53 protein-coding genes and 3 pseudogenes (2 of these 56 running past the window's edge) are annotated in these 56,673 nt (G+C 64.6%); 23 read left to right on the forward strand and 33 right to left on the reverse strand.

The genetic code is table 11. The features are described 5' to 3' along the window. The 6 genes from QA642_RS31815 to QA642_RS31840 all read right to left on the reverse strand — a co-directional run. A protein-coding gene (locus QA642_RS31815; RefSeq protein WP_283080397.1) for an efflux RND transporter periplasmic adaptor subunit crosses the window boundary here: on the reverse strand, positions 1 to 1,228 show its 5' portion. 44 nt of this gene lie to the left of the window's left edge; the window shows 1,228 of its 1,272 coding nt (coding positions 1–1,228); the start codon lies at positions 1,226 to 1,228; its stop codon lies off the left edge, out of view. Beyond that, positions 1,225 to 4,407, reverse strand: coding sequence for an efflux RND transporter permease subunit (locus QA642_RS31820; protein WP_283080398.1), 3,183 nt, complete (start codon positions 4,405 to 4,407; stop codon positions 1,225 to 1,227). Before QA642_RS31820 ends, QA642_RS31815 begins: the two co-directional genes overlap by 4 nt. A gap of 79 nt (positions 4,408 to 4,486) precedes the next feature. After that, complete coding sequence (gene rpoH / locus QA642_RS31825; RefSeq protein ID WP_283080399.1) at positions 4,487 to 5,410, reverse strand: RNA polymerase sigma factor RpoH; 924 nt, start codon at positions 5,408 to 5,410, stop codon at positions 4,487 to 4,489. Continuing rightward, positions 5,400 to 6,896, reverse strand: coding sequence for an ATP-binding protein (locus QA642_RS31830; RefSeq protein ID WP_283080400.1), 1,497 nt, complete (start codon positions 6,894 to 6,896; stop codon positions 5,400 to 5,402). The genes rpoH and QA642_RS31830 overlap by 11 nt, the downstream gene beginning before the upstream one ends. 9 nt (positions 6,897 to 6,905) lie before the next feature. Beyond that, positions 6,906 to 7,586: a response regulator transcription factor gene (locus QA642_RS31835; RefSeq protein ID WP_283080401.1), complete on the reverse strand. Its 681-nt coding sequence runs from the start codon at positions 7,584 to 7,586 to the stop codon at positions 6,906 to 6,908. A gap of 77 nt (positions 7,587 to 7,663) precedes the next feature. Further along, the gene (locus QA642_RS31840) at positions 7,664 to 7,843 is read right to left on the reverse strand and encodes a hypothetical protein (RefSeq protein ID WP_283080402.1); all 180 of its coding nucleotides are present in this window, start codon (positions 7,841 to 7,843) and stop codon (positions 7,664 to 7,666) included. A 234-nt stretch (positions 7,844 to 8,077) separates the two neighbouring features. Between QA642_RS31840 and QA642_RS31845 the strand changes: the two genes are divergently transcribed. Continuing rightward, positions 8,078 to 8,323 carry a hypothetical protein gene (locus QA642_RS31845; protein ID WP_283080403.1) on the forward strand — a complete coding sequence of 82 codons (246 nt, stop codon included), beginning with the start codon at positions 8,078 to 8,080 and terminating at the stop codon, positions 8,321 to 8,323. A 286-nt stretch (positions 8,324 to 8,609) separates the two neighbouring features. Beyond that, positions 8,610 to 8,981 carry a hypothetical protein gene (locus tag QA642_RS31850; protein ID WP_283080404.1) on the forward strand — a complete coding sequence of 124 codons (372 nt, stop codon included), beginning with the start codon at positions 8,610 to 8,612 and terminating at the stop codon, positions 8,979 to 8,981. Between the two features lie 93 nt (positions 8,982 to 9,074). On the opposite strand, the gene QA642_RS31855 is transcribed toward QA642_RS31850, so the two are convergent. The 8 genes from QA642_RS31855 to QA642_RS31890 all read right to left on the reverse strand — a co-directional run bounded on the left by QA642_RS31855 (position 9,075) and on the right by QA642_RS31890 (position 17,391). Then, positions 9,075 to 10,199 (reverse strand): mandelate racemase/muconate lactonizing enzyme family protein, encoded by a 1,125-nt coding sequence (locus QA642_RS31855; protein ID WP_283080405.1) that lies wholly within the window; start codon positions 10,197 to 10,199, stop codon positions 9,075 to 9,077. Between the two features lie 39 nt (positions 10,200 to 10,238). Continuing rightward, entirely contained in the window at positions 10,239 to 11,276 is a 1,038-nt protein-coding gene (locus tag QA642_RS31860; protein WP_283080406.1) for a tagatose 1,6-diphosphate aldolase, read from the reverse strand. Beyond that, positions 11,273 to 12,232 (reverse strand): sugar kinase, encoded by a 960-nt coding sequence (locus tag QA642_RS31865; RefSeq protein ID WP_283080407.1) that lies wholly within the window; start codon positions 12,230 to 12,232, stop codon positions 11,273 to 11,275. Before QA642_RS31865 ends, QA642_RS31860 begins: the two co-directional genes overlap by 4 nt. Then, positions 12,229 to 13,293 carry a sn-glycerol-3-phosphate ABC transporter ATP-binding protein UgpC gene (gene ugpC / locus QA642_RS31870; protein ID WP_283080408.1) on the reverse strand — a complete coding sequence of 355 codons (1,065 nt, stop codon included), beginning with the start codon at positions 13,291 to 13,293 and terminating at the stop codon, positions 12,229 to 12,231. The genes QA642_RS31865 and ugpC overlap by 4 nt, the downstream gene beginning before the upstream one ends. A gap of 6 nt (positions 13,294 to 13,299) precedes the next feature. Continuing rightward, a complete protein-coding gene (locus QA642_RS31875) occupies positions 13,300 to 14,304 on the reverse strand; it encodes a zinc-binding dehydrogenase (protein WP_283080409.1) in 1,005 nt (334 codons plus the stop codon). A gap of 7 nt (positions 14,305 to 14,311) precedes the next feature. Continuing rightward, positions 14,312 to 15,139 carry a carbohydrate ABC transporter permease gene (locus QA642_RS31880; RefSeq protein WP_283080410.1) on the reverse strand — a complete coding sequence of 276 codons (828 nt, stop codon included), beginning with the start codon at positions 15,137 to 15,139 and terminating at the stop codon, positions 14,312 to 14,314. A gap of 4 nt (positions 15,140 to 15,143) precedes the next feature. Then, a complete protein-coding gene (locus QA642_RS31885; protein WP_283080411.1) occupies positions 15,144 to 16,031 on the reverse strand; it encodes a sugar ABC transporter permease in 888 nt (295 codons plus the stop codon). A gap of 61 nt (positions 16,032 to 16,092) precedes the next feature. After that, the gene (locus QA642_RS31890) at positions 16,093 to 17,391 is read right to left on the reverse strand and encodes a sugar ABC transporter substrate-binding protein (protein WP_283080412.1); all 1,299 of its coding nucleotides are present in this window, start codon (positions 17,389 to 17,391) and stop codon (positions 16,093 to 16,095) included. A 183-nt stretch (positions 17,392 to 17,574) separates the two neighbouring features. Between QA642_RS31890 and QA642_RS31895 the strand changes: the two genes are divergently transcribed. Further along, positions 17,575 to 18,615, forward strand: a complete 1,041-nt coding sequence (locus tag QA642_RS31895) for a LacI family DNA-binding transcriptional regulator (protein WP_283080413.1) — start codon at positions 17,575 to 17,577, stop codon at positions 18,613 to 18,615. A 10-nt stretch (positions 18,616 to 18,625) separates the two neighbouring features. Continuing rightward, positions 18,626 to 19,360: an SDR family oxidoreductase gene (locus tag QA642_RS31900; protein WP_283080414.1), complete on the forward strand. Its 735-nt coding sequence runs from the start codon at positions 18,626 to 18,628 to the stop codon at positions 19,358 to 19,360. 1 nt (position 19,361) lies between these two features. Here QA642_RS31900 and QA642_RS31905 read toward each other — a convergent pair whose 3' ends face one another. The 9 genes and pseudogenes from QA642_RS31905 to QA642_RS31945 all read right to left on the reverse strand — a co-directional run bounded on the left by QA642_RS31905 (position 19,362) and on the right by QA642_RS31945 (position 27,456). Continuing rightward, a complete protein-coding gene (locus QA642_RS31905) occupies positions 19,362 to 20,807 on the reverse strand; it encodes a GntP family permease (protein ID WP_283080415.1) in 1,446 nt (481 codons plus the stop codon). Positions 20,808 to 20,853: 46 nt separating this feature from the next. Beyond that, a complete protein-coding gene (gene yut, locus QA642_RS31910) occupies positions 20,854 to 21,870 on the reverse strand; it encodes an urea transporter (protein ID WP_283080416.1) in 1,017 nt (338 codons plus the stop codon). 48 nt (positions 21,871 to 21,918) lie between these two features. After that, positions 21,919 to 22,869, reverse strand: a complete 951-nt coding sequence (locus QA642_RS31915; RefSeq protein ID WP_283080417.1) for an urease accessory protein UreD — start codon at positions 22,867 to 22,869, stop codon at positions 21,919 to 21,921. Continuing rightward, a complete protein-coding gene (gene ureG / locus QA642_RS31920; RefSeq protein ID WP_283080418.1) occupies positions 22,866 to 23,510 on the reverse strand; it encodes an urease accessory protein UreG in 645 nt (214 codons plus the stop codon). Before ureG ends, QA642_RS31915 begins: the two co-directional genes overlap by 4 nt. A gap of 19 nt (positions 23,511 to 23,529) precedes the next feature. Beyond that, positions 23,530 to 24,171: an urease accessory UreF family protein gene (locus tag QA642_RS31925; RefSeq protein WP_283080419.1), complete on the reverse strand. Its 642-nt coding sequence runs from the start codon at positions 24,169 to 24,171 to the stop codon at positions 23,530 to 23,532. 184 nt (positions 24,172 to 24,355) lie between these two features. Beyond that, positions 24,356 to 24,925: pseudogene (gene ureE / locus QA642_RS31930) on the reverse strand (urease accessory protein UreE); the annotation flags it as partial. A 9-nt stretch (positions 24,926 to 24,934) separates the two neighbouring features. Beyond that, positions 24,935 to 26,656, reverse strand: a complete 1,722-nt coding sequence (locus QA642_RS31935; protein ID WP_283080421.1) for an urease subunit alpha — start codon at positions 26,654 to 26,656, stop codon at positions 24,935 to 24,937. 28 nt (positions 26,657 to 26,684) lie between these two features. Next, positions 26,685 to 27,134: an urease subunit beta gene (locus tag QA642_RS31940; RefSeq protein WP_283080422.1), complete on the reverse strand. Its 450-nt coding sequence runs from the start codon at positions 27,132 to 27,134 to the stop codon at positions 26,685 to 26,687. A gap of 19 nt (positions 27,135 to 27,153) precedes the next feature. Continuing rightward, a complete protein-coding gene (locus QA642_RS31945; protein WP_283080423.1) occupies positions 27,154 to 27,456 on the reverse strand; it encodes an urease subunit gamma in 303 nt (100 codons plus the stop codon). A 183-nt stretch (positions 27,457 to 27,639) separates the two neighbouring features. Between QA642_RS31945 and QA642_RS31950 the strand changes: the two genes are divergently transcribed. Beyond that, on the forward strand, positions 27,640 to 28,737 hold the full coding sequence (locus tag QA642_RS31950) for a HoxN/HupN/NixA family nickel/cobalt transporter (RefSeq protein ID WP_283080424.1): 1,098 nt from the start codon (positions 27,640 to 27,642) through the stop codon (positions 28,735 to 28,737). Positions 28,738 to 28,742: 5 nt separating this feature from the next. Here QA642_RS31950 and QA642_RS31955 read toward each other — a convergent pair whose 3' ends face one another. The 3 genes from QA642_RS31955 to QA642_RS31965 form a co-directional block, all read right to left on the reverse strand. After that, the gene (locus QA642_RS31955) at positions 28,743 to 29,378 is read right to left on the reverse strand and encodes a response regulator transcription factor (protein WP_283080425.1); all 636 of its coding nucleotides are present in this window, start codon (positions 29,376 to 29,378) and stop codon (positions 28,743 to 28,745) included. Between the two features lie 148 nt (positions 29,379 to 29,526). Next, positions 29,527 to 30,156 (reverse strand): response regulator transcription factor, encoded by a 630-nt coding sequence (locus QA642_RS31960; RefSeq protein WP_283080426.1) that lies wholly within the window; start codon positions 30,154 to 30,156, stop codon positions 29,527 to 29,529. Between the two features lie 65 nt (positions 30,157 to 30,221). Further along, positions 30,222 to 31,427, reverse strand: a complete 1,206-nt coding sequence (locus QA642_RS31965; protein WP_283080427.1) for an ATP-binding protein — start codon at positions 31,425 to 31,427, stop codon at positions 30,222 to 30,224. Between the two features lie 448 nt (positions 31,428 to 31,875). Here QA642_RS31965 and QA642_RS31970 point away from each other — a divergent pair, with 448 nt between their 5' ends. Next, positions 31,876 to 32,379, forward strand: a complete 504-nt coding sequence (locus QA642_RS31970; RefSeq protein WP_283080428.1) for a DUF1269 domain-containing protein — start codon at positions 31,876 to 31,878, stop codon at positions 32,377 to 32,379. 20 nt (positions 32,380 to 32,399) lie between these two features. Here QA642_RS31970 and QA642_RS31975 read toward each other — a convergent pair whose 3' ends face one another. Further along, positions 32,400 to 33,110, reverse strand: coding sequence for a Bax inhibitor-1/YccA family protein (locus QA642_RS31975; protein WP_283080429.1), 711 nt, complete (start codon positions 33,108 to 33,110; stop codon positions 32,400 to 32,402). 246 nt (positions 33,111 to 33,356) lie between these two features. Here QA642_RS31975 and QA642_RS31980 point away from each other — a divergent pair, with 246 nt between their 5' ends. The 12 genes and pseudogenes from QA642_RS31980 to QA642_RS32035 all read left to right on the forward strand — a co-directional run bounded on the left by QA642_RS31980 (position 33,357) and on the right by QA642_RS32035 (position 47,001). Further along, on the forward strand, positions 33,357 to 33,548 hold the full coding sequence (locus QA642_RS31980; RefSeq protein ID WP_283080430.1) for a hypothetical protein: 192 nt from the start codon (positions 33,357 to 33,359) through the stop codon (positions 33,546 to 33,548). Between the two features lie 190 nt (positions 33,549 to 33,738). Next, positions 33,739 to 33,975, forward strand: a complete 237-nt coding sequence (locus QA642_RS31985; RefSeq protein ID WP_283080431.1) for a hypothetical protein — start codon at positions 33,739 to 33,741, stop codon at positions 33,973 to 33,975. Between the two features lie 69 nt (positions 33,976 to 34,044). Then, positions 34,045 to 35,169, forward strand: a complete 1,125-nt coding sequence (locus tag QA642_RS31990) for an AI-2E family transporter (RefSeq protein ID WP_283080432.1) — start codon at positions 34,045 to 34,047, stop codon at positions 35,167 to 35,169. Continuing rightward, entirely contained in the window at positions 35,166 to 35,765 is a 600-nt protein-coding gene (locus QA642_RS31995; protein ID WP_283080433.1) for a hypothetical protein, read from the forward strand. The genes QA642_RS31990 and QA642_RS31995 overlap by 4 nt, the downstream gene beginning before the upstream one ends. Beyond that, entirely contained in the window at positions 35,766 to 36,251 is a 486-nt protein-coding gene (locus QA642_RS32000; protein ID WP_283080434.1) for a DUF992 domain-containing protein, read from the forward strand. It begins immediately after the preceding gene. Positions 36,252 to 36,332: 81 nt separating this feature from the next. Continuing rightward, positions 36,333 to 37,403, forward strand: a complete 1,071-nt coding sequence (locus QA642_RS32005) for an HlyD family efflux transporter periplasmic adaptor subunit (RefSeq protein ID WP_283080435.1) — start codon at positions 36,333 to 36,335, stop codon at positions 37,401 to 37,403. Then, positions 37,400 to 40,151: pseudogene (gene rbbA, locus QA642_RS32010) on the forward strand (ribosome-associated ATPase/putative transporter RbbA). The gene QA642_RS32005 and the pseudogene rbbA overlap by 4 nt, the downstream one beginning before the upstream one ends. Then, positions 40,152 to 41,260, forward strand: a pseudogene (locus tag QA642_RS32015) (ABC transporter permease). A gap of 251 nt (positions 41,261 to 41,511) precedes the next feature. Then, a complete protein-coding gene (locus QA642_RS32020) occupies positions 41,512 to 41,952 on the forward strand; it encodes a DUF308 domain-containing protein (protein WP_283080436.1) in 441 nt (146 codons plus the stop codon). A gap of 338 nt (positions 41,953 to 42,290) precedes the next feature. Then, a complete protein-coding gene (locus QA642_RS32025; RefSeq protein ID WP_283087016.1) occupies positions 42,291 to 42,545 on the forward strand; it encodes a hypothetical protein in 255 nt (84 codons plus the stop codon). Between the two features lie 59 nt (positions 42,546 to 42,604). After that, complete coding sequence (locus tag QA642_RS32030) at positions 42,605 to 43,843, forward strand: efflux RND transporter periplasmic adaptor subunit (RefSeq protein WP_283080437.1); 1,239 nt, start codon at positions 42,605 to 42,607, stop codon at positions 43,841 to 43,843. Beyond that, entirely contained in the window at positions 43,840 to 47,001 is a 3,162-nt protein-coding gene (locus tag QA642_RS32035; RefSeq protein WP_283080438.1) for a multidrug efflux RND transporter permease subunit, read from the forward strand. Before QA642_RS32030 ends, QA642_RS32035 begins: the two co-directional genes overlap by 4 nt. Positions 47,002 to 47,089: 88 nt before the next feature. Here the strand turns inward: QA642_RS32035 and QA642_RS32040 are convergent, their stop codons facing one another. From QA642_RS32040 to QA642_RS32050, 3 genes are read right to left on the reverse strand one after another with little or no spacing between them, the layout of a single operon-like run. After that, positions 47,090 to 47,440 (reverse strand): phasin, encoded by a 351-nt coding sequence (locus tag QA642_RS32040; RefSeq protein ID WP_283080439.1) that lies wholly within the window; start codon positions 47,438 to 47,440, stop codon positions 47,090 to 47,092. Between the two features lie 28 nt (positions 47,441 to 47,468). Next, positions 47,469 to 48,332, reverse strand: coding sequence for an alpha/beta hydrolase (locus tag QA642_RS32045; RefSeq protein WP_283080440.1), 864 nt, complete (start codon positions 48,330 to 48,332; stop codon positions 47,469 to 47,471). A gap of 9 nt (positions 48,333 to 48,341) precedes the next feature. Then, a complete protein-coding gene (locus QA642_RS32050; RefSeq protein WP_283080441.1) occupies positions 48,342 to 50,849 on the reverse strand; it encodes an alpha/beta hydrolase in 2,508 nt (835 codons plus the stop codon). 130 nt (positions 50,850 to 50,979) lie between these two features. On the opposite strand from QA642_RS32050, the gene QA642_RS32055 reads away from it, so the two are divergent. From QA642_RS32055 to QA642_RS32075, 5 genes are all read left to right on the forward strand, one after another. Further along, positions 50,980 to 51,906, forward strand: coding sequence for an alpha/beta hydrolase (locus tag QA642_RS32055; RefSeq protein WP_283080442.1), 927 nt, complete (start codon positions 50,980 to 50,982; stop codon positions 51,904 to 51,906). After that, a complete protein-coding gene (locus QA642_RS32060) occupies positions 51,903 to 52,505 on the forward strand; it encodes a hypothetical protein (protein WP_283080443.1) in 603 nt (200 codons plus the stop codon). Before QA642_RS32055 ends, QA642_RS32060 begins: the two co-directional genes overlap by 4 nt. A gap of 97 nt (positions 52,506 to 52,602) precedes the next feature. Beyond that, positions 52,603 to 53,250 carry a CoA transferase subunit A gene (locus QA642_RS32065; protein ID WP_283080444.1) on the forward strand — a complete coding sequence of 216 codons (648 nt, stop codon included), beginning with the start codon at positions 52,603 to 52,605 and terminating at the stop codon, positions 53,248 to 53,250. A 3-nt stretch (positions 53,251 to 53,253) separates the two neighbouring features. After that, positions 53,254 to 53,904, forward strand: a complete 651-nt coding sequence (locus QA642_RS32070) for a 3-oxoacid CoA-transferase subunit B (protein ID WP_283080445.1) — start codon at positions 53,254 to 53,256, stop codon at positions 53,902 to 53,904. A gap of 11 nt (positions 53,905 to 53,915) precedes the next feature. Then, a complete protein-coding gene (locus QA642_RS32075) occupies positions 53,916 to 54,374 on the forward strand; it encodes a MaoC family dehydratase (RefSeq protein ID WP_283080446.1) in 459 nt (152 codons plus the stop codon). Positions 54,375 to 54,548: 174 nt separating this feature from the next. On the opposite strand, the gene fabI is transcribed toward QA642_RS32075, so the two are convergent. The 3 genes in view from fabI to QA642_RS32090 are tightly spaced (at most 5 nt apart) and all read right to left on the reverse strand, a layout consistent with a single transcriptional unit that may run on beyond the window. Beyond that, complete coding sequence (gene fabI, locus QA642_RS32080; RefSeq protein ID WP_283080447.1) at positions 54,549 to 55,337, reverse strand: enoyl-ACP reductase FabI; 789 nt, start codon at positions 55,335 to 55,337, stop codon at positions 54,549 to 54,551. Next, the gene (locus QA642_RS32085) at positions 55,334 to 56,548 is read right to left on the reverse strand and encodes an acetate kinase (RefSeq protein WP_283080448.1); all 1,215 of its coding nucleotides are present in this window, start codon (positions 56,546 to 56,548) and stop codon (positions 55,334 to 55,336) included. The genes fabI and QA642_RS32085 overlap by 4 nt, the downstream gene beginning before the upstream one ends. A gap of 5 nt (positions 56,549 to 56,553) precedes the next feature. After that, positions 56,554 to 56,673: the 3' portion of a phosphate acetyltransferase gene (locus QA642_RS32090; protein WP_283080449.1), read on the reverse strand. It continues 843 nt past the right edge of the window; the window shows 120 of its 963 coding nt (coding positions 844–963); its start codon lies off the right edge, out of view; it ends in the stop codon at positions 56,554 to 56,556.

Here is a 56,673-nt window from a genome sequence, read left to right on the forward strand (position 1 = left end):
CCAGATTGACCGCAGGATTGAGCACGACCTGATCACCGGGCTGCACGCCGTCGCGCACTTCCACCGTGGTGCCGAAATCCCTGGAGATCGAGACCTGTTGAAAATGAACCGTGCCGTTCCGCACGACCACGACATGAAGACCATTCTGATCGAAGACGAGCGCGTCAGACGGGATCGTCATCGACGGCGTCCTGCGCGGGATCGACAGCTCGACCGTGCAATAGATGCCCGGACTCAGCAAACCATCGGGATTGGGGACGTCGATCTCGGTCAGCAGTGTCCGGCTCCCCGGCTGCAGCGCGGTTGCGATCCGCGTGACCTTGCCTGCAAACGTCCGCCCCGGAATCTCGGGCACGCGGATATCCGCATCGACGCCCGGGCCGACGCCGAAAGCCTCGTCCTGCGGCACGAAGACTTGGGTTCGGATCACGTTGGAATGCATCAGCGTGAACATGAAGGTCGATCCGGCTTGCACCAGGCTGCCATTGTCCACGTTGCGTTGGGTGACGACGCCGTCGAACGGCGCCACCACACGCTGATAAGCCTTCTCCTGCTCCAGGACACGGATCTGCGCTTGCTGCGCCGTGATATTCGACTGGGCGACGCCCACCGCCCCCTGCTGCGCGCGCAGGGTAAGACGGTCATTGTCGCCCTGTTGTGCCGTCAGCCAGCCCTGCTTGACGAGATTGCTGTCGCGCGAATTGGTAACGTCGGCGAGCTCCCGGCTCGCCTGCGCCTGCTGAAGCGCAGCCTGGTCCTGCGCGAGCGTCGCCTGCGCCTGCGCGATCTGCTGGTCCAGTTCGGGCGCGGTGATTTCCGCGAGGAGATCGCCCTTTTTGACCCTGTCGCCGATGTCGACATAGCGCTTTTCGATATAGCCGCTGGTCCGGGCGAAGATGTTGGCCGCCTCGAACGCCGTCGTCGTCGCCGGCAAGGTCACCTTCATGAGCTCGCCGCTGGGCCGGACCGTCGCGACCCGAACCTCGGGAACGTTGGTTCGAACCCGCTCAGTCATTGCGGCAACGTCACGCGCGGCCTCATAATGCCGCCAGCCGCCAATGCCGAGACCGCCCGCAAGCAGCAGGAGCGCACCGGCGCCAAGCAGCGCGCCGCCGTAACGGCGTCCGGATCGTTCGCCCTTGCCCGGCAGCTCCACGATCCGCAGGCTTTCCGCCCCGGGGCGGTCTTTCGCCTCCTCGTCGTCGGTCCTTGCGCGAACATCACTCATTCCGGTTGCTCCTCGAATACGCCGTGGCGAGGCTTGCCGTCGTTGCCTTTGCGCAGCATCGCGAAGAGATACGGCACGATTAGCAAGGTGGTGGGGGTCGCAAACAGCAGTCCGCCGATGACCGCCCGCGCAAGTGCGGCATTCTGCTCCTCACCCGGTCCGCCGATCGCCATCGGGATCATGCCCACGATCATCGCCGCCGCGGTCATCAGCACGGGCCGGATCCTCGTCCGGCCGGCGCTCAACGCAGCCTGGAACGCCGAGTGTCCCTTCAACTGCTCGTCCCGCGCGAAGGTCACGAGCAGGATGGAGTTTGCGGAAGCAACGCCGATCGCCATGATGGCTCCCATCAGCGACGGCACGTTCAGGGTCGTGCCGGTGATGAACAGCATCGTCACGATGCCGCAGAACGTCGCCGGCAGCGCCAGGATGACGACGAAGGGATCGCCGAAATTCTGGTAGTTCACCACCATCAGCAGGTAGACGAGGATGGCCGCGAACACCAGACCCATCCCGAGATCCCGGAACGACTGATGCATGCTCTGGATCTGTCCCAGAACCTGAATCGAATTGCCCGGCTGCAACTGCTTCTGCAGGGTCGACGTCACCTTCTCGATGTCAGCCGCAACGCTACCGAGATCGCGACCCTGCACGCTCGCATAGACGTCATACACCGGCTGGACGTTGGCCTGGTTCGAATTGGTGGGAACGGTGCCGCGCTTGAACGTCGCGACATTGCTGAGGAGGCCGGGCACCGTCTGTCCGCTTGCGGCAAGCGAGGCCGACACCGGCGTGTTGCCCAGGGCGTTCAGCGAGTTGGCCCTGTATTCGGGTGTCTGCACCGCAAGGTAATAGGGAATTCCGGACGTCGGATCCGTCCAGAAATTCGGCGACACCTGAGCGGACGAACTGAGGCTGACATTGATATTGGTCGCCACCGTGCTGGCATTGAGGCCCAGCTGTGCGGCGCGGGTGCGGTCGATGTCGGCATAGAATGCGGGAGCATCGACTTCCTGCTGCAGATGCGCATCCACGACTCCGGGGATCGCCGCGAGATTCTTCTGCAGCTCCTTGGCCACCGCCAGGTTGTTGCTGCCGTAACCGACGGTGCGGACATCGATCTGTGCCGGAAGGCCGAAGTTCAGGATTTGCGTCACGATGTCCGCGGCTTGGAAATAGAAGGTGTCCTCCGGAAACGCCAATGGCAGCACCTGTCGCAACTTCCTGACGTAGTCCGCTGTCGGCTTGTGCCCCTCCTTCAGCGACACGAGGATGGTGCCGTCGTTCACCCCGATCGTGGAACCGTCGGTGAATGCGAGATTGTAGGGACGCGCGGGGAGGCCGATATTGTCGACGATCAGTGCCCGGTCACGCTCCGGAATGACTTCGCGGATCTTGTCCTCGACCGACTGGAAGATCGCCTCCGTTCGCTCGATGCGCGTCCCCGCCGGCGCGCGAACGTGCAGCTGAATCTGGCCGCCGTCGATCAGGGGATAGAAGTCCCTGCCGACATAGAGGAACATCGTAGCCCCGAGCGCCAAGACCGCTACGGCGACGACAGGGACGATGACCCGACGCCGCAGAAGCACCAGCAAGAGATTGGAATAGCCGTCGCGCAGACGCTCGAACCCGCGCTCGAACGCGGCAGAGGCGCGCGCAAAGATGCCCGACGGGCGCTCGCCCTCGCCATGACGTCGCTCGCCCTTCAACAGCAAGCCGATGGTGATCGGCGTGAGCGTTCGCGACAATCCGTATGACGCGAGCATCGCGAACACGACCGCGAGGCCCAGCGGCGTGAACAGATATTTGGCCGGCCCCTCCAGAAACACGACCGAGGTGAACACGCAACTAATCGCGAGCGTCGAGACCAGCGTTGGAATGGCGATTTCAGCGGCGCCGTGCAGGGTCGCGTCCGGCAGCGGCATGCCTTCCTCGGTCCAGAGCCGGTGGGTGTTCTCGATCGTCACCGTCGAATCGTCAACGAGGATGCCGACCGCGAGGGCAAGCCCGCCGAGCGTCATCGTGTTGAGGGTCTCGCCGAGGAAATACAGCACGATCAGCGACGACAACATCGCCAGCGGGATCGAGATCAGGACGACCAGCGTCGATCGCCACGACCCCAGGAACACCAGGATCATCAGCGCCGTGAGGCCCGCCGCGATCGCGCCTTCGCGCAGCACGCCATCGACGGAATGGGTGACGAATATCGACTGGTCGAACAGCTCGTTGATCTTCAGCCCCGCAGGTGCCGACGCGCGGATCGACGCCAACGCCGCCTTCACGCCATTGACGACGGCAAGCGTGGAGGCATTTCCGTTCTTGATGACGCTGAGCAGGACGGCGCGATGGCCGTCCTCGCGGACGATGTTCTGCTGGACCTGGGCCCCGTCGCGGACTTGGGCGACGTCCTTCAGGAAGATCGTCGCGCCGTTCGCGAACTTGACCGGGATCATGTTGAGATCCTGGATCGTGGCCGGCGTCGCGTTGGTGCGAACGGTGTACTGGGTGTCGCCGATCTTGGTCGTGCCGGTCGGCAATGTCAGGTTCTGGGTGTTCACCGCGTTGACGATGTCGAGCGGTGTCAATCCCCGCGACAAGAGCTTATTCGGATCGATGTCGACCATGATCTGGCGGTACTTGCCGCCGGCAGGCGTGGGCAAGGTCACACCCGGCACGGGTGCCAGTTGCTGGCGGACCCGGTAGATGCCGAAATCGTAGAGTTGCTGTTCGTTCAGGGTGTTCGACTCGAGGCTGAGCTGGAGCACCGGCACGCTCGAGGCATTGAACTGCACGATGATCGGCGGCTGGATGCCGGGTGGCATCAGGGCGCGGATGGCGTTGGTCGCAGAGACGATCTGCGAGATCGCGAGATCGAGATTGACGTCCGGCTGGAAGTAGATCTTCTGAACCGACAGACCGTTGAGGGTCTGCGCCTCGATATTCTTGATCCCGCTGACATTGGCACTGATCGAATATTGGCTATAGGTGCTGACTCGCTGCTCCATCTCCGGGGTCGAAAGCCCAGTGTAGCTCCAGATGACCGTGACGACCGGGATCCGGATCTCCGGAAAAATATCGGTTGGCATCGAGCGGATCGCGATGCCGCCGAGAAACAGGATCAGGGCCGCAAGCACGTAGAATGTATGCGGAAGCCGCAGCGCGAAGCGAACAATTCCCATGGTGGTCTGCCTGAAGCAAATGACGCGAGATCGTCGGACAGGTGAGGACGGTCGGACCTCCGTTCAAATGAAAAGGAATTCAGACGCTGCATGCGGCAGCGTGCGATGCTTCCTGCGCGGCGAGCACGACGGCGTGCTTGACCTTGGCGAACGCGCGGATCTCGATCTGTCGAACCCGTTCGCTGGAGATGGACAATTCGCGGGCAAGTTGATCGCGCGGAACAGGACATTCCGTCAGCCGCCTCGCTTCGAAGATGCGACGTTCCCGCGCAGCAAGCCCGCTCAACGCAACGCGCAAAGCCTTGGTGCGCTGCTCCGCCTGCTCGTGATCGACGAGCACCGTCTCCGCGTCGACCGCCCCATCGACCAGAAGCGCCTCCAACTCGGTTCCATTGTCCTCGTCACCGACGCGCGCGTTCAGCGACATGTCGCCATTGAGCCGCGCGTCCATCTCGATCACCTCTCGCGCCGTCACCTCCAGCTTCCCGGCGATCACCTCGGCGAGGTCAGGTGTAAGCCCCGTCATCATGCCGCCTGAGGCCTTCCTGATCTCGCTGCGGAGCTTGAAGAACAGCTTCTTCTGCGCAGCCGTCGTTCCGATCTTCACCAGGGACCAAGACCGCAGGATGTATTCATGAATGGCAGCCTTGATCCACCAGATTGCATAGGTTGAAAAGCGCGCGCCGCGGCCGGGTTCGAAGCGTGACGCCGCGACAACGAGGCCCAAATTCGCTTCGGCGATCAGATCGACCAGCGGCAGGCCGTATCCCTGGTAGCCGCGCGCCAGCTTCGCGGCGAGCCGAAGATGGCTGGTGACGAGTGCATCCGCCGCGCCGCGGTCCCGCGTTTCCTGCCAGCTACGCGCCAGCTGCTGCTCCTGCCCCGGCTCAAGCAGGTCGAAGCGCCTGATGGCCGCAGAATAGGCGCTGAGGAACGGCGTCAACATCGCTGCGCCCGGCGCGGCAACGGGATCGCGCCTCGCAATTTCGTGGCTAGTCTGCATTCGACACTCCCACACTCATGTCCGGCTGATTAATCGCGAAAGCATCGCGCATCGTTTGGCTCGTCCTATCTGGGTCGGCGTCTCCATGCCGTGACGTCCGCGACCGGCGGGTGACGGACTTGCCCGCTCCTCGGGTCCAGGCAAGGATCTCGACGCGCCCTCCGGGCGCCGGACCGATGATCAGCCGGAAGCCATGCAGCTTGACGATGGCCGCCACCAGGCTCAACCCTAGTCCGACGCCCGGCGTATTGCGCATCCTGTCGGAGCGGTAGAACCGCCGCAGCACCGCCTCGCGTTCCTGCTCGCTGATGCCCGGACCGGTGTCACTCACGCTGACGAGCGCGGTGTCGTCCTCCGCCTCCAGGGCGAGTTCCACCCGGCCGCCTGACGGCGTGAACTTGATGGCATTGTCGACGAGATTGGCGACCGCCTCGAACAGCAGGTCGCGGTCACCCCACACCCGCACATTGCGCTCGACGACGACACCGAGCCCAATGCGCTTGTCTTCGGCGATGGGCTCGTAGACGTCGAGGACCTCCCGCAGGATCTCGTCGAGCGCGACGTCGCCGAAGCCGGCCGTGCGGCGGTTGTTCTCGATCTCGGTCAGGCGCAGCAAGGCCGTGACGATCGCCAGCGCCTGGTCAATGCCGGCGATGGCGTTATCCGTAACCTCCTGGAGCTGCTCCAGCGTTGCCGCATGCGTTCGCCCGCGCTCCAGCGCCAGGCGGACGCGCGTGAGTGGAGTTCGCAGATCATGGGCGATATCGTTGCCGACGCTGGCAAGCGCACAGATCATCGTCTCCATCTCGTCGAGCATGCCGTTGACGATCCCGGCCAGCCGCGCAAAGGAGTCGTCCGTATCGCCCTCCGGAAGCCGCTCGCGCAGCTCGCCAGCCACGATGCGCTGGACCCGCTGGTTGACCTCCTCCACGCGTCTCTGAGCACGAAGGCTCAGCCACGCACCTGCGAGCAGGCAGAGGCTGAAGGCCGGCAGCAGGCCCAGGGCCAGGGCCTCGCCCACCACGCTCGATATCTCGCGCGTTTCATCGACGTTCCGACCCATCACCAGGACATCGCCGCCCTCAAGACGCGTGCCGACCGCCCTGACGACCGGAACGTGGGCGCCCGGCTTTTCGATCAGATCGAGCCGCACGCCCTGTACCGCTCCGTCGAGCCGGAGCCCGTGCGGCACACGATCGACGTTGCCGGCAAGGCGGGCGCCGGCAGCGTCGAACAGTCCCGCGTACTGCACGCCCCTGGAATCCTGCGCGAGATGATCCGCGATCGCGCTGAGGCGACGCGCCGGCGGCAGGTCGGCCATGAAGCGAATCTGCGTGGTGATCATGCGATCGGATCGCGCAACCAGATAATCGTCGAGCTTGAAGTAGACAAACGCAAACAGGGCGACCACGAACACCCCGAAGGCAGCCGCCACGGCCAGCGCCCAAAGGAACGTGCCCGAGCGTATCAACTGAATCTGGTGCATCGCCCGCCCCTATTGCCGCGAACGCAGGACGAAGCCGGAGCCGCGTACGTTGTGGATGAGCTGCACCTCTCCGGGACCGTCGACCTTGTGACGAAGCCGGCCCATATGGACGTCGATCAGGTTCGTGGTCGCCGGCACAAACTTGTAGTTCCAGACTTCCTCGAGCAGCATCGCGCGGGTCAGCAATTGGTCGTTCCGGCGCATCATGTATTCGAGCAAGCGGAATTCGCGCGGCAGCAGGTCGAGCTCGCGTTCGCCGCGTCGTGCGGTGCGCTCGATCAGATCGAGCTCGAGCGGCCCGACATGCAGAACGGTTACGCGGCAGTCGATCGGACGGCGCAGCAAGGCCTCGATCCGCGCGACCAGCTCGACCAGCGCGAACGGCTTTGTGAGATAGTCGTCTCCGCCCATGCGCAATCCGCGCACCCGATCGTCCACCGCACCGAGCGCGCTCAGCACCAGCACAGGCGTTCTGACCTGATCCTTGCGCAGCGCTTCGATGACCGTGAGCCCGTCCATCCCCGGCAGCATCCGATCGACGATCATGGCATCGGGGCTCGACGCGCGCGCCCGGTTGAGACCGTCAACGCCGTCGCCGGCCCACTGCACCTCGAAGCCGCGATCGGCCAGCTCGGCCACGATCGGCTCGGCGGTCTCGGCGTCATCCTCGATCAGGAGAATCCGGTTCATGATCCTCGCTCCACGATTCGCGCGGCGCTTCGGCGCGCCGCGGGGAAGCTCGGACGCGGCGGCGCGCGCTGCCATGTTCAGTGCCCGCGCACATCGGACGCACGGCGTTGAAGCCGCCTGATGCGGGCCGCCCGCTGCAGCAAGAGGTAATGCTGCGGCGCGCGCGGTGCCATTAAATTGCGGTTCATGTTGTCAGCTGTGCGTGTCGCCAACAGCACGAGCGCACGAATTGCGCGTGTTACGATTGTAATGATCATCTTGCGGGCTCCGCTCTGAACTGCGCTGCGTCGAACATATGTTGTCAACGCGCAAGCGGTCGTCCGGGGGGCCACGGATGTTATGGATTCGCACGATCGTGCTCGCGACGCCGCATCGGCTCACAGGCCGTTGAAATGCGGTGAGCAATTCGTGCATTTGAATCGCAGCCCATCGCTCACATCTCAATGGCGAGCCGGCTTGGTTCGGCCTGGCGTCATCAATGGAGAAAGCGAATGACCACGTCCAAACTGTTGTCGATGGGATTGATTGCCGCCGCAATGCTGGGCGCACCCGTCATGGCGCGCGAGCACCATCGCGTCGTGCGGCAACCCGCGGTGGAAGCCGATACGGTCGCGACCAACGCGCAGTTCTATTATCCGGGCGAGCGCGCCTGCGTTCCCGCGCCGCGCGTCGGAGCCTTCGCGACCGCGCCGTGGACCGGAAACAACGTACCGTGCGAGCCGGGCACGGGCTACTGATCGCGCCAGTGCGGCCGGCCGCCTAACTCCGCCGGACACTGCTGATGGACAGGGAGCGGGCTGCAGGATTCAGCCCGCTCCTTTCAGCGCGTCACGGGCACGGGTCGCGCGATCACCCGCGCGAGCGTCGCGCCTCATGTCTGACGCCGAATTCAGTTGGATTACCGCGCCCCGCGCCTACCTCTCTTTCATCACTCGCTCGATCATCCGCAGTCACGCGCGCAAGGCGCGACGCGGCAGCGGGCATCACGGATGGCCGGGCAGCTCAACACGAGAGGAGTTCTCCATGACACGTACGATCATGATTCTGGCGACGGCAGCACTCGCCTCCACCCTCGCCATCGGCGCAGCCAACGCGCACGGCGGCGGTGGCGGTGGTCACGGCGGCTTTGGCGGTGGCGGTTTTGGTGGCGGACATGCGGGCTTCGGCGGCGGCGCGCATTTCGGCGGCATGGGCCATGAGGGAGGATTTGGCGGCGGCGCCCGGTTCGGCGGCGAGCACCTCGGCTTCGGCGGACATGCCGGCGGCCTCCGCCAGCACGCGTTTCACCACTTCGGCCGCTTCCATTCCGGATATGGGCTCTACGGCGCCCATCCGGATTGCTATGACTGGTACGAGTTCCATCCCGGCCAGCCGTTACCGTTGAGCTGCAGCTAACCCCGCCCGCTCAACTCCCATCGGTCCGGACCGACCGCCGCCGGCGCCAGGCGTTTGTTGCTGCCATGCAGCACCCTGGCGCTGCCGGGGCTTTCACAAACTGCGGTGACGTGCAATCGAGGCCAGATCCGGTGCCAACCCAAGGCCCGGCTCTTCGCCGAGGCTGACCGTGCCGTCCGTCACATCGGCGACGGCACTGCAGAACAGGTCGCGCAGCGGATTGTCGTTGATGTCCACCTCGAGCCAGCCGTCGCCTCCGATACCGGCCAAAAGATGCGCCGAGGCAAGCAGCCCGATGCCGCCACCGAGATAATGCGGGCAGAACGTCTTGCCCGATTTCAGGACGTCGCGCGCGAGGCCGGCGCAGGCGCTGAGTCCGCCCCATTTCGCAATGTCGGGCTGAACCACGCCGAGCACGTCTTCTGCGAGGACCTCGTCGAAGTCTTCGACCCTCGAAATGTTCTCGCCCGCCGCGATCGGCATCTTCGCGGCTATCCGCAGTCTGCGCCACTCCTCGCGCGGCCGATCGGCGCGGATGGGCTCCTCCAGCCAGCGCAGATCGAATGCGGCCAAGCGCGGCAGCATTTCCAAGGCCTGCGCAACGGACCACCCCTGATTGGCATCCGTGGCGAGCATGCCCGTGCCGATGAGGGCGCGCAGCGCGGCGAGATTGGCAAGGTCGGTCTCGGCACCGAAGCCGATCTTCAGCTTCAACGCGCGATGGCCGCGCTCGAGCGCAGCTTCGGCCGTCTGGGCGGCGCCGCCGGGATTGATGCCGCTGGCGTAGACCTTGATCGTGCTCGACTGTCCGCCGAGCAGCCGCCACAGCGGCAAGTTCCGACGTCGCGCGAAAAGATCCCATAGTGCGAGATCAATGCCCGAGATCGCCTGCGCGAACGGGCCGGGCTCGCCGCATTGGAGCGCCAGCACTTCGGTGCCCTTGGTCAGGATCTCGAAAATCTCAGCGGGACCGTCGAATTTGCGCCCGACGAGCCCCGGCGCAAGCACCTCGTTGATGAGCCGGGCGCGATGCTCCGCGCCCGGAGCCGGAAAGTTGGACCAGGCCTCGCCCCATCCCTCGACGCCGTCTTGGTCGACGGCGCGAACGAAGACGGCGGGCCGGTTGAGCATCTTGCCGAACGAGGTGACCACCGGCGTTGCCAGCGGATAGCGATAGCAGAACGCCTCGATCGAGCGGATGGTGAAGCTGTCGGTCATATTGCAGATCCTGCGAGATTACGCGGAGCCGCTACCATCTCAGTAAGCGCGCGCGAAGTCACCTTCCTGCTTGATATCGGTGAAGACGGGAAAGCGCGCCTTCCATGGCGTGCCCTTGGCCGTGGTCAACTGGTTGAGCCGCTCCAGCACGCCGAGGCCGTCCTTGCGCAGGCTGGCCGAGACTGCTGCGCGGTCCGGAAAATTCTTCAGGACGGCATCGAGCCAGATGGTGCGGCCCGCCAGGAACCCGCTTGCACCTGCGGCATAAGAATAGTCGAGGACGCGCTCGAACTTTTCGGGGGCAGCGCCGCCCGACAGCAGCACCCAGGGGATGCTGCGTTCGCGGCAGATGTCACCGATCGCGTCGAACTCTCTCTGCGCGGCCTTGGCCTCCGCGCTGTCGTCACGGGCTGGCAGACTGTTGGCTGCAAGCGGGCTCTCCAGCTTGAGGAGATCGACGCCGTATTCCGGTTTTGCAAATTCGCGGACGCTGTCGATGACGAGACCCGGCAGCTTGCCGGGCGATTCCACGTAATCGGCCGTGTGATTGGCGCTGCCGAGGAACGGATAGACGAGCAGTTCGAGAACATAGGGAATGTCGTGGCGGGCGCAGTCTTCGCCGATCTCGCGCACGAACTTCTTCTGATGCTCGTTCACCGCGGCATCGGCGTCCGGCCGGTACCAGGCCAGCACCTTGACGGCGTCGCCGCCCATGGCGCGGATCTTTTCCACACTCCAGTTGGTGATGGCGCGCGACTTCCGGCCGCCCACGGTTTCCTCGACGCGATGCTCTTCCAGCGTCATGATCAGGCCGCAGCGCGGCGGCAACAGGTCGATCGCGGCGGGCACCGCAAAGTTCGGATCGAACAGCATCGAGCTGCAATGCGGCGCGAGGTTCTCGACCAGGAGACGCTTGGCCGCAGTGACGTCGGAATACTCGACCTGCTCCCGCGTGATGCCTTTGGCTTTCGCAATCGCATCGAACAGTGGCGGCCGCTGATCCAGCGCGACCATGCGAAAGTGGCCGTCCGCGTCAGCAAGCCGGGCCAGGCCGCGGTTCTTTCCAATCGTTCTCATGGCTTCGTCCTCATGAATACAAGACACTCGTTGATATCGGGGATTCCGTTGCGGCCGCCGGCGTGGCGGCATTTCATGGCGGCCGTGGCCGTCGAAAACGTCATGGCGGCGCGCACGTCGAGGCCAGCGCCGATCGCCAGCGCATAGGCGCCATGGAAGACATCGCCCGCGCCCGTGGTATCGACGACGTCGACGGCGAAGGCTGCCTGCCGATGCTGCTGGCCGTTCTCATACCAGCTCACGCCGCTCTCGCCGCGCGTCACGGCAATGACGCGGCAGCCGAAGCGCCCGAGCGCCGCCAGGGATTGATCATCGGCCGAACCGGCAAAAGATGCGAGCGCAGGCTCGGAGAAGATCGCGTGATCAGTCAGCGGCAACAATTGCTCGAACACCTCTGCATCGGCCATGTCGCCGTCTAGCACCGTCGGGACGCCACGCGCGCGCGCCTCGCGGAACAACGTGGCGGCGCCCTCGACCCAGCGCGGATCGGCCAGCACGGACGACGCACGCGCAACCGCTTCAAGCGGAAGCCAGTCCGCGGCCTCCGGATAGAGGCCGCGGAAATTGACGATCTGCCGCTCGCCCGAGCTGTCGACAATGATGCCGGAGACCGACGAGCGGCCATTGGGAAACAGCCGGAAATTCTCGACATCGACACCTTCGGCGATGAAGGCCGACTTCATTTCATGGCCAGCGGCATCATTCCCCGCCCGTCCCCAGAACGCGACGGACGCGCCGAGCCTTGCCACCGCCACGCTCGCATTGGCGGCCATACCGCCGCCAAGCGTGCCGTACGCGACGGCCTTGATCTTCTCGCTTCCACCCGCGAACGGCCGATCGACGCGCCAGATCTGGTCGAGCGCTGATAGCCCAAGGCAGATCACGTGCACGGGCTTCGCCCTGGACGCGACGTCCGCCAGCGCTGCGAGATCACCAATGTTGGCTGGCGCGCTCACCGAAGGACCAGTCCGTTGGCAGAGTCAAACAGATGTGTCTTGCCAGGCTGCGGACGCAAACTGATGCGATCGCCGACCTTCGGCCGCAGCGCTGGATCGACCCGCACGATGGCGGAGGCGCCGGCAAGATCGAAATGAATCAGCGTGTCCGAGCCGAGCGGCTCGACCAGCTTGACGTCGATCGCAATACCATCGGCAGCGACGACAAAATGTTCGGGGCGAATGCCCAACACGGCCTTGCCGGCCTTACGCAGGCGGCTTGCGGTCTCGCCGTCCAGCGGCACCACCGTTCCATCTTGCGAAAGGATCGCACGCTCCTGGCGCCACTCGACTGGGAAGAAGTTCATCGCGGGCGAACCGATGAAGCCGGCGACGAACTGGTTGGCCGGCCGCTCATAGACCGCCTCGGGCGTGTCATATTGCTGGATCGTGCCGCTCTGGAGCACCACGATCCGGTCGGCCATGGTCATGGCCTCGATCTGATCATGGGTGACGAAGACCATGGTGGTCTTCAGCTCCTGCGACAGCGCCTTGATCTCGGCGCGCACCTGCCCGCGGAGCTTGGCGTCGAGATTGGACAGTGGCTCGTCAAACAGGAACGCCTTGGGGTTACGCACGATGGCGCGGCCCATGGCGACGCGCTGGCGCTGGCCGCCGGAGAGCTCCTTCGGCTTGCGGTCGAGGTAAGGCTCGATGTGGAGCAACGCGGCGGCGCGCTTTACCCGGGCGTCGATCTCCGCCTTCGGCGTGCCGCGCAGCTCCAGCGCAAACGACATGTTGTCGTAGACCTTCATGTGCGGATAGAGCGCGTAGTCCTGGAACACCATGGCGATATCGCGCTGCGCGGCCTGCACGCCGTTGACGCGTTTATCGCCTATATAGAGGTCGCCTGACGAGATCGGCTCCAGGCCCGCGATGATACGCAGCAAGGTCGACTTGCCGCAGCCGGACGGGCCGACGAACACGACGAACTCGTGGTCCGCGATCTCCAGATTGAGATCGGGGATCACGGTGAAATTGCCGTAGCGTTTGACGAGGTTGCGGATCGAGATCGAGGCCATGATCGCTCAGTCCAGCGCCAGCACAGGCTTGATCAGCTCGCCCTTGGCGAAGCGGGAAAAATTTTCGGGCAAGGCCTGTAGGCCGAACTCGCCGTCGACCAGGACGCGGTATTCGTCCTTGTACTTGCGCAGCAGCTCGACATTCGGTTCGAAATCCGAGACCGGGAAATAGAAGGTCCGGATCATGTAGAAATCCTTGCGGCGGAAGACCTTGCCTTCCTCGATGGTCCAGGGCGCCGCGTTCTCGCCGACCAGCACCAGCGCACCACGCGGCAGGACCAGCTCGATGCCGAGATTGCGCGCCGCATGCGCGCCCGAGCACTCCATGATGAGGGCAAAGCGCTTGGAGGTATCGCCGACCGGGTGCGCCTTCGCGCCGAAGGACTGCGCGATCTTCAGCCTCGCCGCGTTGGGATCGGCGACGAAGATGTCGCTATAGCCGAGCGCGCGGAGCGCCAGCACCACGCCGAGGCCGACCGGCCCTGCCCCCATGACGAGGACCGGACCTGCCTCACGCGCTGGCACCACCCGACTGACGAAGCGCACGGCGTGGCCTGATGTGCCGATGGTGTCGAGCAGCAGCGGCGCAAGGCTGTCCTCGATATCATCGGGCACCGGCAGGAGGCAGTTTTCCGGCACCGGCACATATTCGGCGTAGCCGCCCGGCCTGTTCCAGCCGATCAGGCTGGAGACTTCCAGGCACATCTGGGTGTCGCCGCGCTCGCAGGCGGCGCAACGACCGCAATGAAGCGGGATATAAACGGCGCAGCGGAGGCCGTGCAGCCGGTGACCGGGCTGCTCGACCACGCCAAAAATCTCGTGGCCCGCGGTGAACTCGGCACCCTTGTGCCAGAGCTTGAAGTCCGAGCCGCACAGCGCGGTGCGCGAGACCCGCACCAGCACCTCGCCGGTACCGATTTCGGGCATCGCGACACGCTCGATGGTGATGCGGTCATTGCCGTGGAAGACCGCGGCCTGCATGATCGAGTTCGGACGGGGAGATACGTTCATCAGATACCTAGCCTTTCACCGCGCCGAGCGTCAGTCCGGACACCAGCCAGCGCTGAACCAGGGCCGCCAGCACCAGCGGCGGCAACGCGATCAGCGTCGCCGCGGCCATGAGGGCGCCCCATTGCGTCGAGCCTTCGCCGATGAAGTTGAAGGCCGCCGCGATCAGCGTCTTGGTGTCGCCGTTGGAGAGCACCAGCGCAAACAGGAAATAGTTCCACGAGAACACGAAGGCGAGGATCGCAGACACAGCGACACCGGACGCCACCAGCGGCAGCGCGATGCGCCAGAGGATGCGCGTGACGCTGCACCCATCCACCTGCGCCGCCTCGAACACGCTGCGCGGAATGCCGTCGAACGACGGCAGCAGAACCCAGATCACGATCGGCAGCGTGATCACGGCATGGCTGAGGATCAGCGCGGTATAGGAGCCGATCATGCCGATTTGCCGGAACATGACGTACCACGGCAGCAGAAACAGTGTGCCCGGCGCCATGCGCGCGGCAAGCGTCAGGATCGCCGGCCACGAAATCCGCGTCCAGGAGACGGCGAAGGCGGCGGGAATTCCAAACAGCAGTCCCAGCGCGGTCGAGCCGACCGTGACGATGAGGCTGTTGAGCGCGTAGCTGAGGAACGGCGTGGTCTTGGTCAGCTCAACATAATTCTCCAGCGTCGGCGTGAAGATCAGCGTCGGCGGATAGGCGGTGACCTCGAAGGACGGCTTGAACGAGGACAGCACCATCCAGACCGTCGGCGCCATGATGAGCACGCCGGCGAGCACGAGCTGGATGGTGTTGAGCCAGCGGATCCAGCGATCGGTGGTGGCTGCGTCGGTCATGAGGTCACCACGCCACCGCGCCGCGCAGGCGGTTGAAGGCAAGCACGGCGCCGAACACGATCGCCGTCAGCGTCAGCATCAGGGCGCTGGCATAGCCGATGTTGAAGAATTCGAAGCCGACCCGGAAGCCGTAGATGTTGAGCGTGTTCGAGGCGTTGCCCGGACCGCCCTGGGTCGTGATGTAGATGATGTCGAAGAAGCGCAGCAGATCGACGCTGCGCAGAATCGCCGCGGTGACGATGGTCGGCAGCAGCAGCGGCAGCGTGATGCGCTGGAAGGTCTTGAATGGGGATGCGCCGTCGATCTGCGCGGCCTCGTAGACGCTCGGCGGCAGGGATTGCAGGCCGCCCAGCACGATCAGGGCGACGTAAGGCGTCCATTGCCAGCTGTCGATCAGCGCGACGGTCGGAATGACCCATATCGGCGAGGCCAGCCAGTCCGACGGCGGCAAGCCGAACAACTGCAGGATGTAGTTGGCGGCGCCCAGCGACGGGTCGAGGATCACCAGCCACATCATGCCGGCCACGACAGGCGGCATCATGAAGGGCGAAATGAACAGCGAACGCACGATGCCCGGCAGGCGCTTGGCGTGGAACAGCACCAGCGCCAGCCAGACGCCGAAGACGAGCTGGAGCACCAGGGACAGTACGAACAGCGCGATCGTCACCCAAAGTCCGTGCCAGAACTCGACGTCGGAGATCAGCTTCGAATAGTTGGCGAGGCCCGCGAAGGATTGCTTGCCGGTCGAGGAAAACGTCTGGAAGCCGAGCCAGATCGTGTAGATGACTGGAAACGCGATCATCGCGACAGTGAAGATCACGGCCGGCGCCGAGAGCGCCGCCAGCTCCAGTTTCTGCCGGTCCTGCGTGAGTGTCGCAGCCGTGTCCGACATGCGTTCGTGCCCTCGATCGAGTTAGGTGCCGGCAGGCAGCTCGCCTGCCGGCATGAGGCCGTTAGTTCAGAGCGATCAGCGCATCGAGCGCCTTGTCGGCATCCGCGCAGGCCTGGTCGATCGGCTTCTGCTTCAGGATCAGATCCTGCACGGCCTGACCGATGAACTCGCGCGATTGCGGATTGGCGACGATGGGATAGCCGACTTCGGACGAGCCCTTGGTGGCGAGCACGTCGAGCGCCGCCTGCCACTCCTTCCGCACCGGCTCTTCATCGATCCACTTGCGATACTCGGGATCGTTGGCGACGGACGGACGCGGCGGCGCAATGCCCTGGAGCGCCATCTTCTTCTGCACCTCGGGGCTGGTCGCCCACTGCACGAAGTACCAGGCCGCATCCGGCTGCTTGCTGTGGGAGGAAACTGCCATTCCCCAGCCGATCGTGGTCGGCACCTGACCGGCCTCGCCGGCCGGAAACGGCAGCAGGCCGGTGTCCTTCAGGCGCGCGCCGCCTTCCATCACCGTGCGCAGCTCGTTCGACGATTCGAACGCCATCGCGGCGCGGCCGCTGCGATAGAGCGCGGAAATCTGCTGGAAGCTGTAGTTGACGACGCCGGGAGGTCCGAAGTCGCGCAGCAGCCGGCTGTAGGTGTCGAGCGCCTCCTTGCCCTTGGCGGAGCAGAGGTTCGACTTGCCGCCAGCGATGTACGTGCCGCCGATATTGTGCAGCATGTTGCTGAAGGTGTAGGCGACCGCCGGCTTGAGGCCGCGCGAGACGAACGGCGTCACCGCGCTGTCGCAAGCCTTGATCTTCTCGGCCGCAGCCTCGACGTCCTTGATCGTCTTCGGCGCATCGAGGCCGCACTTCTTGAAGATGTCGGTGCGGTAATAGAAGATCGGCCCTTCGAGATTCATGGGCATGCTGGTGAGCTTGCCGCCAAAGGTCGCGGCCTTGAGCAGGGCCTGGCTCAGCCCGCTCGGATCATAGTCTTTGGCGACCTCGTTCTTGGCCATCACGGTGAGATCGGCATACCAGCCGGCGGCGGCGAACTGCTCGCCCTCGCGCGAGGGCAGCGTCATGAACACGTCGACCTCGTCGCTGTTTGCGTTCATGACGGTGACCAGGCGCTGACGCATCTGCTGTTCCTGATAGCCGTCGACCTTCAGCGTCATGCCGGTCAGCTTCTCGAAATCGGCCTTGTAGGTCAGCAACGCCTGCGAGACCGGATTGTTGTTGGCGAGAAAGGTGACGGTCTTGCCCTTGAACTTCATCCAGTCGAAATCGGCGGCGTGCGCCTGCGCGCTGGCCGCAATCGCGAGAGCGGGCAACGCGACATGCGTCGCGAGCATCCTGGCCTTCATTGAACTATCCTCCCGGCTGGCCGCCTTAAACTGGCAGACCTTTTTGAATACGACCTGAAAACGGTTACAACTTAAGCCACACCATCGCCGTGTCAAGCGATGGACAACCTATGCAATCTGCGGCAGATTTACGAGATTGTCGCTATCCAGCGGCGGCCTGAGCCGAAATGTAACGTTACATTCATGCGCCTGACCAACGCCAAGTCTGTGAAACAGGGCATCCGCGCCGTGGCGGCCCGCGCCGGCGTCTCGACGGCATCGGTCTCGCGCGCCCTCAACAATCCCGACGCGGTGAGCCCATCCTTGCGTGCGCGCATCGAGCAGGCGATCGACGCGCTCGGCTACATCCCGCATGCGCCGGCGCGCATTCTCTCGTCACGCCGCTCGCGCACGCTCGGCGCGATCGTGCCGACCATCGACAACACGATGTTTGCGCGCGGCATTGCCTCGCTTCAGCAATATCTGTCCTCGGTCGGATATATGCTGTTCCTCACCACCAGCGGCTACGATCTCGACGTCGAACTGCAGCAGGCGCGCAATCTGATCAGCCGCGGTGTCGACGGCCTCGTGCTGCGCGGCGACTGCCATCACGACGGATTGCGAAAACTGCTCGCGGACAATGCAGTGCCCTTCATCAATGTCGGCATCTACCAGCCTGACCGGCCCTACCCTTGCGTCGGCACCGACAACGAAGCGGCCGCCCATCGCGCCGCCGCGCATGTCATCGAGCTCGGCCATCGCCGGATCGGGATCGTCTCGGCGCTCCAGCGCAACAATGACCGCGCCAGCGCGCGCGTCGCCGGCTTCCGCCGCGCGCTCGCCGAGAACGGTCTCGAGCTTCCCCCGCAATGGCATGTCGAGGTGCCCTATACGCTGGACGACGCGCGTGAGGCGGCCCGCCATCTCCTCAATCTCAGGGATCGCCCGACCGCCGTAGTGTGCGGCAACGACGTCATCGCCTATGGCGTGCTGCTGGAGGCGGAGCGCGACGGGTTCTCCGTGCCGCGCGATCTGTCGGTCGTCGGCTTCGACGACCTCGACTGGAGCCGCCATTTGCGGCCGAGCCTGACCACGATCCACGTTCCGACCGGGGAAACCTGGCAGCGCGCCGGCGAATATCTGGTCCGCAGCCTCGCCGGCGAGCAGACCATCATGCACCGCGAGATCGACTTCTCGCTGGTGGTCCGCGAATCGACCGCTCCGCCGCCGAAACCCCTGAACTGAGACCCTTGCGATGAACTCGAACTTTTCTCTCGCACCCGGCTTTCATGCCGTCGTGATCGGTGGCGCCGGCGACATTGGTGCCGCGATCAGCAACCAGTTTTGCGACCTCGGCGCCACGGTCACGGCAACAGGCGCCAACGATGCCGACCTTGGCCGCACCCTGCTCAAGCCACGCGCGGGCCTCACACTCGCGACGCTCGACGTCACCGATGATGAAGCTGTGACGTCATTCGCCCACCAGCACAAGCGCGCCGATGCGCTCGTCAACTGCGCCGGTATCCTTGCACGCGACAGGGAATTCGAGATCGAGACCTTCATGAAGGTGCTCGACGTCAATCTCACCGGCACGTTCCGGACCTGCATGGCGTTCCGTCCAATGCTCGCGGAGAGCAAGGGCTCGATCGTCAACATCGCCTCGATGAATGCGACGTTGGCGCTGCCGCGAATCCCTGCCTATTGCGCCAGCAAGGGCGGCGTCGTGATGCTGACCAAGGCACTCGCCCTCAAGTGGGCCGAGGACGGTATCCGCGTCAATGCGGTGGCACCCGGCTACATCGAAACCGCGATCAACGCCGCCGGCCGCACCGATCGCGCACATTATCAGCGCATCGCCGACCGCACCGCCTTCAAGCGCTGGGGACAACCAAAAGACATCGCCGGCGCAGTCGCATTCCTCTGCATGCCAGCTTCGCAATATGCGACTGGTACGGTGGTCGCGGTGGACGGCGGATTTCTTGCGGGATGAGTCAGAACGATCCGAACATCGACCCCAGGATCAGGACGGCCACGAGCGCGATGATGCAGCTGACGATCACGGTCATCACCATGTCGAGATAGCTTTCACGGTGGGTGAGACCGCTGATCTGCAACAGCAGGAGCACGGTGCCGTTGTGGGGAAGCGCGTCCAGTGTGCCGGCGCTCATCGTCGTGATGCGATGCAACAAGTCCGGAGCGAGGTGATGCTCGGTTGCCAGGCGCATGAAATCGTCGCCAAATGCATTGAGCACGATGGCCATGCCTCCGGAGGCGGTCCCGGTCAGCCCCGCCAGCACATTCATCGAGACGGCCAGCGAGACGAGCGGTCCGCCTTGAATCGAGAAGACCGCGTCGCGAACCGTCGCAAATGCCGGTAATGCGGCCACGACCGCGCCGAAGCCGACAAGGCTCGCGATCATCAGCATCGGCAGGGCTGCGGAATTCGCGCCGGCGTCGAGACTTTCACGCACGGATGGCAAGCGTCGCAGGTTGACGAGAAGGACGGTCAGGTTTGCCGCAATGAGCGCGACGATCACCGACCAGACGCCGGACACGGCCCCGATCGTCGTGCCGCCCCACTGCTCCTCGGACAGAAACGAAAAATCGAGCCGCGGAAACACAACAAGCGACATCAGGAAATTCGTGCCGATGACGACGACGAGCGGCAGCACGGCCAGCGCGAAGCTAGGCCCGCTTTCAGCCGGCTTGCCGTGCGGCAGCTCGGCCGGATCGAAGTCGCCTGCCGGCGCCGCCTGTTCGCGCACGATCTCGCTCACGACAGGAGTGAAGCTCGCCCCGCCGCCGTATCCCTCGCCGGCCTTGCGAGCGGCCGTCTCGGCCCGGCCAAGCCACCACATCCCGAAAACGAAGATGATAATGGATGCGATGATACTGAGCCCCGGGGCCGCGAAGGTGGTCGTGCCGAAGTACGGCATCGGAATGGCGTTGTTGACTGAGGGCGTTCCGGGCATCACCGACATCGTGAACGTGAATGCACCGAGCCCGATCGTTGCCGGCAGCAGACGGCGCGGGAGATCCGCGGCCCGGAACATCTCGTGCGCCATCGGCACCAGCACGAAGAAGGCGACGAACACACTTACGCCGCCGTAGGTCACGATCGCCGAGGCGATCACTACCGCCAATATCGTGCGGGTGGTTCCCAGTCTTTTCGTCAAACCCTGCGCGATGGCGCTGATCGAGCCGCTGTCACCCATCAGCTTGCCGAACAATCCGCCTAGCATGAACATGGGAAACCATTGGGCGACGAACCGCGCCGCCCCGCTCATGAATGTTTGCGTCCACTGAGCGAGCAACGGTTCGCCCGAGAATGCGGCCGCGATGAGCGCCGCCAGCGGAGAGACCAGCAGCACGCTGACGCCCCGGTACGCGAGCCACATCAGCAGCGCTAGTCCGATCAACACCCCAAGCAATCCCATGGTGCACCTTCCAGCAATTTCGGAGCGATGATCGCCGCGTTGCGGATCAAGCTCCTGCGACAGGCTTTTCGACGTCGTTTGCGACAGGAGCGACCGTCTCCAACCGCTGTCGCGGCAACAGGAACAGCCACGTCACCAGCACAAACGGCGCGGTGAGCGCCGGGATGGCAAACGGGGTCAACGCCACGTTCAAGGCCGCCTGGGCGATCACCGTGAACACCGTCGCAAGGGCTGCGTAGGCAGCGACGCGCCAGCTCGGTCGATAGAAGACGGTCCCAAGCGCGATCGCCGTGAGAACCGGACTGAACCCAAGCAGACCACCGGTGATCAGGTCGCTCTCGGCGCCGAAAAGATGGGCCGTCAACACAGCCAAGACCGCTCCCCCGAGCGCGAAGGCGGCTGCTGCGAGCGAGCTCACAGCGAGTCCCGCAAGCAGGAGCAGCGCCGCGATGCCGCTGGCTTTCAGAAACACCTGGGAGATGCTCAGGACCACGCCATTGACGAGGTCGATCAGCTGGAGCGGGCTCGCCTTGTAGGGTTGGAAGGCGGCCACGACTGCGCCGGACGGCAGCGCCGTTCCCGCAAGCCCGGAAAACCCATACGTGGCCAGCAAGAGAAGCCACGTCGTGAGCACGAACGGAAATGTGAGTGCGCCTCCCCACGGCTTGACGACGTTCGTGGTGGCAAGCATCACGACCACGGAGACGGCCGCTCCCAGGATCACGTACACCCAAAGCAGCGGTCCGGGCGCCAGGAACGTCGCCAGCGCGAGGCCGACGAGAATGCCGTTGAATCCATAGAGACCGGAATGAAGCGGCTCGCTTTCGACGTGAAGCCATAGCGCGGTCAGGTTCGAGACGATAACCGCGAGCACGCCGGCGATCGCGACCTGGGGCGTGCCGGCAGCGTAGGAGCCCCAGGCGATCGCGGCGAGGAAGAGCGCCCCGCTCAGCGGATTATCCTGGAACATGACCTGTCCAATGCCGCGCAGATTGGTGTCCAGGAACCGCAACGCGCCTGACGACACCGAGAGGCTTTCCCAGTTGGCCAAGATCTTTTCCATTGCTGCCTCCTCGAACTCGTCCGGCCGGCAAGCCGTCGGCAGCGCTCGCTACCGCCACAAATACGGCGGCGGCAGCGCGGCACCGACGACCTCCTCGCGGACTATCCCCCAGAATTCGCGTACCTTGGCCTTCACCTGCGCCGTTTCCCGGCCGAGCACCTTGAAGATCAGGCCGGCCTCATTCGGCAGGCGACACGCGCCGAAGGCGATGCCTTCCGCGAGGTCGACCGCCGCCTGCATGCGTTCGTGGATGCGCTCCGCCCTCTCCATCGGCGTGCACAGGATCACGTTGGCGAGTACGTCGAAGGAGTTCATCACACCCGTCTGCCGCATCTGGTAGCGCTGCGGCTCGATCACGAGCTTCTCCGCGAACAGGGATCGGCCATCGGGCCGCGCGGCCGAGGTCGATATCGACAACACCGTTGCGCCAAAGCACTCGTCGGGATGATGGTGCTTGCGGCCGGGCTGAATGATTTCCGAGAACAGCAAGGTCGCCGACGGCGCGATGCAGATCTGCGTGTCGCTGAGAAACCGCGAGTGCCGGTGCGGAATCACGGGATCGGGGAGAAACTCCAGATAGGCATCGTCGGCGAGCGTGATCGTCTGACTTTGCGCCGCGTAGTTGGCGTCCATCGCATGAATCTTGGTGGCCGACTGTGACGTCAGATGAACCTGCGCAGCTGGACCAAGGCTGATGTCGAGACCGAGCCGGTCTCCCTGCAACACGCAGCCGGTGGTGGTGATGAGGAACACGCTCGCCAGGCCTGGGATCGCTTCGTCGCAGTAGAGCGGCCGCTGCACCATATAGGGCGCGCGGCGTTGCAAATCGGTCAGGATGGTCTGGCCGGCGCGCTGCTCGAAGCCCAGGCGCAGGAACCCGGTCTTTCCGACAGTGCCGCTGCGCATCTGCGGCGGCTCGTCCTGAAAGGACGCAAATTCCGGCATCGATGCGCCGAGAGCCTCGGCCCGAGACCAGGGATGGAACGCTGCCGGTATCATGCCAACCGCCGTTCGCGCGGATTGATGTCGAACAGGAACTCCCGCTCGATCAGCCCCACCAGCTCCGGAATGCCTTCGCCCGTCTTGCAGTTGGTGAACAGGAACGGCTTTGCGCCGCGCATCAGCTGCGAATCCCGCCTCATCACCTCGAGGCTGGCTCCGACGTGAGGGGCAAGATCGGTCTTGTTGATGACGAGGATGTCGGAATAGGTGATCCCGGGCCCGTTCTTGCGCGGGATTTTGTCGCCCGCGGCGACGTCGATCACATAGATGAAATAGTCCACCAAGGCGGGCGAGAAGGTCAGGGTCAGATTGTCCCCTCCACTCTCGATCAGCACGACGTCGCTATCGGGGAAGCGCCGCTCCATATCCTCGACCGCGGCGAGGTTCATGCTCGGGTCTTCGCGCACGGCGGTGTGGGGGCAGGCGCCCGTCTCCACGCCGATGATGCGCTCGTGGAGCAGGATGCCCTTGAGTGTCCGCTGAACGTGCTTGGCGTCCTCGGTCGTCACCACGTCGTTGGTGATGATGAGCACCTTGATGCCGAGCTCGAGCAGGCGCGGTGTAATGGCTTCGACGATCGCCGTCTTTCCCGACCCCACCGGGCCGCCGATACCGATGCGCGTGATACTCTTCGACATGACGGGGCTCCATTCGACGTCAGTTCATGAACAGGCGCACATGCGCTCTCGTGTGGACAGCGGCCAGAATCTCGGCGAGGGGCGCAAAGCCGGCCATGTCCGACAGCCGCGCCGTCGCGGCGATCGCGTACATCGCCTCCGCCTGCCCGGTGAGCTCGTAGAGAATCCGCTGCGTTTCGATGTGGCTGATCTTCATCAGCCGCAGCGCCGCACCGAGGATCGTCGTCGCCACCCCATACTGGTGCACGACGAACGCCTCATAAGCCGGCAACTCCTGCACCGCGAAATTGATCGCCAATGCGATCGGGTAGCAGCCCGGAGTGACCGCCTTCGCAATGCATTCACGCCAGGTGCAAAGCAGCGGCGCGCCGACCACCTCGACACCCATGTCCGTGAACTTCCGGCCCATGCGAACCGACATTACCCGCGCTTCGCCCGAGAGCTTGCGCGCATAGACCTGCGCGTCGATGCGCGCGAGGGTCTCGATGTCTCCGGCGAGGGCCGCGCGATGCGCAGCGATCAGGGCGACGCAGTCACCGCGCGCCGCCTGTTCCAGCGCCGTCAGCGCAAAGGCTCGCAGAGTGGCCACGTCAGTGACGACGCCCTGCTGAACGGCGGATTCCAGTCCGGACGAAAACGAGAACGCGCCGACGGGAAACATCGAGTCGCCAAACTGGAGCAGCCGCGAGAGCGATGCGGCGGTCCTCGGTGCGCCCGCATTGTCATTTGCGGTGATCACGCGCGGAGCCGGCCGTTACCGGCGAGGTTCGTTGGTGAGGAGCGGTGGCCGGGTGAGCGTGGACATGCGCCTGCGAATGTCCGTTGACCTGCCCAGCCTCCGCCGCGTCGTGGACGTGGCTCTCGTGCGCGTGAGAATGCACCGGCCCTTCGGCGCCGCCGAACAGCCGGCGGGATTCATGCGGAGCGAGGTAAGGAACGACTTCGCGTCCGGAGACGAATTCGTAATGGATGCCCTCAAAGTGGTGCGTCTTCATGACGGAGGCCATCACCTTGCGATCGACGGTGAGCGGGACATAGACGCAGGTGCCCTTGACGAGGGCCGGCCAGTGCTGGTTGCCCATGGCGTGGCCGAGCTCGACGCATGTCCGCATCGCGAGGTCGGGCGCCTCGGCGGTCAGCTCGTCCAGATGCACAATCATGACGTCCCGCAGCTCGATCCGTGCCACCAGCGCCGCATGCGTCCGCTCATCCCAGAGCAGGATGTCACCATCGCAAAGATGCGTGTGGCGATCGAGCGAGACCGCTACCTGCGCGCCTTTGGCCGTGGTCTTGCGAAAACGGCTCTTCTGCGCCTCCCACTGGTCGATCTCGACCAGATCTATCTCGGCGTCCGACAGCCGCCCTGCCCATACCGGATCGGCGGAATTGCCCAGGACGCTTTCGATCATGATCATGGCCGATCCTCAGCTGAAGAAATATTTCTGGTTCAACGACACCGTCGTCAGTGGCGGAACGGTCGCGTGCTTGCCGTCCACGGTCACGGCGAAGGTCTCCGGACTGACCTCGATCTTCGGCGTGCCGGTATTGCGAACCATATTCTGCTTTCCGATCTTGCGCACGTTCCGCACCGGCATCACCTGGCGGCGCAGACCCAGCCGTTCCTTGACGCCCGCGGCATGCGCGGCGCCGGAGACGAAGGTGATGCAATTGGCCGCCAGCGCATCGCCATAGGCGCCGAACATGGGCCGGTAATAGGTCGGTTGCGGCGTCGGCAGCGAGGCGTTCGGATCGCCCATCACCGCCCAACTGATGAAGCCGTTCTTGATCACGATCTTCGGCTTGGCGCCAAAGAAGGCCGGCTCCCACAGCACGAGATCGGCGATCTTGCCGACCTCGACCGAGCCGAGCACGTCCGCGATGCCATGCGCGATTGCGGGATTGATGGTGATCTTCGCGACGTAGCGCAGCACCCGGAAATTGTCGTTGCCCGGCGCGTCCTCCGGCAGCTTGCCCCGTCCGGTCTTCATCGCGTCCGCGGTCTGGATGCAGCGCAGCCAGCATTCCCCGATCCGTCCCATCGCCTGCGAGTCACTCGAGAACATCGAGATGACGCCGAGGTCCTGAAGAACGTTTTCCGCGGCGATGGTTTCGGCGCGGATGCGGCTCTCGGTGAATGCGACATCCGAGGGGATGTCGGGGCTGAGGTGGTGACACACCATGATCATGTCGTAGAGCTCCGCCTGCGAGTTGATGCCGTAGGGAAGCGTCGGATTGGTCGACGACGGCAGGACGTTGGGAAGCCCGGCGATCTTGATGATGTCGGGCGCGTGGCCGCCGCCGGATCCTTCGGTATGGAACGAATGAACCGTTCGCCCCTCGAACGCCGCGATCGAATCGTCGATGAAGCCGGATTCGTTCAGCGTGTCGGTGTGGATGCAGACCTGCGTATCGGTCTCATCGGCGACCGTGAGCGCGGAGCGAAGCACAGCCGGCGTGGTGCCCCAGTCTTCGTGGCATTTGACGCCGACCGCCCCCGCCTCGATCTGTTCAACCAAGGCCGCTTTGCCGTGGCCGTGTCCCTTGCCGAGAATGCCGACGTTGAGCGGCCAGTTCTCGAACGCGCGCAGCATCATGCTGATGTTGCCCGGCCCCGACGTGACCGTCGTGGCGTTGGATCCGTCCGAAGGACCGGTCCCGCCCCCGATCAAGGTGGTCGTGCCGTTCGAAAGCGCGGCCTCGGCCTGCTGCGGCGAGATGAAATGGATGTGCGTGTCGATGCCGGCGGCCGTCAGGATGAGATGCGAGCCCGAGATCGCGTCGGTCGCCAGGCCCAGCTCCAGGCCGGGCGTGACGCGATCCATCGTCTGGGGATTGCCGGACTTCCCGATGGCACAGATGCGCCCATCCTTGATGCCGACATCGGCCTTCACGATGCCCAGCATCGCGTCGATGACGGTCACGTTGGTGATCACGAGGTCGGGTGCGCCGCCCGCCCGCGTCACCTGATTGTCCATGCCCATGCCTTCGCGCATGCTCTTGCCGCCGCCGAAGACGATTTCGTCGCCGTAGCCGCCGCGCAGGTCGCGCTCGATTTCAACGAACAGACCGGTATCGCCCAAGCGGATCCGGTCGCCTGTCGTCGGCCCGAACAGGCCGACATATTCCTGCCGGGAGATGGTCGCCATCACGGTCCTCGTTCAAGAAATTGCCGCATCACGCCTTGGTCTGCGAGGAACGAAAGCCCCGTTCCGTGGCCAGCGCCACCGCCCTGGATTTCACCGTGGCGGCGTTCTTGCCGGCGGTCGGACCATCGACGAGATTGTTGAAGCCATAGACGGCGCGCTTGCCGCCGTAGGGAACGAGCTGAACCTCGCGCTCGTCGCCGGGCTCGAACCGCGTTGCGGTCGAGGACGGAATGTTCAGATGCAGGCCGAACGCCGCGGCGCGGTCGAATACCAGTGCGGGATTGACCTCGAAGAAATGGAAGTGCGAGCCGACCTGAATGGGGCGATCTCCGGCATTGCGCACCTTGAGCGCGGTCACCGGTCGATCGGCATCGAAGGTGATCGCCGCCGGGCTGCACACATAGCCGCCAACCGGTACACTCGACGTGGCCGGATCGACATCGGCGGCAATCTTGGGGCCCAGTTTTGGTCCGGCCATGTCGACCTCCTCCAAGCGTTCACTGGATCGGCGTATGCACCGTGACCAGGCGGCTGCCATCGGTGAACACGGCCTCGACCTGCACCATGGCGATGAGATCGGCGACGCCATCCATGACGTCGGCCTTGGTGAGAACGGTGCGCGCCTCGTTGGTGACGTCCTCGATCGTCTTGCCTGCGCGCGCGCCATCGAGGGCCGCTGCTGAAATCACGGCGACCGCTTCGGGATAGTTGAGCTTGAGGCCTTTGGCCCGTCGTTTCAGCGCCACGTCGGCCATCATGTGGACGAGCAGCTTGTCGAATTCTCGCGGGGTTAGCTGCATGGGATTCTCCCGAAGCCCGGCTCCCAAGGACCGCAACCACGTTGGAACAACTCTCCGGCAAGAATCATCCGGTGTTCTACTCAGTCGGAGATCGGGAAATACCAATGAGCCGATGTCGTCATGCTCGGCTCTTGCCTTGGTCAGTATGATGGCCTTTGATGAAGCTCACACCGAGGTGCGGCCATGGTGGCCCAGGCGACGAACCAGGCGACGAAGCGGTCTTTGCGAGGTATCGAGCTCGGCACCGCCCTGCTGTTCGGCGGGCTCATCTTCGCCAATGCCGCGGCGTGGCTCTGGGCATTCGCGCTGTTCGCCGACCGTCCAGTGGTCATGGCCACCGCCCTGCTCGCCTGGGTGTTCGGCCTGCGTCACGCCGTCGACGCCGATCATATCGCCGCGATCGACAACGCGGTGCGCAGGTTGATCCAGGCGGGCGGCTCGCCGAAATGCGCTGGACTCTATTTCGCGCTCGGGCACTCCAGCGTGGTCGTGGCGGCGACCATGCTGCTGTCGGAAACCGCAATCGGCTTCTGGGGTGACGACAGCCCGGGCAGGCGCATCGGCGGCCTGGTCGGCACTTCGGTTTCGGCCGCGTTCCTGCTGCTGATCGCGCTGATCAATCTTGCCATCTTCATCGGCCTGTGGCGCACCTTCCGATCTGTACACCGGAAGGCAAGCCATGGGATCGAACACCTCGACGCCGGTGTCCCCGGCGCAGGCATGCTGGCGCGCCTGCTCAGCCCGGCGTTCCGCATCGTGACCAAGACCTGGCACATGTATCCGCTCGGCTTCCTGTTCGGGCTCGGCTTCGATACGGCAACCGCAATCGGCCTGATGAGCATCTCGGCAGCGGAAGCGGTTCGCGGCGGATCAGCCGGGAGCGTCCTGGTGTTTCCGGCATTGTTTGCCGCCGGCATGGCACTAGTCGACACTGCCGACAGTGTGTTGATGGTGAACGCCTATCGATGGGCCTTCGTCGATCCGCTGCGCAAGCTCTGGTACAATCTCACGATCACCGGGGCGTCGGTCGTCATCGCACTCTTCATCGGCGGAGTGGAGGCGCTCGGCCTGCTTGGCAGGCAGTTCGAGCTGTCAGGCCATTTGTGGTCGGCCATTGCCGGCCTCAACGAGAGCCTTGCGGATCTCGGCTTCATGGTGATCGGCCTGTTCGGGTTGGCCTGGCTCGTATCCGTCGCGTTGTACCGCGCGTTCGTTGCAGATCGCGAGCCTCAACGGAGCACGCGGCGTCTCGCCTGTGCCGAGGCGCGCGACGTGGCGTGATGGCCTCAGGGCGCGACCAGCTTCTTGCGAATGGCGTAACGGACCAGCTCGGCGGTGGATGACATCCTAAGCTTGCGCATGGCCGAGGCGCGGTGGGTCTCGACGGTCTTCACGCTCAGCTTCAGGATCGTGCTGATCGACTTGTTGGTATGCCCTTCCGCGATCAGCTGGACCACGCTCTGCTCGCGCGAGGTCAGCAGCATGTCGGTCCGGTTCTGCTTGTTCATCTGGTAATCGTGAAGCAGCTTCTCCAACAGGATGCTGGTGAAGTAGGGCCTGCCGTCGAGCAGGGCCTCGATCGCGAAGATCAGGTGCTTGCGGGCGTCCGACTTGAACAGGAAGCCGCGCACCCCCGCCAGGATGGCTTCGGTCAGAAGCTCCTCGCTCTCGTGCATCGTCAGGATCAGGACTTCGGCACGAAGATGGAGCGCCTTGAGGCGGCGACTGACCTCCAGGCCGTTCATGATCGGCATGGAATAGTCCACGATCAGGATATCCGGCCTGGTTTCGAGCGTCAGCGCAACCGCTTGCTCGCCGTTGGTCGCCTCTCCGCTCACGATCCAGTTGGAATGCGTTTCGACGATCGCGCGCAGACCGGAACGCACGACTTCATGATCGTCCGCAATCAAGATGCGCTTCACGGCATCGTTCCCGTTTTCCCGCTTTGCCCGCGAGGCCGTCAACGACGCTGGCGATCATAGGGGCAGCGGCCGCGGGCGTTATCCAGCAAAACCCTGATATTCCACGGCGAAGGTCCTGACGCCGGAACGCCGCATCGATGTTCCAGTCTCAAGCCTCGACAAGTCCGGCCCGGACGGCGTAGCGAACCAGCCCTGCCGTCGAGTTCACCTCGAGCTTGCGCATCGCGGACGCCCGGTGGGCCTCGGTCGTCTTGACCCTGAGGTTGAGGATCGCGCTGATTCCCTTGTTGCTGTAACCCTCGGCAACCAGCTTGACCACCAATTGCTCCCGCGCGGTGAGCTCGTCGTGGCGCTTGCCATCGGCTGCAGGCCCGCGATCGAGTTCCGCCGAGCAGCTTCTGTTGCAGAACGGCCTGTGCAGCAGCAGCGATTCGACTGCAGCAAGCAGCAGCTTGTTGGCATCAGACTTCACCAGGAATGCGCGCGCCCCGGCCTCGAACGCCTGCTGCGCCAGCAGGCCCGAATTGTGCACCGTGAAGATCAGCACCTCGGTCTGCAGCGGATAATCCCGGATCCGCCGCGCCACCTCGACGCCGGTCATGCGCGGCATGGAGAAGTCGACGATGGCGACATGGGGCCGGCTCTCGATCGCGGCGGCCACCGCCTTGCCGCCATCGTTCACCTCCGCCACCACCTCCCAATCCGCCCGCTGCTCGATCACCGCCCGTAATCCCGACCGTACCGCCTCGTGATCGTCGGCAATGAGAATTCGCTTCATGGCAGAACGCTCCGGTATCCTTTCACGGCGTTTCGGTCCGGACCCCGGACCTGGCACCGCGGGGGCTAGTGTTCTTTCCTCGACCGGGTCCCTGCGCGGGCCCTCGTCGTTGTCGTGTCTCTTCGCCGATTGTCCCCTGTCGCCAGGCCATAAGGAAACGCTGCGTACAAGACCGTGCCGGATTGCGGCGCTGCCCGATTGGGATGGATGTCGAGCGTGCCGCCAATCTCGTGCAGCCGTGCCCGCATCGCCGGAATTCCAACCCCGATCGATGCCGTCTTGGTGCCGCGCCGGCCGGGCTCTGCCGGGAGACCGCGTCCGTTGTCGCGGACCGTCATGTGGAACCAGTCGTCGGCCACATCGATGATAATCGCCACCTCCGTCGCCTTCGCGTGACGGAAAACGTTGGTCAGGGCCTCCTGGACGACGCGCAGCAACGAGCGCTTGGTTTCGTAGAGCAACCGATCGACCTCCGGCACGATGTCGACCGTCACCCGCAACGACGTGCGCGCCGCAAATCCTTCCGCGTATCGTTCAATGGTGGCCTTCAGGCCCTCTCCCGCCAGGTTCCGGGGGTGCAGCAGATAGGCAAAGGCGCGGATCTCCCGGAGCGCCTCATCAATCGACGCATCGATCTCGTCGCAAAGCTGCCCGGCCGAGGCCGTCTCGCCGAGATGGCTCCGGACCCGCATCAGGCCAAGGCTGGCGGCAATCAAATGCTGACAGGTCGAATCGTGAAGGTCCGACGCGATCCGTTGCTGGATGCCTTCCTGGATGGACAACAGGCCGACATCCATGGCGAGGCCGTCGTCGCATTCGATGACGCTCTCGCGGGAACCGTTGCGTATGGCACGATGGCTACCGATCAGTCTGACCACGCCGCCGACCGATGGATCGACGACCGGCATCACGATCGTTTCCATGTTCCGGGGCGAGCCGCCGAGCGCGAGACGCTGCCGGATGCGGATCTCGGCGCCTTCGGCGAGACACGCCCGAAGCGTCTCACAGACGGCTCTGGCATCATCTCCGCTCATGCAGTCGAAGACATCCATGTTGCGGACGTCCTTCGACGAGAGGCCGAGATGAGATTCGAATTCAGGATTGATCGCCTCGTAGGCGAACCGCCCTTCAAAGGACGGGCGGACGACGAACAGAAGATCCGTCGAAAACTTCCAATGGAGCGCCTCGATCGACTTGTCAGAACCTATTCGCAGCCAGTTCCCGAGGCTGGTTCGAGGCAACTCGGTGGGGGGACGGCCATGCGGTTTCACGGTACGCGCTCACTCTATTCGGGCGCCTTTCGGCACCGAAAGTACGTCGAGGGCCCCCACCCGCAAAACATCCACAACCCGGCTCCGGAAAGCCCGCGCCCCCTGGAGCCGACTGACTATACACCCCGAACCGGGCTCACACCAACAGGTAGCATTGCGATGGGAATAAAATCTCGAATTCGTGACGCCCGCTTTGCGGGCGCACGACTATGCAGCTTGTGCCACGATCGCATGCGGCGCCCGGATTCGGCCAGGAACGAGTAAAAGGCAGCAGATACGGATTTTTCGAACTGAGGTCCCTAAGCGAATACGCGCCAGGCGCGAGCTCGCCCATCGGGACATTCATCCGCTGCCTCCAGGGTTTCATCCGATCCCGAAAGCGACGCTCGCGCGATAAGCTGAAAGGGGCTGTTCCGGTGCCTATCCTTCGACCCAACGGGAGGTCTCCATGTCGGATCTTGTCGCGATCGTGTATCCGTCCGAAGCGAAAGCCGAGGAAGTGCGTCAGCGACTGCTGAAGCTGCAAAAGGAATATCTGATCACCATCAGCGACGCCGTGATCGCGGTGAAGACGGATTCGGGCGGCATCAAGCTCAATCAGCTCGTCAACACGACCGCCATGGGCGCGATGACGGGCAGCTTCTGGGGTCTTCTCATCGGCGTCCTCTTTCTCAATCCGATCCTGGGGGTCGCGGTCGGCGCGGCGTCGGGCGCACTTGGCGGAGCGCTTTCCGACTTCGGCATCGATGATGCCTTCATGAAGAGCCTGTCCGCCAACCTCAAGTCCGGCAACGCGGCCCTTTTCGTGCTGATCAAGCACATGACCGCGGACAAGGTGATCAAGGAGATCAAGGACGCCGGCGGCGTGGTGCTCAAGACCTCGCTCGACGAGACCAAGGAAAAGATCCTGCGCGATGCCCTGGAGAGCGCTGTGGATCGGCCGGCGGCCTGAGCCGCCGTCCCTCCGCGTCTTTAGCGCCGGCCGCCGGCAAGGCGCAGCAGCATCAGGAACAGGTTCAGGAAGTTGAGATAGAGCGACAACGCGCCGATGACGGACTTGCGGCCTGCTGAGGTATGGTCATCGGCGCTGTCGTACATCGCCTTGATCCGCTGCGTATCGTAGGCCGTAAGGCCGGCAAACACGCCGACGCCGACGATCGAGATCAGCCAATCGAGCGTGCTCGACGACAGGAACAGGTTGATCAGGCTCGCAATGATGATTCCGATCAGCCCCATGAACAGGAAGGTGCCAAGGCCGGAGAGATCGCGCCGCGTCGTGTAGCCGAAGATGCTGAGCGCGCCGAAACTCGCCGCGGCGACGAAGAAGACGCGGGCGATCGACGAGCTGGTATACATGTGCAGCAAGATCGAGAGCGATATGCCGATCAGGGCCGCATAGATGAAGAACAGCAGCCGCGCCGTCGGTACCGACAGCGTATTGATGCGCGAGCCGATGAAGAACACCAGCGCGAGCGGCGCCAGGATGAACAGCCACATCCATGGACTCTGGAGCAGCGCGGGACCGGTGATCTCGTAGGTCAGCCAGGCGACGAGCGCGGTCAGACCGACACCTCCAGCCATGTAGCCGTAAATCCGCAGCATGTAGTCGTGCAATCCGGCGTCCACCGCGCTCGCACTGCCGGCCGTCTGCGGAGTGGTCAGGTTCTGGTCGAGATTGGACATGGTTGGCCTCCTCTGGATCTTACAGAGGACAGCGACGCTATCGCTCGTGCCGGCCGAGCGACATCGGCCAATCACCCGAATGGTGCAGGCGGTAACCACCCGCGCGCTGCAACCGGCGAAGGGCCAAGCAGCCACCACCAGGCTCACGTTGCCGATCCGCAAGACCAAGGCGCCTAAGCCTTTCGGCGTAGGCGCCTTACGCCTTTGTCACTTGGAAGCCCGCGCCCGTCTGCCCTAATCCGGGGCATGCGCTTCTTCTTCCACATCGCTGACAAATACGGTGTCTGTCCCGATCGCATCGGACAGGACTGCATCGATCAGGATGCGGCCGTCCGGCATGCCCGGCATCTTGCCGCCGAACTCGCCAGGGCCGGCGAGTTCTTCCGCGGCAGCGTCGTGCTCGTTGCCGGGCGGCCGGCCTCCGCCTCCTGTTCGTGAGCGCCTGGGCGCCGCCTCTTTAGTCGCAGTGCCCTGACGGCGTTGCGCGTCGACTGCGCCTGCCGATTTCCTGCCCTCACCGCCTACAGAGAATCCCCGATGTGCGCACATCACACACACTTCTAAGATTGCCTGCCGTCGGAGCCGTCTCGATCCGAGGCATGGTCCCCTGAGTGCATGGAGGCGGGCAATGAACATTCACGCCATTGGTCGCGGCCTGATCTTGGCCGGATTGGTGGCCACCGCCATGCCATCCCTCTCGATCGCGCAACCGAAGGACACTGGCGCGGCGGCACCAGCGCAGACAGGTGCGGCTGCGCCGAAGGAGGCAGTTCCCAACACCAACACCAATCCGTTCAAGCACCGCTACTGGCGTCATCGCGGCGGCCGACACCCGCATTATGGCAGCCGTCGCGTCCGTACCTGATGCCATTGCGGAGGCGCCCCACGGCCGGCAGCGGCATTGCGCCGGAGATGCCTGGCGATGGATCGACCGATGAGCGATTCCAGGATGGGACCAGATCGATTCCGCGAGGTCGTTCTGACCGCCGCCGAACGGCCGGACGGCGCCGAGCAACCAAGGAGCATGCTCGCCGTCGGCCTCTCCCTGCTCGCCGCGGGCGTTGCCCTGTTCCTGATATGGCAGACAGTCTCCAGCCTGCTCATCGTCTTCGCCGGCGTGCTGTTCGCGGCCTTGCTCGACGCCGCCGCGCGAGCGCTGGCTTCGATCGTTCCGATCAGCCGCGCCTGGCGTCTGACGCTCGTGCTTCTGCTGCTGTCCGCACTCTCAGGCTTTGGCATTGCCTGGGGCGCGGGCAAGTTGCCGGAACAGACGCGTTTGCTGCTGAAAGTCATGGATGCCCAGGTCGACGTGCTCCAGGAGCACTTGCTGTCATATGGCGTGGACCTGCTCGGCCCGGAATGGGGCCGCGACTTCGCTCAATGGCTGTTCGCCGATCAGGGCCGGTTCTTCAGCCACGCTCAATTTCTGCTCGGCGGGGCATCGAGCTTCCTGTCCGCCGTGCTCGTGATCCTGTTCCTCGGCATCCTCTTCGCCTTCGATCCCACCGGCCATCGCGAAAGCCTGGTCATGCTGGTCAAGCACTCATACCGCGCCCGTGCGCGCGCCGTGATGGATGAGATGGGCAGCATCATGCGGCTCTGGTTTGTCGGTCAGTTGATCCGCATTGCCCTGATGACGTTGTGCGTCTGGATCGCGCTCTATCTCATTGGGCTGCCCGGGCCTTTCGTGCTGGGGCTTCAGGCAGGCCTGTCGAACTTCATTCCCTATCTCGGCCCGATCGTTGCCGCGATCCCGATCGCGCTCGTGGCAATGCCGCTCGGCGCATCGCTGCTGATCTGGGCCGTCGTGATCTACACCATCATCCAGTCGATCGAAGGGTATGTGATCGGTCCCCTGATCCAGCGCCAGGCGGTCGAGATTCCGCCGGCCTGGACATTGGTCGCGATCGTCCTCCTCGGCTCCCTGTTCGGCGTCCTCGGCATCGCGCTCGCGATGCCGCTCGTCGCCATCGGCCGGGTCGCGATCATCAGGTTCTATGTCGAGGACTATCTTGGCGACGATCCGAGGCCGGCAACGATTGCGAGCGATCAGTCATGAGCGGAATTGACGCGCAGCAAAGCGATCTTCCCGAGACGGCCCCGACGCGATCGGGGACGGCTCAATTCATGTGGCAGCAGCTTCCCTATCTGGTTGCGCTGCTGCTCGCCATCGCGGGCGTCGCATATACCAACGTCTCGCACCAGCCTTTGACCGGCTATTGGGAATTTCTGGCGCTCGCCATCGGCGTCGTCTGCGTCGTGACCAAATGGCCGGAGACCGATGGCAGAGACAACCAGTTCCGCCTGATCTGGACACAGGCGCTGCACTGGATCGCAGTCCTGGTCACGATGAACATCATGCTGATTTCCGGCGTCCAGCAATTGCTGCCCACGCCGGCAACCGGCCTCGTCCTGCTGACCTTGCTTGCGCTCGGTACGTTCCTTGCGGGCGTAAGCCTGCTGTCGGCCCAGATCAGCTTTCTTGGCCTTGCGATGGGCGCGGCCGTGCCGGCGATCTCCTGGCTGAAGCAATCCATCTTCTTTTTCCTGCTCGGCGCCGTGCTGCTGATCGGGCTCGCCATCTCGTTCTGGCTGCGCCAGGACCGCAGGCGGCCGCACGTCGCCCCGCGAACGAGCAACCAGGCGGAGGATTGAATGCACAAGTGCCGGCATGTTGCAGCCATCGCTGCGTTGACATGGTTTTGCGGTGTCGCACCACCCGCGCAGGCCGAAACATTCCGGGTCGGCAGGCTGTTGTGCTGGTCGACGCCGCGCGTCGGACTGGTGCTCGGATCGGCGCAGTCGCTGCGCTGCACGTTCTACAGACGGCACCCGCAGCGGACATATATCTACGAGGGACGGATCAGGCGCGTCGGCCTCGACATCGGCGTAACCAGCGCCGGCACCCTGTCCTGGGTCGTGTTCGCCAAGAACTCGCAGATCGGTCCCGGTACATTGCGCGGCCAATATGTCGGTGCAAGCGGCAACGTCGCGTTAGGTCCTGGCCTTGGCGCCAACGTTCTGATCGGCGGCTCTCGCCGGAGCGTCATGCTTCAGCCGCTGTCGATCGAACGGTCGATCGGACTGAACCTCGCCGCTGGCGTGACCAATCTGACGCTGGGACCGCGGGGGCGAGGATGAATCGCGCTCGCGATCCTGCGCGGGATCGACGGAGCGGATGCGGCTATTTCCACCCCGTTGCGCGACAAAGCGGCCCGGCTCATGACACCTAATCGAAAACGCTGGCTGATCGCCCTCGTTGCCGTCGCACTCTGCGTCGGCGGCTACTTCGCTTGGCAGGCGTTTAGGGGCGACAGTCTTCCAAGCGGATTCGCCAGTGGCAACGGCCGCATCGAGGCGGTCGAGATCGATATCGCCACCAAGACACCGGGGCGCATTCGCGACATCCTGGTGCGCGAAGGCGATCTGGTCTCGGCCGGACAGGCGCTGGCGCAGATGGATACGGTGCAACTCGAGGCGCAGGCCCGCCAGGCACAGGCCCAGCTGCGACGTGCCAAGATCGGAATCGAGACGGCCAAGAGCCTCGTCACCCAACGTGAGGCCGAGAAGAAAACGGCGACCGCGGTGATCGCGCAGCGCAGCGCGGAGTACGATGCAGCCGACCGGAGGCTCCAGCGCTCCGAACAGCTGATCAGGACCAGTGCCGTGTCCCAGCAGGTGCTCGACGACGACCGCGCGACCGCCAACGGCGCACGCGCAGCCGTCGCGGCGGCGGAAGCCCAGCTCGCCGGCTCGGAAGCCGCCATCGGTGCGGCCGAGGCGCAAGTGGTCGATGCGGAGGCTGCGGTCGAGGCGGCGAAAGCCTCGATCGAGAGCATCAAGGCCGATCTGAACGACTCGACGCTTCGCGCGCCACGTGACGGGCGTGTCCAGTTCCGCGTCGCCCAGCCTGGCGAGGTTCTCAGCGCCGGCGGACGCGTGCTCAATCTCGTCGATCTCGGCGATGTCTTCATGACCTTCTTCCTGCCGACGGCACAGGCTGGCCGTGTCGCGATCGGTTCGGAGGTCCGGCTCGTCCTCGACGCCGCGCCGCAATGGGTCATCCCGGCCAGAGCGACGTTCGTCGCCAGCGTTGCTCAATTCACGCCGAAGACGGTCGAAACCGAGGTGGAACGCGAGAAGCTGATGTTCCGGGTCAGGGCGCACATTGCGCCGGATCTGCTGCGGAGGAATATCGAGCAGGTCAAGACCGGCCTGCCGGGCCGCGCCTTCGTTCGCCTCGATCCCTCCGCCGAATGGCCGGCGCGGCTCACCGAAAATCTGGTCAAATGAGCGACAGGCCCGATCCACCGCCGGTGATACGGCTCGAGGCGGTCGGGCTGTCCTACGGCACGACGCGCGCGCTTGACGGCATCACGCTCGAGATTCCGCCGGCACGCATGGTCGGCTTGATCGGCCCCGACGGCGTCGGCAAGTCGAGCCTGCTGTCGCTCGTCGCAGGGGCGCGCGCGATCCAGCAAGGCCGTGTTCTCGTGCTCGGTGGCGACATGGCCGATGCCGCTCACCGGCGACAGACCTGCCCGCAAATCGCCTACATGCCGCAAGGTCTCGGCAAGAACCTCTACCCGACACTGTCCGTGTTCGAGAATGTCGATTTCTTCGGTCGTCTGTTCGGTCACGATCGGCACGAACGCGAGGAGCGAATAGGCCAGCTCCTGAGGGACACCGGCCTTGCGCCGTTCGCCGGCCGGCCGGCGGGCAAGCTGTCCGGCGGCATGAAGCAGAAGCTTGGCCTGTGCTGCGCGCTGATCCACGATCCAGACCTGCTGATCCTAGACGAGCCGACCACTGGTGTCGATCCGCTCTCGCGTCGCCAGTTCTGGGAGCTGATCGAGGGCATTCGGAAAGATCGCGCCGGCATGAGCGTCATCGTCGCCACCGCCTATATGGAGGAAGCGGCACGGTTCGACTGGCTCGTGGCGATGGACGATGGGCGGGTGCTCGCAACCGGCACGCCAGCAGAGCTGCTGCGACAGACAGATACCGACAATCTCGATTCCGCCTTCATCGCCCTGCTGCCGGAGGAGCAACGTCGGGCCCACAGGGAGGTGGTCATCCCGCCTCGCGGAAGCGACCAGGGCGACGACATCGCGATCGAAGCCGAGCAGCTCACGGTCAGGTTCGGCGACTTCACCGCTGTCGATCATGTCAGCTTTCGCATCGCCCGCGGCGAGATCTTCGGCTTCCTCGGCTCCAACGGCTGCGGCAAGACCACGACGATGAAGGTGCTCACCGGGCTGCTGCCGGCCAGCGAGGGTGAAGCGCGCCTGTTCGGACACGAGGTCGACCCCAGGGACATGAATGTCCGCAGCCGCGTCGGCTACATGTCGCAGGCATTCTCGCTCTATTCCGAGCTGACCGTCCGTCAGAACCTGGAGCTGCACGCGCGCTTGTTTCGGCTCCCGCCGGATACGATCGACAACCGGGTCCGCGAGATGGTCGAGCGCTTCGATCTCGCTGGGGTCATCGACGCCCTGCCCGACGCTCTGCCGCTCGGCGTCCGCCAGCGCCTGTCGCTTGCCGTCGCCATGATCCACGCGCCCGATATCCTGATCCTGGACGAGCCGACCTCCGGCGTCGATCCGATCGCACGCGATGGCTTCTGGCAGATCCTGTCCGACCTCTCGCGGCACGACAACGTCACGATCTTCGTCTCCACCCATTTCATGAACGAGGCGGAACGCTGCGACCGCATCTAAGCTGATGCACGCCGGCAAAGTGATGATCAGCGACACCCCGGCGGGAATTGCCGCCCGGCGCGGCGGCGGCAATCTCGAACAGGCCTTCGTGGCCTACCTGGAGGATGCAATCGCGGCAACGAATCCGGCCGGGGCATCGCCAGCGCCGCAAATCACGGGCAAGACGGCTGAGAAGGCGCACGGCGCCTTGCGCGTCTTCGATCCGCGCCGCATGTTCGCCTATACCCAGCGCGAGGCGCTCGAGCTCAGGCGCGATCCGATCCGCGCCACACTTGCGATCCTCGGCAGCCTGATCCTGATGTTCGTGATGGGCTACGGCATCAACATGGACGTCGAGAACCTTTCTTTCGCCGTCATAGACCGCGACGACAGCACGATCAGCCGCGACTACGTGCTCCAGATCGCAGGTTCACGCTATTTCACCGAGCTTGCGCCGATCACCGACTATGACGATCTCGATCGCCGCATGCGCAACGGCGAGCTCAGTCTTGCGATCGAGATCCCGCCCGGATTCGGCCGCGACGTCGCGCGCGGCAGCAACGTCAAGATCGGCGCGTGGGTCGACGGCGCAATGCCGTCCCGTGCCGAGACGGTGCGCGGCTACGTGCAGGCGATGCACGCGACCTGGCTGGCACAGCGCGCCCGGCAGCTCCATGGCAGCGCCGCCGCCACCGGCGACTTCCAGATCGAGGTCCGTTTCCTCTACAATCCCGACATCAGGAGCATCGTCGCGATGGCGCCGGCCGTGATCCCGATCCTGCTCCTGATCATTCCCGCCATCCTGGCGACGCTGAGCGTCGTGCGGGAGAAGGAGCTCGGATCGATCATCAACTTCTACGTCACCCCGGTGACGCGGCTCGAATTTCTCGTCGGCAAGCAGCTTCCCTATGTGGCGCTGGCGATGCTGAATTTCCTGCTCTTGACCGCCTTTGCCGTGTTCGTCTTTCGCGTCCCCTTCACGGGCAGCTTCGCCACCTTCGCCTCGGCCGCGCTGCTGTACGTCATCATCACGACTGCGATGGGCCTCGTGATCTCGTCGTTCATGGCGAGCCAGATTGCCGCGATTTTCGCGACGGCGCTGCTCACCATGATCCCGGCCACGCAATATTCGGGACTGGTCGATCCGGTCTCCTCGCTCCAGGGCGCGGGCGCCGTCATCGGACGAATCTATCCGACCTCCCACTTCGTCACCATTACGCGCGGCACCTTCTCGAAGGGCCTCGACTTCGGCGATCTGTCCGAACCCTTCCTCGCTCTCGCCGTCACGGTCCCGGTGCTGCTCGCGCTCGGCGTCGCGCTTCTCAAGAAGCAGGCAAGCTAGATGCAGATGGGCAATGTCATTCAGCTCGGCATCAAGGAGCTCCGCGGGCTGCTCCGCGATCCCATGATGCTCATACTGATCGTCTATGCCTTCACGATCTCGATCTATACCTCTTCCAGCGCACAACCGGAGACCCTCAACCAGGCCGCGATCGCCATCGTCGACGAGGACAGCTCGCCTGCTGCGTCGCGCATCATCACGGCGTTCAGCCCGCCCTATTTCACGATTCCCCGGCTGATCCCGCAATCCGAGATGATGGCCCGCATGGATTCGGGGCTCGACACCTTTGCGCTCAACATCCCGCCGAATTTCCAGCGCGACCTCCTCGCGCAAAGATCGCCCGCCGTCCAGCTCAATGTCGATGCAACCCGGATGTCGCAGGCCTTCACCGGAAGCGGCTACATCCAGTCCATCGTCACCGACGAGGTCAGCGAATTCCTGTCCCGCTATCGCTCGGCCGCGCCGCTGCCGATCGATCTGGCGCTCCGCGCACGCTTCAATCCCGAGCTCAACAGGACCTGGTTCGGAGCCGTCAACAACATCATCTCGTCGGTCACGATGCTGTCGATCATCCTGACCGGGGCAGCCCTGATCCGCGAGCGCGAGCACGGCACGATCGAGCATCTGATGGTCATGCCGGTGACCCCGTTCGAGGTCATGGCGAGCAAGATCTGGTCCATGGGACTCGTCGTCTTGCAGCCAGCATGTCGCTCGTCTTCATTGTTCAGGGACTGCTGGCGGTCCGGATCGACGGCTCGATCCCATTGTTCCTGATCGGCACGGTGCTCTACCTCTTTGCGACCACCTGCATGGGCATCTTTCTCGCCACGTCCGCCGGCACGATGCCGCAGTTCGGTCTCCTGCTGATGCTGGTGCTGATGCCGCTGCAGATGCTGTCGGGGGCCACGACCCCGAGGGAGAGCATGCCCGAGGTCATCCAGAACATCATGCTCGCCGCGCCGAACACCCATTTCGTGATCCTTGCCCAGGCCATCCTGTTTCGCGGCGCCGGTCTGAGTGTGGTGTGGCCGCAGTTCGCTGCGTTGCTGGCGATCGGCGGAGTATTGTTCGTTCTGTCCCTTCGTCGCTTCAGGCAATTCCTGCAATGAGACTGGACGGTGCAGCCGTCTCCGAAGATCCGCACATTCCCGGCCCATGGCTCAGGGTTTCGTCGGATGTCGACAGCGCGGGTTCGCCACTAGCATCCGGAGCGTGCCGATCATCTCGGATCTGGAGGGATGGCGATGACGGTGTTTGACAGCCGCTCCCGCATCGAAGCTCTGGGGCCTCCGCCACTCTGGGTTTGCGCACTGCTCGGCTTGTCTTTATCGCGGCCGGCGCCCTCGCGCTCGGTGACGTCGTGTTCGCGACCATCATCAGCGTCAAGCTGATCGGGCTCACCGCCATCGCCGCCGGCGCGTTCGAGATCGCGCACGCGTTCTGGACCAAGGGATGGGGCGGATTCCTCTGGCAGGTCCTGCTCGGCGCGCTCTATCTCGCCTTCGGTCTACTGCTGCTCACCCAGCCCGCCTCCGGCGCGCTGATCCTGACTAATTTGCTCGGCGCGGTGCTGTTCGCATCGGGCGTCATCCGATTCGTGCTGAGCTTTGCCCATTGGCGGCAGAACGGCTGGACGATGCTGATCTCCGGCGCCTTCGCGATCGTCGCGGGCGTGCTCATCCTGTTCGGCTTCCCGACCATCAGCGCCTGGGCGCTCGGATTCCTGCTCGGCGTCGACCTGATCGCGCACGGCCTGGCATGGCTGGTCTACGCGATGCAATCGGCACGGACGACCGCATAACAAAGGAGAAGACGTAATGGACGTTTCCAGCCGCCGCGCCTTCCTCGGCTTCGCAACCAATGCACTTGCTGCCGCTGCGATCGGCGCTGCCGGCGCTCGCCTCGTCGGCGTCGCGAACGCGATGCCGGTCGATCCCGCTCCCGGGCGTGGCAGCGAGCCCTTGGATGACGTGACACCGGCACAGTGGGGGCCAGCATGGGGTCCGGGTCCAGGCCCGGGATGGGGGCCGGGTCCGGGATGGGGCCGCCCGCCGCCACCGCGCCGGCGGCGCCGCTGGGTTTGTTGGTGGCATCGCGGGCGCCGTCATTGCGGCTGGCGCTGGAGATAGACGCAAGGTGATGGAGGACATGGTGCGCAACAAGAGCCAATGGGTCCTCGCCGCCGTGCTGGCAGCGCTGCTGGTGGCGGCGAGCTGGTTTTGTCTCTCGGTCTGGCGAGCGACTCCGGCGATGCCGACCTACGGAAACGTCATCCTGGCCGTGGCGGCGATCCTCGTTCTGGTGTCCGGCTGCGGCCTGATCGCGCTGATGTTCTACAGTCAGCGCAAGGGCTACGACGAGCCGGCGCGCAGCAACCGCACCACGCGGGACTAACGCTGTCTCCTGGTCGATGATCGAGCCGTCAGGCCTTAAGCCTGGAGCAAGGAGCGAGCATGAACCTTGCTGACGTCCCGACCAGGCTGCTGGCGGCAAGCCTCCTGATGCTGGCAGCCGCCGGAGCCGCGCGGACACAGCCTGCTCCGTCCGCGCCCGCCGTCGGCGTCGTCGAGGCAACGCAGCGGCCGATCACCGAGACCGCCGAGTTTCTCGGCCGGATCGAGGCGATCAATCGGGTCAACATCGCCGCCCGCGTCACCGCCTTCCTGGAGCAGCGCCTGTTCACCGAGGGCGCCGAGATCAAGAAGGGCGATGAGCTCTATCGCCTGGAGCGCGGCCCGTTCGAGGCAGACGTCGCCGCCAAGCAGGCGCAGGTCGCGCAGCTCGAGGCAACGCTGGAGAATGCCAGGCTGACGACCGAGCGCGCGCGCACCCTGCTCGGCGGGCCGGCCGGTCAGCAATCGACCTACGACGCCGCGATCGCGAACCAGCGCAGCCTGGAGGCCCAGGTCAAGGCCGCGCAGGCACAGGTCGAGGCCTCCCAGATCAACCTCGACTACACCGTGATCAGCGCGCCGATCGACGGCAAGATCGGACGCACGGCCGTGACCGAAGGCAATATCGTCAGTCCGAGCTCGGGTGTGTTGACCACGATCGTCAGCCAGGATCCGATGTATGTCACCTTTCCCGTACCGCTGCGTCAGGGGCTGGAGCTGCGCGAACGATACGGCCCGCAAGGCGGCCTCGAAGCGGTTGTCATCAGGCTGCGACTTCCCGACGGACGCATGTACGGGCAATCAGGCAAGCTGAATTTCGTCGACAACAGCATCGCGCAGAACACCGACACGATCACCGTACGCGGAGAGATCGCCAATCCGATCCTGCGCGCTCCATCAGCCGCAGGCGTGACGGTTCACGAGCTCACCGACGGCGAATTCGTCACCGTCGTGCTCGAAGGCGTCCAGCCGGTCGAGGTGCTGGCGATCCCACGCTCGGCAGTGCTGTCCGATCAGCGCGGCGATTACGTCCTCGTGGTCGGCGCCGACAACAAGGCCGAGCAACGCCGCATTCAGCTCGGACAATCGACGCCGACCATCGCTTCCGTCATCAACGGGCTTGCAGCCGGCGAGAAGGTGATCGCCGAGGGCTTGCAGCGGGCCCGTCCGGGACAGGCGGTTGCTCCGGAGCCGGCAAGCGCGCTGATCCTGTCGAGCATGAAGGCCCCCGCGAGCGGCGCGGCTTCGCCGGCCGATCATGGCACGTCCGCTCCAACGCGCCCCGGCGGCCGGCCATGATATCGAGCGTCTTCATCGACCGCCCCCGGCTTTCGATGGTGATCGCCTTTGTCATCACCATCGCCGGTGCGCTGGCGCTCACGCAGATTCCGGTGGCGCAGTTTCCGGACATCGTGCCGCCGCAGGTCACTGTCGCCGCGACGTTCCCCAGCGCCTCCGCCGAGGTCGTGGAGAGCAGCGTCGCGCAGCCGCTGGAAGCGCAGGTGATCGGCGTCGACCGCGCGCTCTACATGAAATCGACCAGCGGCAATGACGGCAGCTACACGCTTACGGTCTCCTTCGCCCTCGGCACCAATCCCGACATCAACACCGTCAACGTCAACAACCGCGTGCAGAGCGCCCAGTCGCAATTGCCCACGGAAGTGCAGCAGCAGGGCGTGACGGTGCAGAAGCGATCCTCCTCGATCCTGCAGTTCCTGGTGCTCTACAGCGCGGACGGCCAGCAGGACCCGCTCTTCATCACCAACTACGCCATCATCAACGTGCTCGACGCGATTGCGAGCACGCCCGGCGTCGGTCAGGCGAACCTGTTCGCCAAGATGAATTATTCGATGCGGATCTGGTTCGACACGCAGCGACTGACCAGTCTCAACCTGACCCCGTCGGATGTGATCGCCGCAATCCGCGCCCAGAGCGTCCAGGCTCCCGTCGGCCGCATCGGCGCGCGGCCGATCAGCGATGACCAGCAATTCCAGTTCAACGTCCAGACCCAGGGCCGGCTGGCAACCGTCGACCAGTTCGCGAACATCGTGCTGCGCGCCAATCCGGACGGATCCTCGCTGCTGGTGCGCGACGTCGCCCGCGTCGAGATGGGCGCGCAGAATCTCGATAGCGAAGCGCGGATCGACGGACGCGCAGCCGTTCCGATCGCGATCTATCTCGCGCCGGGCGCCAATGCGGTGACGACCGCACGCGCCGTGGCGGACACCATGCAGCGTCTCTCCACCCGGTTTCCCCTGGGGCTCAGCTATCTCGTGCAATACGACTCCACGACCTTCGTGCGGGATACCATCGCCGAGGTGCTGCGGACCCTGGGCGAGGCGTTCGTCCTCGTGGTGGTCGTGGTCTATCTGTTCCTCGGAAGCCTGCGTGCGACGGCGATTCCGGCCGTCGCCGTGCCGGTGAGCCTCATCGGCACCTTCGCCGTTCTGCTCGTGTTCGGCTATTCCGCCAATACGGTGTCCCTGCTCGCAATGGTGCTTGCCATCGGCATCGTCGTGGACGACGCCATCGTCGTCGTGGAAAACGTCGAGCGCGTCATGGCGGAGGAGCCTCGGCTGTCTCCGGCCGAGGCCAGCAAGAAGGCCATGAGCCAGATCACCGCGCCGATCATCGCAATCACGCTGGTGCTGCTCTCGGTGTTCGTGCCGATCGCATTCATTCCCGGCATCTCGGGCACGCTGTTCCGCCAGTTCGCGGTGACGATCAGCGCCGCGATGATGATCTCGGCATTGAATGCCCTGACGCTGTCGCCGGCGCTCTGCGCGCTGCTGCTGCGGCACAGCGGTCCGCGCCGCGGCATCATGGGCCGCGTGCTCGGCGGAATCGACTGGGTGCGCGACCGTTACAGCGGCGCCGTTGGCCGGCTGGTGCGTGTGGCCGCCCTGTCGCTGCTGCTGGTGGCGGTCTTTGCCGGCGGGATCTTCGGCCTGTCGCTCGTGACCCCGACGGGGTTCCTGCCCGAGGAGGACCAGGGCGCCTTCTTCACCTCCGTGCAGCTGCCAGACGGCGCCTCGGTGGCGCGGACCAGCGAGGTCACCCAGCAGGTCGAGGCCATCCTGAAACAGATGCCGGCGGTCGACCACGTCCTTGCGGTGATCGGGTTTTCCCTGCTCGACGGCGCTTCCGAACCGAACAGTGCGCTCGTGGTGGCGCGGCTGAAGCCGTTCGCGGATCGCAACACGGCGGCGGATTCCGCACAGGCGCTCATCGCCAAGATGTTTGCAGCCGGCGCACAGATCCGGCAGGCCAACGTCCTGCCGTTCAACCTGCCGCCGATCATCGGGCTCTCCACCGGCGGCGGATTCGAATATCAGTTGCAGGCGCTGGAGGGACAGAGCCCGGCCGCGATCTCCAGCGTCACCAATGCGCTGATCGGCGCGGCCAATGCCGATCCCCGGCTCACGCGCGTGTTCTCCACGTTCACCGCGACCAATCCGTCGCTCTACCTCGACATCGACCGCCGCAAGGCGCAGGCGCTGGGCGTCACGATCAGCGACATCTTCACCGCCCTCCAGGCCACGCTCGGCGGAATCTACGTGAACAACTTCAACCTGTTCGGCCGGACCTGGCAGGTCAACCTCCAGGGCGAGGCGTTCGACCGGGCCGACATCTCCGACATCTGGCGGATCTATGTGCGCAACAGCACCGGCCAGATGGTCCCGTTGAGATCGCTGGCCGGGCTCAAGATCGTGACGGGCCCGCAAGTCATCACCCGCTACAACAACTATCGCTCGGTGACCGTCAACGGCAGCCCGGCGCCGAACATCTCATCGGGCACCGCGATCGCCGCGATGGCGCAGATCTCGGACAACGTCCTGCCGTCCGGCTACAGTTTCGCGTGGACCGGCACCGCCTATCAGGAGCAGCAGGCCGCCGGCCAGACCGGCATCGTGCTGATGCTCGCCGTGCTGTTCGCCTATCTGTTCCTGGTTGCGCTCTATGAGAGCACGGTGATCCCGATTCCCGTGCTGCTGTCGGTCGTGGTCGGCGTGCTCGGATCCTATCTCGGCATCAAGCTCGCGGGCCTCAATCTCGATCTCTACGGCCAGATCGGGCTCGTGGTCCTGATCGCCCTCGCCGCCAAGAATGGCATCCTGATCGTCGAATTCGCCAAGGAGCAGCGCGAGGCCGGCGTCGCGCTCGACGAAGCCGCCATCCAGGGTGCCCATATGCGCTTTCGCGCCGTCATGATGACGTCGGCCGCCTTCATCCTCGGCCTGTTGCCGCTCGTGATCGCGACCGGCGCCGCCGCGCTCAGCCGGCGCGCGGTGGGCACGGCCGTGTTCGCCGGCATGCTGGCCGCAAGCTCGATCGGGATCTTCCTGGTGCCGATGCTCTACGTCGTCTTCCAGCGCATGCGCGAGCGCGCGAAAGCGGCGCTCAAGCGCGCGCCGCTCCGACACGATCGCGACAGCAGATCGACGACCGACAACTGAACCATGGTGAGCCGCCGGACCTCGCGTCTGGCGGCTCTGTGTAGATTGCCGCGGTCAAGTCCTTCGCCCCGCGCTGACCATAGGCGTGTCAACTCTTCGGGGCGAACAGGCCGCCGGCCGCCTTCATCGCCGACTCGCCCATCGTCCTCGCCTGATCTGTCAGGGCCCGCATCTGGTCCTGGAAGAAATCGGCCTGGAGCTTGAGTGCGTCCTGCATGTCCTTGGCTTGGATCAGCTTGTCGCCAAGGTCGAAGGTCGCGGAGACGTTGCGCTGCATGAAGCTGGAGAATTCCTTGGCCTGGTTCGCGATCGGCAGCGGGGAGGAGGCAAGTCCCTTCTCCAGCATCTCGAAATATTCCGCATTGGCCTTGCGCAGGCGGCCGAGCGCCTCGGCCAAAGCCGTACGGACACCTTCGGCGGAGGAATTGATCTCAGGCATGACGTCTCTCCCTTCGAGGAATTGGCGGTCAGGCGGCGAGTCCGCCGAACCAGGCTCCGAAATAACCGGCATAGAGCGCCGGTCGTTCCAGGTTCATCGAATGGCCGATGCCGGGGACCACCACCAGGCGGCAGTCCGGCATGGCTTCGGCCATGGCGCGCAGATCGGCCGGCGCAATCCAGCCGTCCCACTCGCCCCACAATACGAGGTGCGGATGCCGGATCTCCGGCATGCGCCGCTCCAGCTCGCGGCTCTCCTTCTCGCGCGTCAGGTTGACCGGCGTTCCGATCCAGATCCCCTCCGACACGCCGAAGGTCTGCTCGATGATCCGGTCGAACAGCGCCTGGATCTCGCCGAGCCCCTCGCGAAAGCGCGGGACCATGTTCGGCGCCATGCTCTCCGGGACGAACAACGAAGATGCGGCGGTCGCCATCACGGACCGCGTCAGCTCCTTGCTCGCCATCATCGCCCTGAACAGCCCGATCTGGTCGGCGTTGAACGCCATGCCGAGCGGCGTCACCGGATCGAGCGCGAAGACGCGGCCGAAGCGCTGCGGCTGCATCAACAGCATGCGCGCGGCGATGATGCCGCCGGTCGAATGGGTCGCAAGGTGGCAGTAGCGGACATCGAGCGCATCGAGCGCCGCCAGCATGTCCTCGGCATGCTGCTGCATGGAATAGTTGGAATAGTCCGCAGTTGGCTTCGGCCGGTCGCTGTCACCGCAGCCGCGCCAGTCGATTGCGATGACGCGAAGGCCGGTCGGAAACAAGGGCGCGGCGAGCTCGATCCAGTCCTTGCTGGCGAGATTGCCGTGGATGAAGACGACGGTGACGTCGCCTCGCCCCCACTCCCGCCAGCCGAGCTGCACATCACCCGCCTGCACTCTCGGCATGGGCAGGCCCTACTTGTTGAGACCGGCCGTCGGCGCCGCGCCGGGCGGCGTCGGCGCCACCGGCAAGGCCGATACCACCGCGCCCTTGATCATGCGGTCGGTGCCTTGCGGCGACGAGGTGTCGACCGTTCCCTTGGTCACGAAGTCGACGACATCGGCGGAATACTCCACGGGGTTGTCGGTGTGGATGAAGTGCCCGGTCTCCGGATAGATCTTGAGCATCGGCCGATTGCCGGCATTCGTCATTCGCGTCATGAACGGCGTGATGACGTCGCGGCCGAGGTCGGTCAGCCCGTTGAACGCGGGTGTCGGAATGAACGGCTCCTTGTCGCCGAACGCGAGGAAGATCGGCGCCTTGATCTGGGTGACCCGCTCATAGAGGTTCTTCGGATCATCCTGCTGCAGCTCGGCGCCGATGGTGTAGATGTCGAAGATGAAGACGTTGCACCACTGGTCGAGCTCCTTCGGGTTGCCCTTGGTGAGCCCGACGCGCTGCTCGGTGTGAAGGCGGGCATATTCGCTGTCGCTGAAGAAGTAGCCGCTCTTCGCAGCCGACATCACGCCGGTGTTGGGGTCACGCTTCCTAAAGTAGAAGAAGTCGCGGATGTTCTGCTCGTCGCGCGCCTTTTCCGCGGCGAGAATGCCGGTCTGGTCCCAGACCTGCTTCCACTTGTCGAAGTCGCGGCCGAGGCCGTCCTGGAACAGCGGCGCCTTCTTGTCCTTGGCGATGGTGATCTCACGCGGATATTCCTCGAGGCCCGACGGCGCTTCCAAAGCGAGGCCCTGCACCGCATCCGGCCAGGTCAGCGCATAGCCCACGACGAACTGACCGCCGAGCGAGTGACCGAGATAATAGGCCTTCTTGACGCCGAGCTGGTTGACGACGAGGTCGTAGATCACCTCGCGCATGTCCTGCATGGTGCGCGCCGGGCTCTTGTCGAGATTGCCGGGCCCCGACATGCCGTAATGCGGCAGGTCCGGCACGATCACGCGCAGGCCGCTGCGTAGCGCGTATTGCATGATGTTGCCGTAGTGACCGCCGAACGCGCCCTTGCCGTGGATGATGACAAGCACCTTCGGATCCTTGCCGGTGCCGGCATACTCGTCCATGTAGCCGATTTCCCAGGAGTTGCCGCTCTTGTCCTTGGCGTTGGCGAATTTGACCGGATAGGGATAGGTCACATAGGCCTTCCAGAACGACTTCTTGGGATCGATGTTCTGGGCGACGTCGGCCACGCGGTAGTTCTTGTCGACGAATTTCTGGGCGCGGTCGAGCGCCGCCACGTCGTCCATGAAGGCGACGAACTTCGGATCGTTCTTGCGCTGGTTGATGATCGGGAACACGCCGTAATGCGCGACCGGGCTCTCCTGCGCGATCAGGTCCGCACCGGGCACGCGATCGACGGCCTTCTGCGCCAGCTTGAAGTTGAGCCAGAGATCGTTGGTGATGTGCATCACCAAGGTGCGGGCCTGGATGCGGCCGAGATACGGGTTGATGTTGTGCGTCTCGCCGACCCGGTTGCGCCAGACGAGGTCGACTGCGTCATAGAGCTTGGCGCGGTTGGTGACGTTCAATCCCGCCTTCTCGTTCGGCGGATCCCAATAGAAGATCTCCGGCTGCACCGCTGGCCAGTTCTGGGTCGTGCGGAAGGCGAAGTCGTAACCGGTCATGCCGAGGATCGACCAACCGAATGCAACGCCGGGGACCGGATGCTTTTCCTTGGGCAGCTTGTAGTAGTCGCCATTGGTGGACTGCCAGACGGGATCGGACTCGATCGCCGCCGTCATCATCTGGAACGTCCAGTTGCCGACGGGGTCCTCGCCATCCGACTGCGTGGTGCCGCCGATCGGCATCAGGGCGTTGATGTATTCCGGATGCATCACGCCCCAGACGTAAGTCTGCGTGCCGCCCATGGAGACGCCGGTCACCAGCGCGACGCGCGCGACCTTCAGCTCGTCACGCAGCAGGCGGTAATTCGCCTGCACCATGTCGTAGTAGCTGTACTGCGGAAACTTGATGCCGAGGCCGTCCGACGGCTTGCTGGCGCCCCAGGTGCCGAGCGGGTCGACCATGATGACGTAATAGCGATCGGTGTCGATCGGCCGGCCCGGACCGATGATCGGCACGCCGCCCGACAATGCGGCGCCTTTCACCCACTGCTCGTACATGTCGGTGGAATCGCCGGAATAATAGGAGTTGATCACGACGGCGTTGGTGATCTCGCCGGCCGCGTTGCGCCGGGCGTTGCCGATGGCGATGTAAGCGGTGCGCAGCTTGCCGGCGCCGAGCGACTCCAGCGTGACACCGCCCTCGCCGCCGTTCTCCCATTTCGAGGGATCCGACAGGTCATACTTCCCGCCAAGGCGGAAGTTGGCGATCTCGTAAGTTTTCTTCAAACCGTCATGCTGCACCTGCGACGAACGCCGCGTGAAGGGTTGGGCGACTGCGAGCGCCGTGCCGACCAGCAGCAGGACCAGACTGATCAAGCAGCGCTTGACGATATCTCTCGCGATCATGACGGAGTCCTCCCTCGCGCATGTTGGCGAGACGCTAGGCAAGGCAGCCGGGCGAGCTTTGATCTAACTCAATGGAATGTGCTTGCCGGGGTTGAGGATCGCGCAATCGAAACCGCCGCCGGCCAGCGCAATGCCCTTCCTCAGTCATGGCTCATACCGGATACGCTATGAGCTGGACGGGCCGGCGAATGCCCCCGTCTATGTGCTCGTGAACGGGCTTACGCAATATGCCGAACTCTGGTCGGCCTATCGCGAAGCGCTGCTGGCGCGCGGCTTTCGCGTTGCGACCTTCGACCTGCTCGGCCAGGGCGCTTCCGACAAGCCGACGCTCTTCATCAGCCAGGACGACCAGGTCACAGCGCTACGCCTCCTGATCGACGAGCTCGGCGACGGCCCGGTCTTCCTGAGCGGTATCAGTTTCGGCGGCCTGATCGCGCTGCGCTATGCCATCGCGCATGGCGCGCGGCTGTCCGGGCTCGTGCCGATGAGCTGCTTTGCCGAGCTCACACCGCAGCTTCTGCTGCTCGGCAATGCCTTGCGGACCGGGCTGATCCTCGGCGGCACAAGCTACCTCCAGGACCTCTTGCTGCCGATGAACCTGTCGGACCAATGGCTGAAGCCGCTGCTGGACAAGCTCGACGGCGTCAAGCGCCAAGGCTGGCTGGTCAATGACGTCTATGCGCTCCAGAACCTGATGGAATCCTTCCTCGACTTCCAGCCGCTCACACCGCGCCTGTCCGCGATCACGGTGCCGACCATGATCCTCAACGGCGAGTTCGATTTCCTGACGCCGCGCAGCCTGCACGAGACCCTGCGCGTCGAAATTCCGAACAGCTCACTGGTGATCATGCCGAAGGCCTATCACGCCTTCACGCTGGAGAAAGGCGCGCTGACGGCCGATCTGCTCGCGCGCTTTGCCGACGACGTGCTGGCCGGGCGCTGGCAAGGCAATCAAGCGGTCTGGATCGCACCGGACGAGCCCGGCGGCGAACTCACGCCGTTTCCCGCCGGCTACGATCATCTCCGCGCCATCCCGGTCAAGCGAGCGCCGTCATGAGCGGCTTCCTCGGTCCACTCGATTTCGACGGTCGCATTCCGCCGCGCCAGCAGACGCGGGTGGCGGCATTCCTGATCTCGGCGCATGGCGCCCTCGCCCGGCAATTCGCATTCACGCTGCCCATGAGGCTCGACGCCGCCTGGCAGACCGAATTGAACGCGCAGTTCTATCGCGAGAGCGAGATCGTCTCGCTGCTGATGCGTGCCACCTCCTGGATCCCCGATCTTGCCCTGGGATACATGGCCGCATCCTGGGAGGCCGCCTGGTTGCCCGCGCCCATCGACGGGATCGCAGATCCTCGCCTCGCGCAGGCGGTCCACCTCGCAACACTTGCCCATGCCGTTCACGCCGGCATCCGACCGGCTGCGCTGCTGCCGGTCGAGGCCAATGCGCAGGATCCGTTTGTCATGGCATTGCGTCGCATCGAGTTCGAGAGCAGCCGGCTGTTGCAGGCGCAGATCCTGTTCCTTAGGGGAGCGGACCTTGCGCCATATCGGGACGCCGTGAGCGCGGCGCTCGAGCAGCGCCACGCCGGCGTTCGCAAGCTCTGGCGCGAGACGCTCGCGGGCATCGGCGTGGACGCACCCGGAACGGAATGACCGGAAGTCTTGATGCAGATCAAAGGAGGGCAACCGGCCGGCGCCAACATCCACGTACTGCAGCCTTTCCATCGCCGGCCGCCCGGGAGTTTCAATCATGAAGGCCGTCTCCGTCGAAGAAGCCGTTGCGATGATTCCGGCCGGCGCCAGCGTCATGGTCGGCGGGTTCATGAGTGTCGGCACGCCGGAGCGCCTGCTCGACGAGATCGTGCGGCAGAGGAAGACCGGGCTGACGCTGATCTGCAACGACGCAGCCACGCCCGGCAAGGGCGTCGGCAAGCTGTTCGATGCATCGCTGGTCTCCCGTTTGATCGCGACGCATATCGGTCTCAATCCGAAAGCGCAGCAGCAGATGCTGGCGAACCAGATCGCCGTCGATCTCGTTCCGCAGGGCACCTTCGTCGAGCGCATCCGCGCGGGCGGATGCGGCCTCGGCGGCGTGCTCACGCCGACCGGCGTCGGCACGCTGGTTGCGGAAGGCAAGCGCCAGATCGAGGTCGACGGCAAACCCTTCCTGCTCGAGACCGCGCTGCGGGCGCAATTCGCGCTGGTGCACGCCTTCCTCGCCGACTATCTCGGCAACCTCGCCTACGCGCTGACCTCGCGCAACTTCAACCCGATCATGGCGATGGCCGCCGACACCGTCATCGTCACGACGGAGAACATCGTGCCGGTCGGCGTCATCGCGCCCGATCATGTCATGACACCGGCGCCGCTCGTCGACTATCTCATCACCAACGGGTGAGCCATGGATCCGCAGATCATCATCGCCCGGCGCGTCGCCCAGGAGCTCCGCAACGGCAACCTCGTCAATCTCGGCATCGGCATCCCGACGCTGGTGGCCAATTACGTGCCGTCCGACCTCAAGGTCTTCTTCCAGTCGGAGAACGGCCTGATCGGCACCGGGCCGATCCCCGAGCAAGGCATGGCGCATCCCCTGCTGACGGATGCCGGCGGGCGCCCGATCAGCGCGCTGCCGGGCGCCTCTACCTTCGACAGCGCAATGTCGTTCGGATTGATCCGCGGCGGCCACGTCGATATCACCGTGCTCGGCGGCCTCCAGGTCGATGCGCACGGCCTTCTCGCCAACTGGATGATTCCCGGCAAGATGGTGCCGGGCATGGGCGGCGCGATGGACCTCGTGAGCGGCGCCAAGCGCGTCATCGTCGCCATGCAGCACGCCGCCAAGGGCAAGTCGAAGATCGTGACGAAATGCTCGCTGCCGCTGACCTCGGCGCGCCCTGTCAACCTGGTCGTGACCGACATGGCCGTGATCGGCTTCCCCGACGGCAAGGCAACGCTCCTGGAAACCGCGCCCGGCGTCAGCGTCGGCGAGGTCCTGGCGCTGACGGAAGCAGAATTGGCCATTCCCGATCACGTTCCGGAAATGAAGCTCTGAGCAGGGTGACCATGCGGATCTTCAGCGACTTCCACGAGATCAAATCCGCGGTCGGCACCGAGATCGGTGCCAGCGACTGGATCGAGATCACCCAGGAGCGCATCAACCTGTTCGCCGAGGCGACCTGCGACGAGCAATGGATCCATGTCGACCAGAAGCGCGCGAGCAAGGAGATGCCCGGCGGCAAGACTATCGCCCACGGTCTGCTCTCGCTCGCCCTGGCGCCGCTGTTCATCCGCTCGGTGATCGGCCTGAAGGGCCTGCGCAACACGCTGAACTACGGCGCCGACCGGATCAGATATCTCGCGCCGGTGCCGGCAGGCTCGAAACTGCGCGGCCGCGTCACGGTCGCCGAAGCCGAGGACGTGCCGCCCGACGGATTGCGCGTCAACTATCACCTCGTGATCGAGATCGAGGGCGGCAAGAAGCCCGCCTGCGTCGCCGAGCTGATCGCCCTGCACTACCGCTGAAACAGAAAAATTCGAAAACAACCCCATGCACAGTAGCCACGGGGTTGATCGCACAGCATTTTTCTGATTTAGCGAAATCATCATTGACCCGTCGGGCAAAACAGTGGCAATATGCCATGATCAGCCCGAGCGTCCAGACGGCCCAGCCCCGCGTGACGACGCGCGGATGCGCGATCAATCGATGATGTGATAGCCACCATCGATGTAGAGCACACCGCCAGTGATCAGCTTGGCGCCGTCAAGCGCGAGGAAGGCGGTGGCGTTGCCGACATCGTCGATGCTGACGAGGCTGCGCGAGGGCGCCTTGGATTGCGCCTTGTCCATCAGCTCGTCGAACTCCGGAATGCCCGAGGCCGCGCGGGTCGCAAGCGGTCCCGGCGAGATCGCGTGGACGCGGATGCCCTTCGGACCCAGTTCGGCGGCAGCATAGCGAACCGAGGCTTCGAGCGCGGCCTTGGCGACACCCATGATGTTGTAGTTCTCCACCACCATCTGACTGCCGTAATAGGTCATCGTGAACAACGTGCCGCCGTTCTTCATCAGCGGCTCGGCGAGATGCGCCATGCGCAGGAACGACCAGCAGGAGACGTCCATGGTCTTGAGGAAGCCGTCGCGACCGACGTCGACAACGCGGCCATGCAGCGCTTCCTTCGGCGAGAAGGCGATCGAATGAAGCAGGAAATCGAGCTGGCCCCACTCCGACTGGATCCGCTCGAACACCGCTTCGGTCTGGCCTTCGACCATGACGTCGAGCGGCATGAAGATCGGCGCTTCCAGCGCCTGCGCCAGCGGCTCGACGTGCTTTTTCGCGCGGTCGTTCAGATAGGTGACGGCGAGATCGGCGCCGAGTGCCCGGAACGCCCTGGCGCAGCCCCAGGCGATCGACTGATCGTTGGCGATGCCGACGACGAGGCCCTTCTTCCCCTTCAGGGCGACCTTGCTGTCCGGAAACACTGGGATCATGACACCCTCTCATGTCTGGGGTTTGGCGAGTGGCCGTTCATCAAGAGCGCCAGCGTGTGCTGCGCGATCATCAGCTCCTCGTCGGTCGGCACGACATAGACGGGGATGCGACTTGTCGCCGTCGAGATCAGCCGCGCGTGGCGCGCGTTCTCAGCCGCATCGAGCGTCACGCCGAGCCAGCCGAGCTGCTCCGCCACGCGGGCGCGGATGCTGCTCGAGTTCTCGCCGATGCCGGCGGTGAAGACGAAGGCGTCGAGGCCCTGGAGCGCGGCGGCGAGCATGCCGGCGTTGAGGCCGATGCGATAGACGAAATAGTCGACCGCCAGCCTCGCCTGCGGATCGGGGCTTGCCTCCAGCTCGCGCATGTCATTGCTGACGCCGGAGAGACCTTTCAAGCCGCAATCGCGGTAGAGGAAATCCTGCACCTTCGATGCCGCCATCCCCTTCTCGGAGATCAGGTACAGCACCACGCCCGGATCGAGCTGGCCGGGGCGCGTGCCCATTGGCAGCCCGTCGAGCGCGGTAAATCCCATGGTGCTCTCGACGCTCTGTCCGCCCTTCATCGCGCACATCGATGCGCCGCTTCCGAGATGAGCGACGATCACCCGGCGCTTTGCGATATCGGGCGCGATCTGCGGCAGGGTCCGGGAGATGTACTCATAGGACAGCCCGTGGAAACCGTAGCGCCGCACGCCTTCAGCGTGAAGCTGATGCGGGATGGCGTAATGATCGGCCAGCGGCCCATGCGTGCGGTGAAACGCGGTGTCGAAGCAGGCGACCTGCGGCACCTCAGGGAAATTGGCCAGGATCGAGCGGATCGGCGCCAGATTGTGCGGCTGATGGAGCGGCGCCAGGGCGACGAAGCGCTCAAGGCGCGCCACCACGCCATGGTCGACCAGGACCGGCCGCTCATAATCCGGCCCGCCATGGACGACGCGATGCCCGACCGCCAGCGGATGGATGCGAACCTCGTTCCGCAGCCATTCGCCGGCGACGTTCATCGCCGCCGGAACATCCGCAATTGCCTCGATCGGATAGGCACGGTCGGCCATGGGATCGCCGCCTGCCCCACTCGCGCGCAGACGCGGGCGGCTGCCGATGCCATCCACCTGCCCTTTGATCAGCCGGCGCAGCGTGCCCTCACCCTCGGCCGCGAAGACCTGGAACTTGACGCTCGACGAGCCGGCGTTGACGACGAGAATGCTATCCATGGCGGTCACGCCGGTACTGTCGGCGCCTTCTGGCGCCTTGCGTGGGCATAGAGCGCAGCGACGGCGCAGGACGCCATCCGTGCCCGCGGAGTGTCGGCGCGCGAGGTCAGGACAATAGGCACGCG

Source organism: Bradyrhizobium sp. CB2312, assembly GCF_029714425.1.
Taxonomy (GTDB): Bacteria; Pseudomonadota; Alphaproteobacteria; order Rhizobiales; family Xanthobacteraceae; genus Bradyrhizobium.

Bases quoted from the DNA above. Each gene is read 5' to 3' on its own strand.
- QA642_RS31820 (WP_283080398.1), bottom strand. From the start codon at position 4,407: ATGGGAATTGTTCGCTTCGCGCTGCGGCTTCCGCATACATTCTACGTG.
- rpoH (WP_283080399.1), bottom strand. From the start codon at position 5,410: ATGCAGACTAGCCACGAAATTGCGAGGCGCGATCCCGTTGCCGCGCCG.
- QA642_RS31830 (WP_283080400.1), bottom strand. From the start codon at position 6,896: ATGCACCAGATTCAGTTGATACGCTCGGGCACGTTCCTTTGGGCGCTG.
- QA642_RS31835 (WP_283080401.1), bottom strand. From the start codon at position 7,586: ATGAACCGGATTCTCCTGATCGAGGATGACGCCGAGACCGCCGAGCCG.
- QA642_RS31840 (WP_283080402.1), bottom strand. From the start codon at position 7,843: ATGATCATTACAATCGTAACACGCGCAATTCGTGCGCTCGTGCTGTTG.
- QA642_RS31845 (WP_283080403.1), top strand. From the start codon at position 8,078: ATGACCACGTCCAAACTGTTGTCGATGGGATTGATTGCCGCCGCAATG.
- QA642_RS31850 (WP_283080404.1), top strand. From the start codon at position 8,610: ATGACACGTACGATCATGATTCTGGCGACGGCAGCACTCGCCTCCACC.
- QA642_RS31855 (WP_283080405.1), bottom strand. From the start codon at position 10,199: ATGACCGACAGCTTCACCATCCGCTCGATCGAGGCGTTCTGCTATCGC.
- QA642_RS31860 (WP_283080406.1), bottom strand. From the start codon at position 11,276: ATGAGAACGATTGGAAAGAACCGCGGCCTGGCCCGGCTTGCTGACGCG.
- ugpC (WP_283080408.1), bottom strand. From the start codon at position 13,293: ATGGCCTCGATCTCGATCCGCAACCTCGTCAAACGCTACGGCAATTTC.
- QA642_RS31875 (WP_283080409.1), bottom strand. From the start codon at position 14,304: ATGAACGTATCTCCCCGTCCGAACTCGATCATGCAGGCCGCGGTCTTC.
- QA642_RS31880 (WP_283080410.1), bottom strand. From the start codon at position 15,139: ATGACCGACGCAGCCACCACCGATCGCTGGATCCGCTGGCTCAACACC.
- QA642_RS31885 (WP_283080411.1), bottom strand. From the start codon at position 16,031: ATGTCGGACACGGCTGCGACACTCACGCAGGACCGGCAGAAACTGGAG.
- QA642_RS31890 (WP_283080412.1), bottom strand. From the start codon at position 17,391: ATGAAGGCCAGGATGCTCGCGACGCATGTCGCGTTGCCCGCTCTCGCG.
- QA642_RS31895 (WP_283080413.1), top strand. From the start codon at position 17,575: ATGCGCCTGACCAACGCCAAGTCTGTGAAACAGGGCATCCGCGCCGTG.
- QA642_RS31900 (WP_283080414.1), top strand. From the start codon at position 18,626: ATGAACTCGAACTTTTCTCTCGCACCCGGCTTTCATGCCGTCGTGATC.
- QA642_RS31905 (WP_283080415.1), bottom strand. From the start codon at position 20,807: ATGGGATTGCTTGGGGTGTTGATCGGACTAGCGCTGCTGATGTGGCTC.
- yut (WP_283080416.1), bottom strand. From the start codon at position 21,870: ATGGAAAAGATCTTGGCCAACTGGGAAAGCCTCTCGGTGTCGTCAGGC.
- QA642_RS31915 (WP_283080417.1), bottom strand. From the start codon at position 22,869: ATGATACCGGCAGCGTTCCATCCCTGGTCTCGGGCCGAGGCTCTCGGC.
- ureG (WP_283080418.1), bottom strand. From the start codon at position 23,510: ATGTCGAAGAGTATCACGCGCATCGGTATCGGCGGCCCGGTGGGGTCG.
- QA642_RS31925 (WP_283080419.1), bottom strand. From the start codon at position 24,171: ATGTTTCCCGTCGGCGCGTTCTCGTTTTCGTCCGGACTGGAATCCGCC.
- QA642_RS31935 (WP_283080421.1), bottom strand. From the start codon at position 26,656: ATGGCGACCATCTCCCGGCAGGAATATGTCGGCCTGTTCGGGCCGACG.
- QA642_RS31940 (WP_283080422.1), bottom strand. From the start codon at position 27,134: ATGGCCGGACCAAAACTGGGCCCCAAGATTGCCGCCGATGTCGATCCG.
- QA642_RS31945 (WP_283080423.1), bottom strand. From the start codon at position 27,456: ATGCAGCTAACCCCGCGAGAATTCGACAAGCTGCTCGTCCACATGATG.
- QA642_RS31950 (WP_283080424.1), top strand. From the start codon at position 27,640: ATGGTGGCCCAGGCGACGAACCAGGCGACGAAGCGGTCTTTGCGAGGT.
- QA642_RS31960 (WP_283080426.1), bottom strand. From the start codon at position 30,156: ATGAAGCGAATTCTCATTGCCGACGATCACGAGGCGGTACGGTCGGGA.
- QA642_RS31970 (WP_283080428.1), top strand. From the start codon at position 31,876: ATGTCGGATCTTGTCGCGATCGTGTATCCGTCCGAAGCGAAAGCCGAG.
- QA642_RS31975 (WP_283080429.1), bottom strand. From the start codon at position 33,110: ATGTCCAATCTCGACCAGAACCTGACCACTCCGCAGACGGCCGGCAGT.
- QA642_RS31980 (WP_283080430.1), top strand. From the start codon at position 33,357: ATGCGCTTCTTCTTCCACATCGCTGACAAATACGGTGTCTGTCCCGAT.
- QA642_RS31985 (WP_283080431.1), top strand. From the start codon at position 33,739: ATGAACATTCACGCCATTGGTCGCGGCCTGATCTTGGCCGGATTGGTG.
- QA642_RS31990 (WP_283080432.1), top strand. From the start codon at position 34,045: ATGAGCGATTCCAGGATGGGACCAGATCGATTCCGCGAGGTCGTTCTG.
- QA642_RS31995 (WP_283080433.1), top strand. From the start codon at position 35,166: ATGAGCGGAATTGACGCGCAGCAAAGCGATCTTCCCGAGACGGCCCCG.
- QA642_RS32000 (WP_283080434.1), top strand. From the start codon at position 35,766: ATGCACAAGTGCCGGCATGTTGCAGCCATCGCTGCGTTGACATGGTTT.
- QA642_RS32005 (WP_283080435.1), top strand. From the start codon at position 36,333: ATGACACCTAATCGAAAACGCTGGCTGATCGCCCTCGTTGCCGTCGCA.
- QA642_RS32025 (WP_283087016.1), top strand. From the start codon at position 42,291: ATGGAGGACATGGTGCGCAACAAGAGCCAATGGGTCCTCGCCGCCGTG.
- QA642_RS32030 (WP_283080437.1), top strand. From the start codon at position 42,605: ATGAACCTTGCTGACGTCCCGACCAGGCTGCTGGCGGCAAGCCTCCTG.
- QA642_RS32035 (WP_283080438.1), top strand. From the start codon at position 43,840: ATGATATCGAGCGTCTTCATCGACCGCCCCCGGCTTTCGATGGTGATC.
- QA642_RS32040 (WP_283080439.1), bottom strand. From the start codon at position 47,440: ATGCCTGAGATCAATTCCTCCGCCGAAGGTGTCCGTACGGCTTTGGCC.
- QA642_RS32045 (WP_283080440.1), bottom strand. From the start codon at position 48,332: ATGCCGAGAGTGCAGGCGGGTGATGTGCAGCTCGGCTGGCGGGAGTGG.
- QA642_RS32050 (WP_283080441.1), bottom strand. From the start codon at position 50,849: ATGATCGCGAGAGATATCGTCAAGCGCTGCTTGATCAGTCTGGTCCTG.
- QA642_RS32055 (WP_283080442.1), top strand. From the start codon at position 50,980: ATGCCCTTCCTCAGTCATGGCTCATACCGGATACGCTATGAGCTGGAC.
- QA642_RS32060 (WP_283080443.1), top strand. From the start codon at position 51,903: ATGAGCGGCTTCCTCGGTCCACTCGATTTCGACGGTCGCATTCCGCCG.
- QA642_RS32065 (WP_283080444.1), top strand. From the start codon at position 52,603: ATGAAGGCCGTCTCCGTCGAAGAAGCCGTTGCGATGATTCCGGCCGGC.
- QA642_RS32070 (WP_283080445.1), top strand. From the start codon at position 53,254: ATGGATCCGCAGATCATCATCGCCCGGCGCGTCGCCCAGGAGCTCCGC.
- QA642_RS32075 (WP_283080446.1), top strand. From the start codon at position 53,916: ATGCGGATCTTCAGCGACTTCCACGAGATCAAATCCGCGGTCGGCACC.
- fabI (WP_283080447.1), bottom strand. From the start codon at position 55,337: ATGATCCCAGTGTTTCCGGACAGCAAGGTCGCCCTGAAGGGGAAGAAG.
- QA642_RS32085 (WP_283080448.1), bottom strand. From the start codon at position 56,548: ATGGATAGCATTCTCGTCGTCAACGCCGGCTCGTCGAGCGTCAAGTTC.